This window comes from Pseudotamlana agarivorans (genome assembly GCF_001642835.1).
Lineage (GTDB): Bacteria > Bacteroidota > Bacteroidia > Flavobacteriales > Flavobacteriaceae > Pseudotamlana > Pseudotamlana agarivorans.
Genome location: NZ_LXEI01000009.1, coordinates 115,343 through 173,013, shown reverse-complemented (window position 1 = coordinate 173,013; position 57,671 = coordinate 115,343). Strand labels below are relative to the sequence as shown.

Annotated in this window: 54 protein-coding genes (2 of these 54 running past the window's edge); 40 read left to right on the top strand and 14 right to left on the bottom strand. The window is 34.2% G+C overall.

From position 1 onward, the window contains the following. The 10 genes from hisC to A6I66_RS11285 form a co-directional block, all read left to right on the top strand. A protein-coding gene (gene hisC, locus A6I66_RS11330) for a histidinol-phosphate transaminase (RefSeq protein ID WP_211267548.1) crosses the window boundary here: on the top strand, positions 1–267 show its 3' portion. The gene continues 768 nt to the left of window position 1, outside the view; the window shows 267 of its 1,035 coding nt (coding positions 769–1,035); its start codon lies beyond the left edge, outside the window; its stop codon occupies positions 265–267. After that, the gene (gene hisB, locus A6I66_RS11325; protein ID WP_067149334.1) at positions 267–1,403 is read left to right on the top strand and encodes a bifunctional histidinol-phosphatase/imidazoleglycerol-phosphate dehydratase HisB; all 1,137 of its coding nucleotides are present in this window, start codon (positions 267–269) and stop codon (positions 1,401–1,403) included. Before hisC ends, hisB begins: the two co-directional genes overlap by 1 nt. 91 nt (positions 1,404–1,494) lie before the next feature. Continuing rightward, positions 1,495–2,151 carry an imidazole glycerol phosphate synthase subunit HisH gene (gene hisH / locus A6I66_RS11320; protein WP_067149439.1) on the top strand — a complete coding sequence of 219 codons (657 nt, stop codon included), beginning with the start codon at positions 1,495–1,497 and terminating at the stop codon, positions 2,149–2,151. 21 nt (positions 2,152–2,172) lie between these two features. Then, positions 2,173–2,907 carry a 1-(5-phosphoribosyl)-5-[(5-phosphoribosylamino)methylideneamino]imidazole-4-carboxamide isomerase gene (gene hisA / locus A6I66_RS11315; protein WP_067149332.1) on the top strand — a complete coding sequence of 245 codons (735 nt, stop codon included), beginning with the start codon at positions 2,173–2,175 and terminating at the stop codon, positions 2,905–2,907. Positions 2,908–2,997: 90 nt separating this feature from the next. After that, positions 2,998–3,753: an imidazole glycerol phosphate synthase subunit HisF gene (hisF, locus tag A6I66_RS11310; protein WP_067149330.1), complete on the top strand. Its 756-nt coding sequence runs from the start codon at positions 2,998–3,000 to the stop codon at positions 3,751–3,753. Positions 3,754–3,791: 38 nt separating this feature from the next. Further along, positions 3,792–4,391 (top strand): bifunctional phosphoribosyl-AMP cyclohydrolase/phosphoribosyl-ATP diphosphatase HisIE, encoded by a 600-nt coding sequence (hisIE, locus tag A6I66_RS11305; RefSeq protein WP_262509417.1) that lies wholly within the window; start codon positions 3,792–3,794, stop codon positions 4,389–4,391. Positions 4,392–4,400: 9 nt separating this feature from the next. Next, complete coding sequence (locus A6I66_RS11300) at positions 4,401–5,177, top strand: tRNA pseudouridine synthase A (RefSeq protein WP_067149326.1); 777 nt, start codon at positions 4,401–4,403, stop codon at positions 5,175–5,177. 368 nt (positions 5,178–5,545) lie between these two features. Then, positions 5,546–5,707, top strand: a complete 162-nt coding sequence (locus tag A6I66_RS11295) for a DUF1328 domain-containing protein (protein ID WP_067149324.1) — start codon at positions 5,546–5,548, stop codon at positions 5,705–5,707. Between the two features lie 260 nt (positions 5,708–5,967). Further along, positions 5,968–6,159 carry a hypothetical protein gene (locus A6I66_RS11290; RefSeq protein WP_067149322.1) on the top strand — a complete coding sequence of 64 codons (192 nt, stop codon included), beginning with the start codon at positions 5,968–5,970 and terminating at the stop codon, positions 6,157–6,159. A gap of 122 nt (positions 6,160–6,281) precedes the next feature. Next, positions 6,282–6,962 (top strand): DUF2461 domain-containing protein, encoded by a 681-nt coding sequence (locus A6I66_RS11285; protein ID WP_067149320.1) that lies wholly within the window; start codon positions 6,282–6,284, stop codon positions 6,960–6,962. Here A6I66_RS11285 and A6I66_RS11280 read toward each other — a convergent pair. Beyond that, positions 6,959–7,375 (bottom strand): glyoxalase, encoded by a 417-nt coding sequence (locus tag A6I66_RS11280; RefSeq protein WP_067149319.1) that lies wholly within the window; start codon positions 7,373–7,375, stop codon positions 6,959–6,961. The two genes, A6I66_RS11285 and A6I66_RS11280, sit on opposite strands and share 4 nt — an antisense overlap. 233 nt (positions 7,376–7,608) lie before the next feature. Here A6I66_RS11280 and A6I66_RS11275 point away from each other — a divergent pair, with 233 nt between their 5' ends. The 5 genes from A6I66_RS11275 (at position 7,609) to leuB (ending at position 12,932) form a co-directional block, all read left to right on the top strand. Beyond that, positions 7,609–7,995 (top strand): acyl-CoA thioesterase, encoded by a 387-nt coding sequence (locus A6I66_RS11275; protein ID WP_067149317.1) that lies wholly within the window; start codon positions 7,609–7,611, stop codon positions 7,993–7,995. A 212-nt stretch (positions 7,996–8,207) separates the two neighbouring features. Next, positions 8,208–9,602, top strand: coding sequence for a 3-isopropylmalate dehydratase large subunit (gene leuC, locus A6I66_RS11270; RefSeq protein WP_067149315.1), 1,395 nt, complete (start codon positions 8,208–8,210; stop codon positions 9,600–9,602). 85 nt (positions 9,603–9,687) lie between these two features. Beyond that, positions 9,688–10,284, top strand: coding sequence for a 3-isopropylmalate dehydratase small subunit (leuD, locus tag A6I66_RS11265; protein WP_067149313.1), 597 nt, complete (start codon positions 9,688–9,690; stop codon positions 10,282–10,284). A gap of 3 nt (positions 10,285–10,287) precedes the next feature. Beyond that, on the top strand, positions 10,288–11,811 hold the full coding sequence (locus tag A6I66_RS11260) for an alpha-isopropylmalate synthase regulatory domain-containing protein (RefSeq protein ID WP_067149311.1): 1,524 nt from the start codon (positions 10,288–10,290) through the stop codon (positions 11,809–11,811). 62 nt (positions 11,812–11,873) lie between these two features. Beyond that, entirely contained in the window at positions 11,874–12,932 is a 1,059-nt protein-coding gene (gene leuB, locus A6I66_RS11255; protein ID WP_067149309.1) for a 3-isopropylmalate dehydrogenase, read from the top strand. Between the two features lie 83 nt (positions 12,933–13,015). Here the strand turns inward: leuB and A6I66_RS11250 are convergent, their stop codons facing one another. Next, positions 13,016–15,301 carry a S9 family peptidase gene (locus A6I66_RS11250; protein ID WP_084399637.1) on the bottom strand — a complete coding sequence of 762 codons (2,286 nt, stop codon included), beginning with the start codon at positions 15,299–15,301 and terminating at the stop codon, positions 13,016–13,018. A 285-nt stretch (positions 15,302–15,586) separates the two neighbouring features. Between A6I66_RS11250 and A6I66_RS11245 the strand changes: the two genes are divergently transcribed. The 7 genes from A6I66_RS11245 to A6I66_RS11215 all read left to right on the top strand — a co-directional run bounded on the left by A6I66_RS11245 (position 15,587) and on the right by A6I66_RS11215 (position 23,420). Beyond that, positions 15,587–17,140: a DEAD/DEAH box helicase gene (locus tag A6I66_RS11245; protein WP_067149435.1), complete on the top strand. Its 1,554-nt coding sequence runs from the start codon at positions 15,587–15,589 to the stop codon at positions 17,138–17,140. 101 nt (positions 17,141–17,241) lie between these two features. Next, the gene (locus A6I66_RS11240) at positions 17,242–17,694 is read left to right on the top strand and encodes a cold-shock protein (RefSeq protein ID WP_067149307.1); all 453 of its coding nucleotides are present in this window, start codon (positions 17,242–17,244) and stop codon (positions 17,692–17,694) included. A 45-nt stretch (positions 17,695–17,739) separates the two neighbouring features. Then, positions 17,740–18,654, top strand: coding sequence for an EamA family transporter (locus tag A6I66_RS11235; RefSeq protein ID WP_067149305.1), 915 nt, complete (start codon positions 17,740–17,742; stop codon positions 18,652–18,654). Then, positions 18,644–19,483: a DMT family transporter gene (locus tag A6I66_RS11230; protein WP_067149303.1), complete on the top strand. Its 840-nt coding sequence runs from the start codon at positions 18,644–18,646 to the stop codon at positions 19,481–19,483. The genes A6I66_RS11235 and A6I66_RS11230 overlap by 11 nt, the downstream gene beginning before the upstream one ends. 49 nt (positions 19,484–19,532) lie before the next feature. Continuing rightward, on the top strand, positions 19,533–20,588 hold the full coding sequence (locus tag A6I66_RS11225; protein ID WP_067149302.1) for a glycosyltransferase family 9 protein: 1,056 nt from the start codon (positions 19,533–19,535) through the stop codon (positions 20,586–20,588). A 380-nt stretch (positions 20,589–20,968) separates the two neighbouring features. Continuing rightward, complete coding sequence (locus A6I66_RS11220) at positions 20,969–22,435, top strand: circularly permuted type 2 ATP-grasp protein (RefSeq protein WP_067149299.1); 1,467 nt, start codon at positions 20,969–20,971, stop codon at positions 22,433–22,435. A gap of 7 nt (positions 22,436–22,442) precedes the next feature. Continuing rightward, positions 22,443–23,420 carry an alpha-E domain-containing protein gene (locus A6I66_RS11215; protein ID WP_067149297.1) on the top strand — a complete coding sequence of 326 codons (978 nt, stop codon included), beginning with the start codon at positions 22,443–22,445 and terminating at the stop codon, positions 23,418–23,420. Positions 23,421–23,438: 18 nt separating this feature from the next. Here A6I66_RS11215 and A6I66_RS11210 read toward each other — a convergent pair whose 3' ends face one another. From A6I66_RS11210 to A6I66_RS11195, 4 genes are all read right to left on the bottom strand, one after another. Beyond that, positions 23,439–24,356: a transglutaminase family protein gene (locus tag A6I66_RS11210; RefSeq protein WP_067149295.1), complete on the bottom strand. Its 918-nt coding sequence runs from the start codon at positions 24,354–24,356 to the stop codon at positions 23,439–23,441. Then, a complete protein-coding gene (locus tag A6I66_RS11205) occupies positions 24,357–26,918 on the bottom strand; it encodes a circularly permuted type 2 ATP-grasp protein (RefSeq protein ID WP_067149293.1) in 2,562 nt (853 codons plus the stop codon). Positions 26,919–26,980: 62 nt separating this feature from the next. Next, on the bottom strand, positions 26,981–30,313 hold the full coding sequence (locus A6I66_RS11200) for a transglutaminase family protein (RefSeq protein ID WP_067149291.1): 3,333 nt from the start codon (positions 30,311–30,313) through the stop codon (positions 26,981–26,983). A 372-nt stretch (positions 30,314–30,685) separates the two neighbouring features. Then, positions 30,686–31,504 (bottom strand): DUF1853 family protein, encoded by an 819-nt coding sequence (locus A6I66_RS11195; RefSeq protein WP_067149289.1) that lies wholly within the window; start codon positions 31,502–31,504, stop codon positions 30,686–30,688. 116 nt (positions 31,505–31,620) lie between these two features. Between A6I66_RS11195 and A6I66_RS11190 the strand changes: the two genes are divergently transcribed. From A6I66_RS11190 to A6I66_RS11130, 13 genes are all read left to right on the top strand, one after another. After that, positions 31,621–32,172, top strand: a complete 552-nt coding sequence (locus A6I66_RS11190) for a DUF4251 domain-containing protein (RefSeq protein WP_067149287.1) — start codon at positions 31,621–31,623, stop codon at positions 32,170–32,172. A gap of 70 nt (positions 32,173–32,242) precedes the next feature. Beyond that, positions 32,243–33,241, top strand: coding sequence for a metal-dependent hydrolase (locus A6I66_RS11185; protein WP_067149285.1), 999 nt, complete (start codon positions 32,243–32,245; stop codon positions 33,239–33,241). Between the two features lie 191 nt (positions 33,242–33,432). Beyond that, positions 33,433–34,779, top strand: coding sequence for a DEAD/DEAH box helicase (locus tag A6I66_RS11180; protein WP_067149283.1), 1,347 nt, complete (start codon positions 33,433–33,435; stop codon positions 34,777–34,779). After that, the gene (locus tag A6I66_RS11175) at positions 34,779–36,092 is read left to right on the top strand and encodes a DEAD/DEAH box helicase (protein ID WP_067149280.1); all 1,314 of its coding nucleotides are present in this window, start codon (positions 34,779–34,781) and stop codon (positions 36,090–36,092) included. The genes A6I66_RS11180 and A6I66_RS11175 overlap by 1 nt, the downstream gene beginning before the upstream one ends. A gap of 79 nt (positions 36,093–36,171) precedes the next feature. Beyond that, positions 36,172–36,621, top strand: coding sequence for a KTSC domain-containing protein (locus A6I66_RS11170; RefSeq protein ID WP_067149433.1), 450 nt, complete (start codon positions 36,172–36,174; stop codon positions 36,619–36,621). Positions 36,622–36,814: 193 nt separating this feature from the next. Continuing rightward, positions 36,815–38,146 (top strand): TolC family protein, encoded by a 1,332-nt coding sequence (locus A6I66_RS11165; protein WP_067149278.1) that lies wholly within the window; start codon positions 36,815–36,817, stop codon positions 38,144–38,146. Positions 38,147–38,151: 5 nt separating this feature from the next. Then, positions 38,152–39,372, top strand: coding sequence for an efflux RND transporter periplasmic adaptor subunit (locus tag A6I66_RS11160; protein WP_067149276.1), 1,221 nt, complete (start codon positions 38,152–38,154; stop codon positions 39,370–39,372). Positions 39,373–39,388: 16 nt separating this feature from the next. Further along, positions 39,389–40,135, top strand: coding sequence for an ABC transporter ATP-binding protein (locus tag A6I66_RS11155; RefSeq protein WP_067149273.1), 747 nt, complete (start codon positions 39,389–39,391; stop codon positions 40,133–40,135). A 2-nt stretch (positions 40,136–40,137) separates the two neighbouring features. Continuing rightward, entirely contained in the window at positions 40,138–41,358 is a 1,221-nt protein-coding gene (locus A6I66_RS11150; RefSeq protein WP_067149271.1) for an ABC transporter permease, read from the top strand. A 109-nt stretch (positions 41,359–41,467) separates the two neighbouring features. Beyond that, complete coding sequence (locus tag A6I66_RS11145) at positions 41,468–41,866, top strand: DoxX family protein (RefSeq protein WP_067149269.1); 399 nt, start codon at positions 41,468–41,470, stop codon at positions 41,864–41,866. A gap of 31 nt (positions 41,867–41,897) precedes the next feature. Further along, positions 41,898–42,929: a sensor histidine kinase gene (locus A6I66_RS11140; protein ID WP_067149268.1), complete on the top strand. Its 1,032-nt coding sequence runs from the start codon at positions 41,898–41,900 to the stop codon at positions 42,927–42,929. Between the two features lie 5 nt (positions 42,930–42,934). After that, on the top strand, positions 42,935–43,672 hold the full coding sequence (locus tag A6I66_RS11135; RefSeq protein ID WP_211267547.1) for a LytR/AlgR family response regulator transcription factor: 738 nt from the start codon (positions 42,935–42,937) through the stop codon (positions 43,670–43,672). Between the two features lie 140 nt (positions 43,673–43,812). Beyond that, on the top strand, positions 43,813–44,601 hold the full coding sequence (locus A6I66_RS11130) for a hypothetical protein (RefSeq protein WP_067149266.1): 789 nt from the start codon (positions 43,813–43,815) through the stop codon (positions 44,599–44,601). Positions 44,602–44,680: 79 nt separating this feature from the next. On the opposite strand, the gene A6I66_RS11125 is transcribed toward A6I66_RS11130, so the two are convergent. The 7 genes from A6I66_RS11125 to A6I66_RS11095 all read right to left on the bottom strand — a co-directional run bounded on the left by A6I66_RS11125 (position 44,681) and on the right by A6I66_RS11095 (position 51,687). Next, entirely contained in the window at positions 44,681–45,841 is a 1,161-nt protein-coding gene (locus A6I66_RS11125; protein WP_067149265.1) for an iron-containing alcohol dehydrogenase, read from the bottom strand. 144 nt (positions 45,842–45,985) lie between these two features. After that, positions 45,986–46,984: an NADP-dependent oxidoreductase gene (locus A6I66_RS11120; protein WP_067149429.1), complete on the bottom strand. Its 999-nt coding sequence runs from the start codon at positions 46,982–46,984 to the stop codon at positions 45,986–45,988. 10 nt (positions 46,985–46,994) lie between these two features. Continuing rightward, positions 46,995–47,627 (bottom strand): NAD(P)H-dependent oxidoreductase, encoded by a 633-nt coding sequence (locus tag A6I66_RS11115; RefSeq protein WP_067149427.1) that lies wholly within the window; start codon positions 47,625–47,627, stop codon positions 46,995–46,997. A 10-nt stretch (positions 47,628–47,637) separates the two neighbouring features. After that, positions 47,638–48,306 (bottom strand): NAD(P)H-binding protein, encoded by a 669-nt coding sequence (locus tag A6I66_RS11110; protein WP_067149262.1) that lies wholly within the window; start codon positions 48,304–48,306, stop codon positions 47,638–47,640. Position 48,307: 1 nt separating this feature from the next. Continuing rightward, positions 48,308–48,892, bottom strand: coding sequence for a TetR/AcrR family transcriptional regulator (locus A6I66_RS11105; protein ID WP_067149258.1), 585 nt, complete (start codon positions 48,890–48,892; stop codon positions 48,308–48,310). 342 nt (positions 48,893–49,234) lie between these two features. Then, positions 49,235–50,614 (bottom strand): serine hydrolase domain-containing protein, encoded by a 1,380-nt coding sequence (locus tag A6I66_RS11100; RefSeq protein ID WP_067149256.1) that lies wholly within the window; start codon positions 50,612–50,614, stop codon positions 49,235–49,237. 173 nt (positions 50,615–50,787) lie between these two features. Then, entirely contained in the window at positions 50,788–51,687 is a 900-nt protein-coding gene (locus A6I66_RS11095; RefSeq protein ID WP_067149254.1) for an EamA family transporter, read from the bottom strand. A 157-nt stretch (positions 51,688–51,844) separates the two neighbouring features. Between A6I66_RS11095 and A6I66_RS11090 the strand changes: the two genes are divergently transcribed. Next, positions 51,845–53,383 carry an SLC13 family permease gene (locus tag A6I66_RS11090; protein WP_067149252.1) on the top strand — a complete coding sequence of 513 codons (1,539 nt, stop codon included), beginning with the start codon at positions 51,845–51,847 and terminating at the stop codon, positions 53,381–53,383. A 171-nt stretch (positions 53,384–53,554) separates the two neighbouring features. On the opposite strand, the gene A6I66_RS11085 is transcribed toward A6I66_RS11090, so the two are convergent. Further along, positions 53,555–54,274 (bottom strand): 3-ketoacyl-ACP reductase, encoded by a 720-nt coding sequence (locus A6I66_RS11085; protein WP_067149250.1) that lies wholly within the window; start codon positions 54,272–54,274, stop codon positions 53,555–53,557. Between the two features lie 289 nt (positions 54,275–54,563). On the opposite strand from A6I66_RS11085, the gene A6I66_RS11080 reads away from it, so the two are divergent. The 4 genes from A6I66_RS11080 to A6I66_RS11065 form a co-directional block, all read left to right on the top strand. Next, a complete protein-coding gene (locus A6I66_RS11080) occupies positions 54,564–54,935 on the top strand; it encodes a hypothetical protein (RefSeq protein WP_067149248.1) in 372 nt (123 codons plus the stop codon). Positions 54,936–55,014: 79 nt separating this feature from the next. Then, positions 55,015–55,533, top strand: a complete 519-nt coding sequence (locus tag A6I66_RS11075) for a hypothetical protein (RefSeq protein ID WP_067149246.1) — start codon at positions 55,015–55,017, stop codon at positions 55,531–55,533. 114 nt (positions 55,534–55,647) lie between these two features. Then, positions 55,648–57,321: a patatin-like phospholipase family protein gene (locus A6I66_RS11070; protein WP_067149244.1), complete on the top strand. Its 1,674-nt coding sequence runs from the start codon at positions 55,648–55,650 to the stop codon at positions 57,319–57,321. A gap of 49 nt (positions 57,322–57,370) precedes the next feature. Next, positions 57,371–57,671: the beginning of an amidohydrolase family protein gene (locus tag A6I66_RS11065; protein WP_067149242.1), read on the top strand. The gene runs 1,451 nt beyond the window's last position; the window shows 301 of its 1,752 coding nt (coding positions 1–301); its start codon is at positions 57,371–57,373; the stop codon falls past the right edge of the window.

Sequence of the window (57,671 nt, the reverse complement as noted above, 5' to 3'; positions counted from 1 at the left end):
AAGCAAGTTTCTGTGATTTTAGAAGAACGCGATTTATTGGTAGCTTCGTTGAAAACTGTAGATTATGTTTCTGAAATCTATCCTTCTGATGCGAATTTTGTTTTAGCGAAAGTTGATGATGCTACAAAACGTTATAACCAACTTATAGAAAAAGGGATTGTTATTAGAAACAGAACGACACAGCCTGGTTGTGAAAACACATTGAGGTTTACCGTTGGGACACCTGAAGAAAATAAAATATTAATAGAGACTTTAAAATCTATATAATGAAGAAAGTATTATTTATAGACCGCGATGGTACGCTTGTTTTGGAGCCACCAGTAGATTACCAACTTGATAGTTTAGAAAAATTAGAATTTTATCCGAAAGTATTTCAATACATGGCTAAAATTGCTAATGAATTGGATTACGAATTGGTGATGGTAACGAATCAGGATGGTTTAGGAACCGATTCTTTTCCAGAAGACACCTTTTGGCCGGCTCAAAATAAAGTGATTTCAGCTTTTGAAAAAGAAGGTGTTGTATTCACTGATATTCATATAGATAAAACCTTTCCGCATGAAAATGCAGAAACACGCAAACCGAAAACAGGACTGCTGACTAAATATTTTTCTGAAGAATATGATTTAGAAAATTCTTTTGTATTAGGAGATCGTATTACTGATATGGAATTGGCTAAAAACCTTGGTGCTAAAGGGATTTACCTTTCTGAAAATCCGGAGTTAGGTGCCGATGAAATTGAAGCTTCTCAAAAGGAAATTAACGATTGTATTGCGCTTACTAGTACCGATTGGAAAGCGATTTACGAATTTTTAAAGTTGCAAGATCGTGTTGCTGAGATTACAAGAAACACCAATGAAACACAGATTTACATCAAATTAAACCTTGACGGCTCTGGAAAAAATGATATCAGTACAGGGTTATCTTTTTTCGATCATATGTTAGATCAAATTGGACGTCATGGTGCTATGGATTTAACCATTAAAGTGAATGGCGATTTAGAAGTAGATGAGCACCATACCATTGAAGATACTATGATTGCCTTTGGAGAATTATTCAACAAAGCTTTAGGTAATAAATTAGGCATTGAACGATACGGATTTTGTTTACCAATGGACGATTGTTTAGCCCAGGTAGCAGTTGATTTTGGAGGTAGAAATTGGCTAGAATGGGATGCTGAATTTAAACGTGAAAAAATAGGGGATATGCCTACTGAAATGTTTTATCACCTATTTAAATCGTTTACAGACGGTGCGAAATGTAATTTAAACATTAAAGCAGAAGGTGTAAACGAACATCATAAAATTGAAGGTATTTTTAAAGCTTTTGCTAAAGCCATGAAAATGGCGGTAAAACGTGATGCAAACAAAATGTTTTTACCGAGTACAAAAGGCGTATTATAGGCCCCCTAACCCCAAAAAGGGGGAATTAAAAAGTTTCTAAAAAAAAGAAAATTCATAAGATAGCTAATTAACAATGAGCGAGTTTAAAGACATGAGTGAGAGTTCTTCCCCCTCGGGGAAGCTAGAAGGGGCTTCTAGGGCTTCGGTTGTCATCATAAATTACGGAGCAGGAAATATTAAAAGCATACAATTTGCTTTTAAACGTTTGGGTGTTGATGCTATTTTGTCTAACAATCCAGATGAGATTTTAGCAGCCGATAAAATTATTTTCCCAGGCGTTGGCGAGGCAAGTTCCGCCATGAAAATGCTTAAAGAGAGTGGTTTAGATACTTTAATTCCAACCTTAAAACAACCTGTTTTAGGGATTTGCTTAGGCATGCAACTCATGTGTTTATCTACCGAAGAAGGGAACGCGCAAGGTTTAGGCATTTTTCAAACGCGTGTAAAACGTTTTTCTAGCGACGTTAAAGTGCCTCAAATGGGTTGGAATGTGATAAAAGATTTGAAATCCGATTTATTTAAGGGCATTAAAGAAAACGAATACATGTATCTTGTGCATAGTTATTACGCCGAGCATTGTAATGAAACGATTGCAAAAACCGATTACGGTATCAACTATGCTTCAGCTTTACAACATAATAATTTTTATGGAGTTCAATTTCATCCAGAGAAGAGTAGTACTGCAGGCGCTAAAATTTTAGAGAATTTTCTAAAGTTAGAGACTGAACCAATAGCCAAAAACCAATAACTAGTAACCAATAACCAAACCATGAGAATCATACCAGCCATAGATATCATAGACGGAAAATGTGTGCGTCTTACAAAAGGTGATTACGACACCAAAAAAGTGTATAATGAAAACCCTTTGGAAGTTGCCAAAATGTTTGAAGCTTCGGGCATTGAAAATTTACACCTTGTAGATTTAGATGGTGCAAAAGCCAAGCATATTGTTAATTATAAGGTGTTGGAGCAAATAGCAGCTAAAACCAAATTAAAAATTGATTTTGGTGGCGGATTAAAATCCGATGAAGATTTGCATATTGCTTTTAATTCAGGAGCCAGACAAATAACCGGAGGTAGTATTGCTGTAAAAGATCCTGAAATTTTTGAGGGGTGGATAGAAAAATACGGTAGTGAAAAAATTATTTTAGGAGCAGACAGCAACGCTGGAAAAGTAGCGATTAGTGGTTGGCAAGAAGATAGTGAAGAGGAGCTTATTCCGTTTATTAAGGGGTATCAAAATAAAGGTATTAAGTATGTGATTTGCACCGATATCTCTAAGGATGGCATGCTTGAAGGTCCGTCGTTTGAATTGTATAAACAAATCTTGGCTGAATGTTCTAGCCAAAGTAGCGGGCAGTCTATTAAATTAATTGCTTCTGGTGGAATTTCAGAAATTGGTGAATTACCAAAATTAAAAGACCTAGGCTGTGAAGGGGTTATTGTTGGAAAAGCCATTTATGAAAACCGCATTAGCTTACATCAATTAGAAAAATACGTTTAAAGTATTGTTTTTTCTATTTCCGCGAAAGCGGAAATCTAATTAATTATATAAAGATTTCCACTTCGATGGAAACTCAAAAAAAGATATTAAATGTTAACAAAAAGAATTGTTCCTTGTTTAGATATTAAAAACGGACGTACCGTAAAAGGTGTGAATTTTGTAGATTTGCGCGATGCTGGAGATCCTGTTGTTTTAGCTAAACAATATGCCGAACAAGGGGCTGATGAGTTAGTTTTTTTAGATATTGCTGCTACTTTAGAAGGAAGAGGAACCACTTTAGATATGGTCTTACGTGTTGCAGAGCAAGTTAATATTCCGTTTACCGTAGGTGGAGGTATATCATCAGTTGAACATGTCGATGCACTTTTACAATGTGGTGCCGATAAAGTTTCTATAAATTCATCGGCGGTTAAAAGACCGGAATTAGTTAATGAATTATCTAACAAATTTGGAAGTCAGTGTGTGGTAGTTGCCATTGATGCCAAGCAAGTAGAAGGGCAGTGGAAAGTGCATTTAGCAGGAGGAAGCATTCCAACAGAAATCGATTTGTTCGAATGGGCTAAGGAAGTGGAGCAACGTGGTGCTGGTGAAATTTTATTCACCTCAATGAATCATGATGGTACCAAAAACGGATTTGCTAATGAAGCTTTAGCTAAATTATCGGAGACTTTAAATATTCCAATAATTGCATCTGGCGGAGCGGGAAATGTTCAGCATTTTATAGATACTTTTAAAGATGGAAAATCGGATGCAGCTTTAGCCGCTAGTGTGTTTCATTTTGGCGAAATACCCATTCCGCAGTTAAAAGAAGAATTGAAAAAAAATAATATAGAAGTACGACTTTAGGTCGTCATACTGAATTTGTTTCAGTATCACATAAAGAAATTATCATGACTATTAAATACGACTCAAACGGACTCGTTCCAGCGATTATTCAAGATGTTACAACAGCTAAAGTGTTGATGCTAGGGTATATGAACGAAGAATCATACCAAAAAACCATTGAAACGAATAAGGTTACTTTTTTTAGTAGAAGTAAACAACGTTTATGGACGAAAGGTGAGGAAAGTGGAAACTTCCTAAACCTTGTGAGTATAAAAAATGATTGTGATAACGATTCGCTTTTAATCCAAGTAAATCCAGTTGGTCCAACTTGCCATAAAGGGACAGATACTTGTTGGGCTGAGGAAAATAAATCGTCTTATGGTTTCTTTTCTACCTTAGAAGATGTGATTGCCGAGCGTGTTGCTAATAAGGATACTAAAAAATCTTATGTAGCCAGTTTGTTCGATAAAGGAATTAATAAAGTCGCTCAAAAAGTAGGAGAGGAGGCTGTTGAAACCGTTATTGAAGCGATGGACAACAATGATGAATTGTTTTTATATGAGTCTGCCGATTTGCTATTTCACTACCTCATGTTACTTCAAGCCAAAGGATTTACCCTTAAAGATATTGAAGCTGAATTAAAAGGAAGACATAAGTAATTCCGAGGTTTGAAAAAGTTTTTCTACGTTTTTAATATACAATATTTAGGATATCGTTTTCACGGATGGCAAAAACAACCAGATGTGAAAACCTTACACCTTATGGTGGATAGAACCCTAAATTATATCCTGGAAGGCAAACCTTTTAAGAGTTTAAGTTCTGGGCGTACTGATGCCATGGTTTCGGCCGAATGTGCAGCTTTTGAATTGTTTTTACAAGAACCTATTGAAGATCAGGAGGCTTTTCTTGAATTATTTAATTATAACTTACCTCAAGATATTAGAGCTTTAAGTATTCGAGAAGTTGATGCTAAGTTCAATATCATTAACAACTCTAAAATTAAAGAGTATTTATATTTATTCACCTACGGAGAAAAGTGCCATCCTTTTTGTGCACCAATCATGACGACCATTTTAGATGATTTGGATATCGAATTGATGAAAGAAGGAGCGAAACTTTTTGAAGGTGAACACTATGTGCGTTCTTATTGCTACAAACCAACCGATAATGGTATTTACACAAGAGAAATTCTAACTTGTGAATTGGTTGAAAACACAATCTATACCGCCAATTATTTTCCGAAACAATCTTACATTTTACGTGTTAGGGGTAAAGGGTTCATGCGAAATCAAATTCGATTAATGATGGGAACACTTATCGATTTAGGAAAAGGCAAACTTAGCCTTGAAGATATTCGAGTAAGTTTATTACCTGATAGTACTGTAAAAATGGAATATATAGCCCCGGCTTCAGGCTTAATTCTGAATAAAATTGATTTCATTTAATTTTTACTTCGAAAAATCAATTTTACAAATAGTCATTGATCATTTTTGATGAATTTTGAGCTTAAATTACCAGTTTATAGTGTTATGCTATTTGTTCTGGATGATTTCTGTAAACCACCTATATTGCTGTATATTAGTGTGTTATGTGATTTTGTGTCTTTTATTAAGCTAAATGAGTTAAAAATTGTTTTTATGAGCTAAAATTAGTTCTTCAGTGTAAGGATTATTTTACTAACTTTATTTTGTAGAAAAAAAGGGGTTATACAAATTAATGTATAATGCTTTTAATTAGTCATTTACAAAACCTCTAATAATTAGAGTAAGTTTACTACAAGTGTAAGCTTTAACTATAATCAAAATCAAAAATTATGTTACGTTGGACCATCACTTTTATTATCATTGCGTTAATCGCTGGAGTTTTAGGCTTTGGAGGAATAGCAGGAGCTTCTGCAGGAATTGCTAAAATTTGCTTCTATATTTTTATCATTCTATTTATCTTCTCTTTGTTAAGAGGTGTGATGAAAAAATAAGAGGTCTTAAAAGTCGATTATACGTCAGTCTAAATTTATTTCAGACTCTCATACTGTGAGATTTTGTGTTAAGGACAGAATGACTATTATTTTAACTTTTAAAACACCTTGTTCAAATTAATTTATAAAAAGTATTAAAGTATATTTTGTCTTGAAATCATTTATGGTTTCAAAGATCTGTTGTGAAATGGGTTGACTTAAATCTAGCAGCAGAATAACTTTAAATTAAAATCAATAATTAACTATAAACATTCAAAATTATGAAGAAAATAATATTAGTATTAGCTTTATTATTTACGGTATCAACCGTATTTACGAGCTGTAGAGAAAAGAAAGAAACACCCGGCGAAAAAATTGAAGAAGCTGTAGAGGATACAGGCGAAGCGCTTGAAGATGCCGCAGATGATGTTGAAGATGCCGTGGATGATGTTGTAGATGAAGTAGAACATTAATAATAATATGCAAATAAATACCATGTAAAAATTCATGGTGATTTTATGTATAATAAACTAGAAAAGTCTCGAGCAACTCGAGACTTTTTGTATTTTTAAAAGATTTAAAAATTAAAAATTCTATGAGTTTAGTAATACAACCTTCCGTTTTTGACTTCTTCAAAAAATTAGAAAAAAATAACAACCGTGATTGGTTTAATGATCATAAAAAGGAGTTTAAAGCCATAGAAGGTGAAGTAAAAGAGTTTTATAATGCTGTTTTAAATCAACTGAATACTCATGATGAAATTGATAAACTAAAAATATTTAGAATTTATCGTGATGTACGATTTTCTAAAAATAAATTACCTTACAAAACACATTTTGGTGGTTCATTTCACAGAGCCAAACCTCGTTTAAGGGGTGGTTATTATTTGCATATCCAACCTAATAACGAAAGTTTTATTGCTACAGGATTTTGGGACCCTGCAAAAGAAGATCTATTAAGAATTAGAAAAGAATTTGAAATGGATGACTCTGAAATTCGAGACATCATAGAAGAAAAATCATTTAAAGCTGTTTGGGGTGAACTTGTTGGTGATGAAGTTAAAACAGCACCAAAAGGCTTTAGCAAAACGCATAAAGCCATCGATTTAATTAAGAAAAAGCAATTTTTATTCGTTAAAAAGTATTGCGATAAAGAGGTTTTGGATGCTCAGTTTTTAGAAAATATAAGCCATGCGTTTAAAACAATCCGCCCATATTTTGAATATATGAGTGATGTTTTAACCACCGACTTAAATGGTGTTTCTGTAATAGATTAAACGGCTTTAAGGTATTCAGGGTTGTCAAATAATTGAATCTGACTTAATAACCGTTCTTTTACAAAATTCATCATGCGTTTATTTAATGCCGAAGAATTCTCAATATAAACGAGGTATTCTTCAACAGTAAATTGTCCGATAATCATACCTTTCATTGAATTTCTAAGCTTCATGTCTCTTTGTATGGCATTTTCTATATAAGCCATGCGCTTTTCTAAAGTAAATTCATGAAAAACAGATTTGTGCTTTCTGATGTAATTTTTGAAAACCTCTACGAGTAAGTCATTTTGTAGTTTTATAATGGGTCTCAGAACTAAATTTTGAAACCGCTCATCTGTACTCATGTTTTCGTTAATGGTCTCGCCTAAAATCTCAGGTCGAATGTTGGTCAGATTTGATTGTCTAGTGCTCATTTTTTGGAGATTTTACTTAAAAATAGATATTAAATAAGCGCTTGATATTAAATTAACTTTATAATTATTAACGGGTTTATTAACATTCGAGAATTTCTTACCTTTAAAAATTTTATGGAAAGCTGTGAATTCACTTGCTATGCGTGGTGATGTCAGACTTTGTTTTTAAGAAAAATAAACCATTGATTTTTAGAATAAAACGAAGAATAAATTTTAATACTTAATTATATAATATGAATTTTCACACAAGAAAATGGATTAAACCAGAAGATTTAAATGCCAATGGAACCTTATTTGGAGGCCGTTTACTCGATTGGATTGATGAAGAAGCAGCGCTTTACACAATCATTCAATTAGAAAACCCTAAAGTAGTAACTAAATACATTAGTGAAATTGATTTTAGAGCTTCTGCAAAACAAGGCGATATTATTGAAATTGGTATTAGTCCTGTGAAGTTTGGTAAAGCCTCGTTAACCTTAAGTTGTGAAGTTAGAAATAAGATGACTAGGGAAACCATTATTACGATTTCAAATATAGTGATGGTTAATATTGGACCCGACGGTAAGCCTTTACCACACGGTAAAACAAAGGTGGAATACGTTAAAGATAGGTTACAATAAAATTGATTGAAAATTGCAATCAATTTTAATAATCTGTTGAAAAAAAAGCAGTTTATGTCTTATCCACTGTTAATTTTATAAAAATTTAATAACAAAGAGGTATTAAGTTTTTAATAATTGTAATAAAACATAAATTTGTATTCCTTAAAAAGCTAGGTATGCCTTGATCAATTCGATTTGAAGGCGTTTTAATACATTATAATAAAAAAATTATGAGTAAATCATTGTTTGACAAAGTGTGGGATTCCCATGTTGTAAGAAAAATTGAAGATGGTCCAGATGTGTTGTATATCGATCGTCATTTAATTCATGAAGTAACTAGTCCTGTGGCCTTTGTTGGTTTAAAGAGTAGAGGTTTAACCGTATTATATCCAAAGCGTACTTTTGCAGTTGCCGATCATAATACACCTACAATTAACCAGCATTTACCTGTTGAAGACCCGTTATCTGCTAATCAATTAAAAACATTAGAAAATAACGCTAATGAATATGGCATTAGTCACTGGGGGCTTGGACACCAAAATAATGGTATTGTTCACGTTGTAGGGCCAGAAAATGGTATTACACTTCCAGGAGCAACTATTGTTTGTGGAGATTCACATACGTCAACTCATGGTGCTTTTGGAGCCATTGCTTTTGGTATTGGTACTTCAGAGGTAGAAATGGTGCTTACTACACAATGTATTATGCAGCCTAAGCCTAAAAAAATGCGTATCAACATCAACGGACCTTTAAGCAAAGGGGTAACACCTAAAGATGTTGGTCTTTATATTATTTCTCAATTAACAACCTCTGGTGCTACTGGATATTTTGTTGAGTACGCTGGTGATGTTTTCGAAAATATGAGTATGGAAGGTCGTATGACGGTTTGTAACTTATCTATCGAAATGGGTGCCCGTGGTGGTATGATTGCTCCAGATGAAAAAACTTTCGAATATATAAAAGGGCGTCCAATGACTCCTAAAGGAGCTGATTGGGATAAAGCCATGGCGTATTGGGAAACTTTAAAAACTGACGATGGTGTTGTGTTTGATAAAGAATACACTTTTGATGCAAGCGATATTGAGCCTATGATTACCTACGGAACGAATCCAGGTATGGGTATGGGTATTTCTAAAAACATTCCATCTGCTGAATCTGTTGAAGGAGGTAAAGCAACTTACGATAAGTCTTTAGCTTACATGGGTTATGCTGAAGATGAGCAAATGATCGGAAAGAAAATTGATTACGTATTTATTGGTTCTTGTACTAATGGACGTATCGAAGATTTCCGTGCTTTTGCATCGATTGTAAAAGGAAGAAAAAAGGCCGATAATGTAACAGCTTGGTTAGTACCAGGTTCACACATTGTTGAAGCCAAAATAAAAGAAGAAGGTTTGTTAGATATTTTTGAAGAAGCTGGATTTGTGCTTAGAGAACCAGGTTGTTCGGCTTGTTTAGCGATGAATGATGATAAAGTACCTGCAGGGAAATATGCGGTAAGTACATCAAACAGAAACTTTGAAGGTCGTCAAGGTCCTGGATCAAGAACCTTATTAGCTAGTCCTTTAGTGGCTGCTGCAGCTGCTGTAACTGGCGTTGTAACCGATCCTAGAGAACTTTTATAATTAATAATTAACAATGAAAGGTTGAAAAATAATGTAAAGGATTCAAAACCTTTCTCTTTTAACTTTTCACTTTTAACTTGAAAAAATGGCTTACGATAAATTTACAAAATTAACCAGTACTGCAGTTCCATTACCAATCGAGAACGTAGATACTGATCAAATTATACCAGCACGTTTTTTAAAAGCTACAACTCGTGATGGTTTTGGTGATAACTTATTCCGTGACTGGAGATACAATGGTGATGATACACCAAAAGAAGATTTCGTTTTAAACAACCCTATTTACAGTGGTAAAATCCTTTTAGGAGGAAAGAACTTTGGTTCTGGGTCTTCAAGAGAGCACGCTGCATGGGCGGTTTATGATTACGGATTTCGTTGCGTAGTATCTAGTTTCTTCGCAGATATCTTTAAAAATAACTGTTTGAACATTGGTGTATTACCAGTTCAAATTTCTCCAGAATTTTTGAATGAAATTTTTGAAGCGGTTTACGAAGATCCTAAAACGGAACTAGTAATCGATTTAGAGGCTCAAACAATTACATTACCATCATCTGGTACACAAGAATCATTTGATATTAATGGTTACAAAAAAGGTAACATGTTAAATGGTTTTGATGATATTGATTACTTACAGAGCATGAAAAGTGAAATCGAAAGTTTTACTGAAACACGCCCTTTCTAAAGCATGAGTTTTAGAAAAATAGAAATAATGGATACGACATTACGCGATGGTGAACAAACCTCGAGTGTGTCGTTTTCTGCTTCTGAGAAGTTGACAATCGCAAAGCTTTTACTTGAAGAATTAAAAGTGGATCGTATTGAAATTGCTTCGGCACGTGTTTCTGAAGGCGAGCTTCAAGCGGTAAAAGATGTCACGAAATGGGCAGCAGAAAATAATCATTTGTCAGCGGTAGAAGTTTTAACGTTTGTTGATAAAGGTGTTTCTATAAACTGGATGCTTGAGGCTGGTGCTAAGGTGCAGAACCTACTTACTAAAGGTTCATTAAATCATTTAACTCACCAACTTAAAAAAACTCCAAATCAACACTTTGAGGAAATAAAAGAAAATATTGAGCTTGCTCAAAAGCACGGTATCATTACTAATGTATATTTAGAAGATTGGAGTAATGGTATGCGAAATTCAAAAGCTTATGTTTATGAGTTTTTAGACTTTTTATCCTCACAAGCTGTAACACGAATTATGCTTCCTGATACTTTAGGTATATTAACGCCCGAAGAATCGTTTAATTTCATTAAAGAAATAAAAGAAGCATATCCTAAAATGCATTTTGATTTCCATGCTCATAATGATTATGATTTAGGAGTAGCCAATGTTATGGCTGGTTTAAATGCTGGCGCCGATGGATTGCATCTTACCGTAAATGGTATGGGTGAACGTGCTGGAAATGCCCCGATGTCCAGTACCATTGCTGTAATTAACGATTTTATGCCGCACCTTAAAATTGGTGTTAATGAGAAGATGTTATACACGGTTAGTAAATTGGTAGAAAACTTTTCAGGATTAGTTATTCCTTCTAATAAGCCTATAATTGGAGCGAATGTTTTTACGCAAACTGCTGGCATTCATGCCGATGGTGATAGTAAAAACAATCTCTATTTTAGCGATTTAATGCCAGAACGTTTCGGCAGAACTCGTAAGTATGCATTAGGGAAATCATCTGGTAAAGCTAATATTCAAAAGAATTTACAGGAACTCGGACTTCAGCTTAACGATGAAGATTTAAAAAAGGTGACCCAACGTATTATTGAGTTGGGTGACAAAAAGCAAGTGGTTACCAAGGAGGATTTACCATACATTATTTCCGATGTTTTAGATAGAACATATGAGGAAAAAGTAAAGGTTAATACTTATGTGTTAACCCATTCAAAAGGGCTGAAGCCTACAACATCAGTTTCCATTACTATAGAAGGTGAAACTTTTGAAGAGAATGCACAGGGCGACGGACAATTTGATGCTTTTATGAATGCTATTAAAAGTATATTCAAAAACGAGCGCTTAATGGTTTTACCGGATTTAATCGATTATGCTGTGAGAATTCCACCAGGAAGTCGTTCGGATGCCTTATGTGAAACCATCATTACTTGGAAAAACACCGAAAAGGAGTTTAAAACCAGAGGTTTAGATTCAGATCAAACGGTTTCAGCGATAATAGCAACCGAAAAGATGTTGAATATCATTATTAATTAATTTAATAATTGAAATTCAATTTTGTTACCATATAAAAATATAAAGACTAAAATAATTAAAAAATGAAATTTAATATAGCCCTTTTAGCTGGAGACGGCATAGGACCAGAAGTTATAGATCAAGCCGTAAAGGTAAGTGATGCTGTTGCTAAAAAATTCGGACATGAAATTACTTGGAAACCTGCTTTAACAGGTGCTGCTGCTATTGATGCAGTTGGAGAGCCTTATCCAGATGAAACTCATGAAATTTGTGCATCTTCTGATGCTGTTTTATTCGGAGCGATTGGCCACCCAAAGTATGATAATGATCCTTCAGCACCAGTAAGACCAGAGCAAGGCTTACTTAAAATGCGTAAAAAATTAGGGTTGTTTGCTAATGTGCGTCCTACATTTACTTTTCCATCATTATTAGATAAATCACCTTTAAAACAAGAACGTATTGAAGGAACCGATTTAGTTTTCTTAAGAGAATTAACTGGTGGTATTTACTTTGGAGAAAAGGGTAGAAGAGATGAAGGTGAAACGGCTTATGATAATTGTGTTTATACAAGAGCTGAAGTACAACGTTTAGCTAAAAAAGGTTTTGAATTAGCTATGACACGTTCTAAAAAACTTTGTTGTGTTGATAAAGCTAACGTTTTAGAAACGTCTCGTTTATGGAGAGAAACCGTTCAGGCTATGGAAAAAGATTATCCTGAAGTAGAAGTAAGCTACGAGTTTGTTGATGCTGTTGCTATGCGTTTGGTACAATGGCCAAATAGTTACGACGTATTAATTACTGAAAACCTTTTCGGAGATATTTTAACTGATGAAGCTTCTGTGATTTCTGGATCTATGGGATTAATGCCCTCTGCGTCTATGGGTGCTGATATTGCATTGTTCGAGCCAATTCACGGATCTTATCCTCAAGCTACAGGATTAAATATTGCTAATCCAATGGCTACTATTTTATCAGCTGCAATGATGTTCGAAACGGCTTTTAACTTACCTGAAGAAGGAAAAGCAATTAGAGATGCTGTTAACAAAGCACTTGCTGAAGGTATTGTTACTGAAGATTTAGCCGATGGCGGAAAAGCTTATGGAACTAAAGAAGTTGGAGATTGGTTAGCTGCTAATATCTAAGCTTATTAATTAATATAAAAAAGCCAGAACATTTTGAATGTTCTGGCTTTTTTTATGCTTTTAAAGGAATGTAATACTTCTGTTTAATTGTTTAAATGTTCAGCATAAAACCCCATCATAGCTTTATATAAGTCTAATCGGTTTTCTTCTTTATGAAATCCGTGACCTTCATCATATTTAACCATATAAGGAACATCAACACCTTTTTCTCTTAGAGCTTTTACAATTTGATCAGATTCATCGATATTCACTCGTGGATCGTTAGCACCTTGTACCACAAATAGAGGCTTTTTAATTTTATCAATGTGGTATGCTGGAGACACTTCTTCCATAATCACTTTTTCGGAAGCTACATCTTCATCATACCAAACTTCTTTCATGATTTTAATATAAGGTTTCCAGTATGGCGGAATGGTTTTCATAAAGGTAAATAAGTTTGAAACACCAACATAATCTACGCCACAAGCATATAAATCTGGTGTTTTAGTTAGTCCTCTTAGAACGGCATATCCACCGTGGCTACCACCATAAATGGCTACATTGTTTTTATCAACCCAGCCTTTTTTCACAACATAATGCAAGCCATCTTCAACATCGTCCATAGCTTTTCTTCCTATTTGTTTGAAGCCAGATTCTAAAAAGGATTTACCGTAACCCCCGGAAATTCTGAAATTAACTTGTAATGTAGCGTAACCACGACTAGCAAAAAGTTGTGCTTCAGGGTTAAAACCCCATGAATCACGAATACCCTGTGGTCCGCCGTGAGGATTTACAATTACTGGAACTTTTTTACCATCGATAGCAGCTTTGGGTAAGGTGATATACCCATGTATGTGCTTACCATCTCTACTTTTAAAAGAAATTGGGCGCATTTCAGCCATATCTTCTTCTTTAAGATTTGGCATTAAATTATAAAGTAACTTGAATTCATCTTTAATAGGATCGTAAGCATAATACATCCCATATAATTTATCACTCTGCAGGAAAATTAAATACTTGTCTTCTTCATCTGTAACACCAGCAATAGAGTAGTTGTAATTAGGAAACTTCGCAGTAATTTTTTTGTGTAGTTTTTTATAATAATCACTTACCGGAACGATTTCTTGTTTTTCTCCTTCATAAGCGAAATAATCTAATTCGTAGTTTCTTTTTCTTGATAATCTTAAGCTAGACACATCAAATTCTTTATTAGAATACAATTTTTTTACAACCTTATCTTCTTTTAAATCATATAAGTAGATTTCGGTTTTATCGGTATCTAAGTTTGAAACTACGTAGGCATCATGCGGGTTATCGGATGCATAGTTAAAAGAAATGATGCTAAAAGTTTGTTTCCAGTTTAATTTCTTTTTGATTTCATAGTTCTTACCATCGATGGTGTAATAAAAATCCATATTAACACCATCACGTAGCCTTGAGAACCCACGAAGTTTGCCATCTTTATCAAATTCATATCCGTCAATAGGGTTAGCCGCATCATCATTTTTGTAAAGCTGAACTAATTCTCCAGTTGTAATATTTATTTTATAAGGTTCAAAAATTTGAGGATTATTTTGATTCATAGAAATAATCATATGTTCTTTATCCTCTTTCAAACTATTGAGAATATTCACTTTTACACCATCAAAAGGGGTTAGTTCGGCTTGATTGCTTCCATCTAGGTTTACAGCAAATAAATGGTAGTTTTCATTACCACCTTTATCCATGATATAAACCAGTCGGTTGTTATTGGCCCAGCCAAAAGCACGAATTAATTCATCTTCTTCTTTGATAACCTGGGTTACCTTATCGGTTTCAAGACTTTTAACATAAACGTGGTTTTTAGCATTTTCATCTTTTTCTTTATACGCTAGGTAAGCGCCATTCGGAGAAAAGGAAAAGGCACTGGCTTTAGGTTTTGCAAAATAATCTTCAACTGAATATTTAAAATCGCCCTTGCCTTTCTGCATGAGCTTGCTTAATTCGGCTTCAGAGGATGGTAAATCCGTGTTACCAGGTAAGGTTTTAACAGTTTTAGTTAGTGTTAAAGGGTGATCTTCGGTGCCTGTTTGAGTTAATGTTCCTTCAAAAGTGTTCTTTTTGTAGTTCCCTACATATTTTAATCCCACTTGTTTTAATTCAATGGTTAAAACATTATCAGTGAAATCAATTTTATCCATAGGAAAATCGGCAACGCCTTGAGTAGGGCTGTCCATAGTACATGTTAATCCGTCGCCTTCATTTTTAATATTGAATAGGATTGGAACTTCGGTTTTTTGGAGTTTTATGTTTCCAGCCCACGCTCCAGTGATGTCTTGTGCGTTTGTTTGTGTAATCATACTTAAAAATAAGAATAAGGAACTACTGAGTTTTAAAATTGTTTTTTTCATTTGAATGTGTAAAGTTAAAAAATCTATATGGAGTTAATTAATTATGATGATTAGAAGGGATAAGGTGTTTTTTGTTACATTTTTTCTATTAAAAAAGAATAATTTCAAGATTTTAAACTAAAGATATCACTTTTTATCTCATTATTTTCAGTTTATAAGATGCAATTAATTCCTTAATACTCTTTTGCTTAGTGAATTCTGAAAAAACACAACATAATTTTAAGGCAATTCATGTATGATAAACCCTTTAAAGATGTTATTTTTGCACGTCATAAAATTTTTAGCATGTCGGCAACAAAAGCGGAATTAGAAGAAAGAAAAGAAGGAAAAGATCTATATAGCTATCAAAAAGGCGCTATAGATAAAATATTTAAAGCCTTCGAAGAGTCTCCAGATGATTACCATTTACTGTATCAGCTACCTACTGGTGGAGGGAAAACAGTGATTTTTTCTGAAATTGTTAGACAATATTTAAAGCACCATAAGAAAAAGGTATTAGTTATGACGCATCGTATTGAGTTGTGTCGTCAAACTTCTAAAGTGTTAACTGAGTTTGGTGTGCATAATAAAGTGGTAGATAGTAAGGCTGATTTAAGTGATCAAGCCGATTACAGTTGCTTTGTTGCTATGGTTGAGACTTTAAACAACCGTTTAAATGACGATAAACTTGATATTTCGGATATCGGATTGGTGATTATTGATGAGGCACACTACAATTCGTTTACAAAATTATTTAAATTTTTCAGTCAATCGTTTATTTTAGGGGTTACCGCAACACCTTTAAGTTCTAGCATTGAATTGCCAATGACCGATAATTATGATGAACTTATTGTAGGTGAAAGTATAGAATCTTTAATTGAAAACGGCTTTTTAGCACGTGCTGAAATGTTTACCTATAATGTAGGTTTAACCTCGTTAGTGGTTGGAGCGAATGGTGATTACACAGTTAAATCATCGGAAGACTTGTATACAGATAATGATATGCTATCCAAGTTGTTACAAGCTTACGAAGAACGTTCTAAGGGTAAGAAAACCTTAATTTTTAATAATGGTATTAACACGTCTTTACACGTTTATGACACCTTTAGAAGAGCGGGATATCCTATTGCACATTTAGACAATACCAATAGTAAAAAGGAGCGTGCCATGATATTAAAATGGTTTAAAAATACGCCAGACGCCATTTTAACTTCGGTTAGTATATTAACTACTGGTTTTGATGAGCCTACGGTTGATAGTATCATCTTAAACAGAGCGACTAAATCCTTAACCCTTTACTACCAGATGATTGGTCGTGGATCACGTATTTTGAAAAATAAGAGAACGTTTTCTGTAATCGATTTAGGGAATAACTTCCACAGATTTGGACCTTGGGGAGAAGATTTAGACTGGCAACGTATCTTTAAATCGCCAACCTATTACTTAGATTCTATTTTAAGTGATGAAGATCTTGAGAGTAATTTTAGATATGAAATGCCAGAAGAACTTCGTGCAGAGTTTGGTAAATCTAAAGACGTTTACTTCGATATACAAAAAACGTATGTGGATTCTATTAGAAATGGAGAGTCATCAAAAGTGGTTTTAGAACGATCTATTGAACAGCATGCTAAAATTTGTATTGAGAACAGTGAAGATGTTTACGATGCCATTGGTTTAGCTAAAATGTTGGGTGATGATATCGATTTTAGAATTCAGCGTTACACAAAATGTATAAGTAAAAGCACCTATAACTTTGTAGATTGGTTAAAAGGGGATTATCGAAAAAAGCTAAATTCTTATTTACGCTCTAATTTTGATGAAGTTTTTGAAGAAATTCACGGTTTTCCACCAGAAGATTAAGTCATTCCATAATAATAACATTAATAATTGTAGCTTACTTAAAATAAGGTTTATCTTTGCAGTATTATTAATTCATTAAATTCTGTCCGAATAGATAAACTATGGCAAAATCGCAAGTTACCTTTAACAAAATTGAAAAAGAGAAGAAACGTTTAAAAAAGCGTGAGGAAAAGCAAAAAAAGAAAGAAGCTCGAAGAGCGGAAGCTAAAGAAAACCCACAAGGGATTCAGTTTGCTTACGTTGATTTTAACGGGAACTTAACTGACACACCTCCAGATCCTGCGATGCGTGAAAAGATTGAAGCAGAATCAATTGAATTAGGAATTCCTAAAAAAGAAGATCGCATAGAAGAGGAGCCAGTAGCTAAAGAAGGTAAAGTGTCTTTCTTTGATCATTCTAAAGGATTCGGTTTTATTATTGATAGTGTAAACCAGGAAAAATATTTTGTTCATATAAGCGGAACTTTAGAACCTATTGAAGAAAATGATAAAGTGACTTACGAACTAGAACGTGGTCAAAAAGGTATGAACGCCGTTCAAGTAAAAAAGATTTAAAAATTTTTATCCTGTAGTGTAAGCTACAAACCCCTAAGCAGATATATGAGTATATCGCGTAAAACGATTCTTATCATTTTATCCTTTTTTGCCATCTATGTGATTTGGGGTTCCACTTATTTACTTAATAAAATAGCTGTAAGCAATTTACCACCTTTTTTTTTAGCCTCCTTACGTTTTTTAACAGCGAGTGGCTTAATTTTTCTTATAGCTAAAGTTTCTAAAATAAGTCTGAAAATTACTCCCAAACAGCTTAAAAACACAGCTATAGCTGGTTTTTTGTTTTTAACTTTCGGTAATGGTGTTGTTGTTTGGGCCTTAAAATATGTCGATAGTGGTTTTGCTGCTTTAGAAATATCTGCCCAGCCCTTAGTCGTGCTCTTACTCTTGCGTATGCTTCAAGGTAAGCGTATATCTCTCATGTCTTTCTTTGGAGTCTTATTAGGTTTTATAGGTATCTTTTTATTAGTAGGACAAAAAGAAATTTTGAATCAAGACGGACAAATTTTAGGCATGATAACCATTTTTGCCTGTATGGTTAGTTGGGCTTATGCCAGTATTTTTGTTGGAAAGGCCGATTTACCAAGTAATCATTTTGTAAATACAGGATACCAAATGTTATGTGGTGGTACGTTCCTAGGACTAATTAGTCTTATTTTAAACGAATCTTGGTCTTGGCCAAATACTTGGCAAAATGAAGTACAATGGTCGATGTTAGGCCTAATTTTATTTGGAAGCCTTATTGCTTTTACAGCATTCAACTATCTTTTAAAAACAGTCTCCCCTGAAAAAGTAGCAACTTCAACTTACGTTAATCCTATCATTGCTTTGATTCTAGGATGGTGGGTTTTAAATGAACAAATTTCACTGCAATCTATATGTGCAGCTATCGTATTACTTACGGGGGTATATTTCATAAATTCTAATCGAAAATTTAAATTAAGAGCACATGGACGTTAGAAACGCTATAAAATTCATGATAATAAGCACCTTAGCTTTTACATGTATGAATGCCATAGTTAAATATTTGACACATTATGATGCGTTTCAAATTGTGTTTTTTAGATCATTGAGTTCCTTGTTTTTTACTTTTGGATTCCTATTGAAAAATAAAATTTCAATCCTCGGAAATAAAAGAAAACTGTTAGTTTTAAGAGGACTTGTTGGGGTAACATCCATGGCTTTATTTTTTATGTCAACAAAATACCTGCCAATAGGTACAGCCGTTTCATTGCGTTATATGGCGCCTATTTTTGCTGCAGTTTTTGCTGTTTTATTACTTAAAGAAAAGGTTAAGCCTATTCAATGGTTCTTTTTCCTTGTGGCGTTTGTTGGTGTGGTGATATTAAAAGGATTTGATTCTTCATTAGATCCTTATGGTTTGTTACTCATTTTTGTTTCTGCTCTTTTTAGTGGTTTAGTTTATGTGGTTATAAGTAAAATTGGAAAAGCAGACCACCCGGTGGTGGTGGTAAACTATTTTATGGTTATTTCAACTATAATTGGTGGAACCATGGCCTTGTTTAATTGGACAAATCCCGTAGGTGTTGAATGGCTTATGCTATTTGCCTTAGGTGTTTTTGGTTATTTCGGCCAAGTATATATGACTAAAGCATTTCAAATAGCTGCTACAAATCAGGTTGCGCCATTAAAATATTTAGAAGTCATTTTTACAGTGATGTTTGGTGCTTTTATTTTCGGAGAGGTTTATACCTTATGGAGTCTTTTAGGTATTACAATGATTATTGCTGCGTTAGCTTTAAACGCTTTGTATAAAGGTAAAAAGTAGTTTACTTATTTTTGTTTCATTTAGTAGTTAAAAATTAAGATTAAAAGTCATGTCTTTTAAAATAAAAATAAACAATTACAGAAGAAAGATAATGCATGCGCTCACAAAACGTGTAGGCGCTTCATATGTAGAGCCTCGAAAAGGAGATCTTCATATTAAAGACATCAAGAAAGTTTTAATTATACGTCCTAACCATAGATTAGGTAATCAATTACTTTTAACACCATTGGTTCAAGAAGTTATTCGTACGTTTCCTGGGTGTCAAGTAGATTTGTTTGTTAAAGGCGGTGTGGCACATCCTGTATTTGAAAATTATAAAGAAGTTTCAGAAATTATTAAACTTCCCAAAAAACCGTGGAGCAATCTTTTTAAATATATTAAATGTTGGATTTCTATTAAAAGTAGAACCTATGATTTAGTAATAAATGCCGATAAAAATTCATCTTCTGGAAGGTTACTGACTGAATTAGCCAATGCAAAATTTAAAATTTTTGGTGATGTAGATGAAAGTATCATTAGTAAGTATGAAGATTATAAGCACATTTCAAAATATCCGGTTTATAATCTGAGGCATTATTTAGAGGTATTAGGTATTGAATGTGAGCATCAAAAAATGCCTTTATTAGATATTAAACTGAATGACGCTGAAATTTCTAACGGAAAAAAAGTTTTGTATGGTATCACTAAAAATGAAAAGAAAACCATTTGTATTTATACGAACGCCACTGGGAACAAATGCTATTCTGAAACTTGGTGGGAAACCTTTTACGCAAGATTACAAAAGGAATACCCAGAGTTTAATATCATTGAAATGCTCCCTATAGAAAATATTTCACGGATTAATTTTAAAGCTCCCAATTTTTATAGTGATGACATTCGTGAAATGGCGAGTATTTTTCGAAATACGAGTATTTTTATCGCCGCAGATAATGGTGTCATGCACTTAGCTAGCGCTTCTTTAACACCTACAATCGGTTTCTTTTCGGTAACTAAAGTAGACATTTATAAACCTTATGGAAATGGGAGTGTAGCGCTTCATACGGATAAGACTAATATCGAAGATTGGATCACAGCTATCGACAATATTTTAAGAAAAGATAGTTAGTGGTGCGTGCTCACTCTTTATAAAAATTACTCAAATTTCACAATTTGATAATGCCATAATGATTCATTTGTTCTAGTTTTAAGTTTTATTACTTATTAAATGATTCATTTTTAATGAGATAAGGCTCTTAATCTATCTTTTTTAAAATTATTCTAGCTTTTTAAAATTATCAATTCCACAATAAATCTAATATTATTACCATTTAAGAAGCGTTTGTAAGGATTTAAATTTTAAATCTGTTAACAAATAGCGTGATTTTTTGCTAATAATACATGTGCTATAAACGCGAAAAAAAAGTCCTTTTAATATTTAGTAATTTGTCCTTAAATATTTATTAAATTTAATGAATAACTCAAGGCGTAATCACTAAATTAAAAGATTTGAAAGACCCAGTTAACCTTCCATTATTTTCATCATACGAGTTTGATTCTAGGTTTTATGATGAATTATTTTCTAAAAGAGATGATGTTAGAGTCATTTATAAAACGTTATTTGAACTTTTTGGGGCTTACTCCGTTTCAGAATTTAATCGTTTAAATATTCAGGCGAAGGATTCTTTTTTTAATTCAGGTATTACATTTCAAGTGTACGGTGAAAATGAGGTGAATGAAAAAATATTCCCTTTTGATTTGTTTCCTCGTATTATCGATCATGATGAATGGGAAACTATAGAATCAGGGGTGTTGCAACGCAGCAAAGCTTTGAATCTTTTCCTTTGGGATGTTTATCACGATCAAAAAATTATAAAACAGAATATTGTACCAAAGTCTTTAATAGATTCCTCTGTTAACTTTTTACCAGAGATGATTAATTTTGATCCGCCGGAAGGTATCTACAATCATATTTCTGGAACAGATTTAATCAAACATTCCGATGGGCAATATTATGTGTTAGAAGATAATATTCGTTGTCCTTCGGGAGTGAGTTATGTTATAGGAAATCGTGGCGCGGTAAAACATGCGCTTTTTGGTGTATTTAATCAGTATAAAACACATACGGTTGTAAATTATGGTTCTAAACTTTTAGAAACCATGCAGTCGGTAAAACCAACAGGAGTAGATAATCCTGTCTGCGTAATCTTAACACCAGGTGTGTATAATTCTGCCTATTACGAACACTGTTTTTTAGCCAAGCAAATGGGAATTCTTTTAGTTGAAGGACGCGATTTGTTTGTTGAAAACGACTTTGTTTACATGAAAACCATTTATGGTATCGAGAAAGTCGATGTTATTTACAGAAGAGTAGACGATTTGTATATAGACCCTTTAGTTTTTAAAGCTGATTCTTTACTAGGAGTTCCTGGATTATTTTCGGTGTATTTAAAAGGGAATGTAGCTCTAGTTAATGCACCAGGAACAGGTGTTGCAGACGATAAAGCCATTTATACTTATATGCCTGAGATCATTAAATACTACCTTGATGAAGATCCTATTTTAAATAATGTGCATACTTACCATTGCAGTCGAAAAAACGAATTGAGCTATGTGCTGGAAAATATTGATAAGTTGGTGGTAAAACCTGTAGATGAATCAGGAGGATACGGTATTTCAATAGGTAATAAGTTATCAAAAGAAGAGATTGAAAAGGTAAAAGAAAACATAAAAAAGGATCCAAGAAAATACATTGCACAACCTATCATGTCATTGTCTACACATCCTACTTATATTGATGACAGTCAGTCTTTTGAATCTAGACACGTCGATTTAAGAACCTTTACCTTATTAGGAAAAGATGTTGATTTTGTATTGAAAGGCGGATTAACAAGAGTCGCATTAAAAAAAGGAAACTTGGTTGTAAACTCATCACAAGGAGGAGGATCAAAAGACACTTGGGTATTAAAAAAATAGAATATTTATGTTAGCAAGAGTAGCAAATAATTTGTTTTGGATGGGGAGATATATTGAACGATCTGAACATGTAGCACGTTTTTTAAGAGTCAACTATTTTTCATCACTGGATGCTCCTGACGAATTATCACAATCTAGACAATTTGTTTTGCGCTCCATAATGTACATGGCGGCTAACGAAATTATCGATTCGGATATTATTCTGGAAGAAGAAGAAGTGTTATATAATGTTGGCTTGAATATAGAATCTCCATATTCTATTGTGAATGGTTTTATTAACGCTCATGAAAACGCCAGAAGTGCAAGAGATCTTATTTCAAATGAATTATTTGAAACCGTTAACCGTTTCAAGCATGTTATAAAAGGATACCCTGTTGAGAAATTAGTTAAAAGTCAATTATACGATTTCACAACCATTGTAAGTAATGCAGCTTCAGAAATTAAAAGCAAAATACAAAGTACACTGTTACATGATGAAGCTTATGCCATCATTATGTTAGGTATTAATATCGAACGTGGTTTACAAGTGGCTCGTATCATCAACTCTAAAGTAAGTGATGCCAGTACAGTTAAAAAGATTTATGGCGACTTGGTAGATGGTAACTACCAGTGGTCTACCTTATTGAAATGTGTTTTAGCTTATGATATGATGCGTAGAAGCTATAAAAAAACACCCGAAAGAACGAATACCTTAGAATTTCTAATTTTAAATTCTAAATGTCCGCGCTCCATTAAAAACTGCTTAAATCAAATGAATAAATACATTTGTATGATTTCTAAGCAACATGAAAAACCGGTTAATTCAGCAGCTTTTTTAATAGGAAAAATGACCTCACAATTTGAGTATAAATTAATTGAAGAAATTGATAATAATTTAGAAGAATTTATTGCCGAATTGATTGACAAACTGGCTACTATAGCAGTGAAGTTAGAGGAAGATTATTTCGATATTTCACATACGCTGGATGCTAAAGCCAAGGCTTAAGGAGTAATTTGTTTTTCTTCAGACTTTCTTCTGTATGGTATTTTCTTTTGCTGGACGTAAATCAACAGATACTTCCATATCATTTTTTCCTGTGGAATAAATGACACCTTTAAGTGGCGGAACATCGTAGTAATCGCGGCCATGTGCTACCACAATATGCTGGTCTTTTGGCACCTGATTGTTTGTAGGATCGAAATCTACCCAACCAAATTGAGGAATAAAAACAGAAAACCAAGCATGGGAAGCGTCGGTTCCTATTAATTTTTCTTTGCCTTCCGGCGGAACAGTTTCAATATAACCACTCACATACCTTGCAGGTAATCCCATAGAACGTACACAGGCAATAGCCACTTGAGCAAAATCTTGACAAACCCCTTTTTTGGCGTTCATAACCTCGTCTAGCGGTGTAGCAATATTTGTGAAACCTGAAACAAAATCAAAATCAATGAAAATACGTTGCATGAGTTCATGAGCTGCCTCATAAAGTGAGCGACCTGGTTTAAAAGAAACTTCGGCGTACTTTTTTATTTTCGGCGACATTTTAGTGATCAAAGGAGAAAATAATACATACTGTCGCGCATTGATAATATCGGGCTCAATGCCTTTTAATAAAACTAAAGCTTCTTCTATGGTTACCTTATTTCTAGCTTCAATGTTTTCATTTGAAATTTGAGATTTATAATCCCTAGCAATTTTACTTCGAGCAATAACCGTAAGTTCTTCGTGATTTTCCTGAATAGAAAAGGTTGCAATGGTATTTCCGAAAAAATCAACTCTTTCAGAAACTTCACTAGGCGTAGGACTAATTTCTAAACGATAATCTAGTAATTCTTGACCCGGAAAATTTTTAGGTTTTAAAGTCACTAGATTATGACAAAAAGAAGCGCCTTGCTCGTACTTGTATTTGGTTTTATGCCAGAGATCGAAAACTACCATTTAATTTGTAATGTTACGTTTTACTAACTGTTTTTGTTGTAGCGAATGATTGAAATAGGTGTCTGAAATAGACATAGAAGTCACATGAAACAAATCACTTAATTTTGAAAATAACTGATCTAATTTCAAGCGTATTTTTGTTTCACTATCGACTTCAAGAATACTATCAATATCAATATTTTGCACTAAACTAAGTGCTTTTTCAATATTTTTTAAGCATTCTGTAGGCTCACCATTGGGGTTGTTATTAGGTAATTTGCTAATGTCCTTTTGTAATCGAGTTATTTGATAGGTTAAAGAACGTGTGTATTCTTGATCTAAAAGTAGCAGTCTAACGACGTTTTCTAAACTCAAATAGGATTTATAACTGTAGCGGTATATGTTTAAACTCTCATGACTTGACAATAATGATTCTAGAATTTCGTATTCTAAGTCTTCGTCATGATTTACCACGATAAGTGCTCTAAATTTTTCTATGGTCATAGAAGCTTCTTCTAATTGCAAACCAATAAAATAGAGTAGAAGCCCCTGTTTTACCATAATACTTTCTTCTGTAAGCGCCATGAAAGCAATAATTCTAGTAATAATTTTATCAAAAAAACGCGTTAAGCCATAGATGCTATAATTTTCTTCAGATTTGAAATTTTTCCAAATTTTATCAATACTGTCAAAAACGCGCCACATGTCTTTTGACCATAAATTTCGAAGCGTGAAATACGACCCATTAAAACTTTGTAAACTTTGAGCAAAACTTCCAATACGTTTTTCGTCAATGATAACCGAAACAATTTCTTTTAAAGGATCTTTAAGAAGTGCTTCAGCGTTCTCTTCATCGTAAAATCCAGGAAATGTAGAAGTTATTGTTGTAATGGAATGATATAAAATATTTAAACACTCGGGATCAGGTAGGTATTTATTGTTGTACTGCACATTGGTCATTCGGTTTAATACCATACGAATGTATCGTGCTGTGAGTAAAGTTCTTGCCACGTAACGTCCAGACCAAAATAAATTTTCGGCAGTATTACTAGGGACATCATTTATGCTGGCGATGTTATTCGGTAAGCTTTTATTCCAAGAGTAGAGGGCTAAGTGTGCTTGGTTTTGATCACCAATAACCCAAAAATCTTTGCTGGTTCCTCCACGCTGATTTGAAACAAAAAGTTTCTCGCGTTCGGCAGCCACTCGTACTAAACCACCAGGCATCACACTATATTGATCATCTTTAGCAATCGAAAATGTACGACATAACACCTTACGAGGTTCAAGCTTTTCATTAATAAAATTTGGTGCTGTAGAGAAATATATTTTCTCTTGGGCTACATACTGGTTTGGATTAGCAAGTATATTTTTCTTTAATTGTTTGAGTTCTTTTTTACTTAAAAACTCACAGAATATGATGTTTTCACGCTGAGAGCGATCTATTTTTTTAACAACAAATGACGTGAGATTTTCAAAAACATGGTTACGTTCTTTTTCTTGACCGCACCACCAAGAAGCAATTTGCGGTAAAATAAGCTCTTCTTTTAAAAAATATTTGCAAATATTTTCCAAAAAAGGAATAAGTCCAGGGTTTTCAAGTACGCCACTTCCAATCGGGTTTACAATGGCTACATTTTGAAGTCGAACCACTTCCAAAAGTCCAGCAACCCCTAAATACGAATCTTCACGTAGTTCTAAAGGATCCATAAAGGCATCATCAACACGACGTAAAATAACATCAACTTGTTTTAGGCCTTTAAGTGATTTCATCCATACCTTACCATTTCGAACCACCAAATCGTTTCCTTTAACTAGAGGATAACCCAAAAAGGTTGATAGGTAAGCGTGTTCAAAATAGGTTTCATTATGAGGGCCAGGGGTTAAAATAACCACATTAGGATTTTCTTTATTTCCTGGTGCTGACTTTAAAAGCAGTTGATTAAAATCTTTAAAAAACTCTGAAGGTTGAGTAACATGAATATTATCAAAAATCTCAGGAATCACTTTGCTTTTAGAGAAGCGATTCTCTAAAGCATAACCCATGCCTGAAGGTGCTTGGGTGCGGTCGTTTACCACCCACATGCGTCCGTCGGGACCGCGAGCTAAATCAACAGCATGAATTAATAAGGTTTTTGCTGTTTTGTAATCAATTTGGTCGCAAGCACGTAAAAATCCGCGGTGTGCATAAATTACTTCAGGAGGAATGATTCCGTTTTTAAGTAATTTACGTTCACCATAAATATCTTTAAGAATTAGGTTTAGCAGTTCAGAACGTTGCTTAATACCTTTTTCAACCAATTCCCATTCTTTCTGTTGAATGATGAAGGGGATAATATTTAAATTCCATGGTCTGTTTAAACCATTCGGATCGTTGTAAACATTATAAGTAACGCCATTTTCGGCTAAAAGCCAATCGATTTCCGATTGCTTAGCGGCCAGTTCTTTACTCCCAATTTTCAATAAATTATCCAACAGAATTTTCCAATCGGGTTTGATTGTTAGTTCTGAAGTTAGTAACTCGTCATATTTACTAAAATCCTTAAAGTAATTTTCAAATATGCTATTTTCTTTCGTCTCCATTAATTAGGAATCCTTATGCTTTAAGAGACTTTCTACTTCATAAGAAGCCGATAAATTTCTCTTTATTTTTTTCTTAAATCCAGGGTGTAAGGGAATTCAAAATTAACAGGTAATTCTTTATATTTAAAACGTTTAGAGCTTCCTTTTTCTTCAACACTTCTATTAGGATTTTCCTTATCTGGATTGATGTTTTCAACCGGATCAATTTCACCTTGCGTATGGCCAAACTCCCAAAAACGATTTATTCTACGAGATTCTGCTTCAAAACTATTCACAGGGTACTTCTCATATGAACGTCCGCCTGGGTGCGACACAAAATAGGTGCAACCACCAATAGAGCGTCTATTCCAAGTATCAACAACATCAAAAACTAAAGGTGTATCCACAGGAATTGTAGGGTGCAATGCAGAGTACGGATCCCAAGCTTTATACTTAACTCCGGCTACATATTCGCCTTTAACTCTAGTGCTTTTTAATTGAACTTTTACACCGTTGCAAGTTAATACAAATCTTTCATCTATGAAATTAGAAACTTTAACTTGAAGTCGTTCTAAAGAAGAGTCTACGTAACGCGCTGTACCGCCTCCGGTCATCTCTTCACCTAATACATTCCAAGGTTCAATTCCAGCTCTTAATTCTAAGTGAATATTATTAATTTCTACCATACCATGAAGTGGAAATCTAAACTCAAAAAATGGATTAAACCATTCCTCTTTAAAAGCATAGCCAGCTCTGTTTAATTGTTCAACCACATCTTTAATATCTTCACGAACGTAGTGTTCAATTAAGAATTTGTCATGTAATTCGGTACCCCAACGTACTAAATTGTGTTCATAAGGTTTTTTCCAGAACCAAGCTACTAGTGTGCGTACCAACAACATCTGGGTTAAACTCATTTGTGGATGTGGTGGCATATCAAATCCACGAAGTTCTAAAATACCTAATCGTCCAGAAGACGAGTCTGGCGAATATAATTTATCAATACAAAATTCGGCGCGATGTGTGTTTCCTGTAAGATCGGTTAATAAATGACGGAATAAGCGATCGGTAAGCCAAAAAGGGACCTCCTCATCTTCGGGAATTTGAGAAAATGCAATTTCTAATTCGTATAAATTGTCCATGCGGGCCTCATCAATTCGTGGTGCCTGACTGGTTGGTCCAACGAAGGCTCCAGAAAATAAATATGTTAATCCGGGGTGATGTTGCCAGAAGGTTAGTAAACTTCTTAACAAGCTAGGTTTACGAAGTAGGGGACTGTCTTGTGGACTAGTTCCACCTAAAGTCACATGGTTTCCGCCACCTGTACCCGTGTGTTTCCCGTCGAGCATGAATTTTTCGGTACCCAAACGTGATTCTTTTGCAAGATTATATAATGTAAATGTGTTGTTACATAATTCTTCCCAGTTTTTCACAGGATGCACATTCACTTCAATTACTGCAGGGTCTGGTGTGATTTTTAGAGATTCTAACCTATTATCTTTTGGAGGCTCGTATCCTTCTAAAATCACTGGAACATTAAGCTCTTTAGCAGTCATTTCAATAGATGCTATTAAATCTAGAAAAACTTCGGCAGACTCTAAAGGTGGAAGGAATAAATATAGTTTTCCATCCCTAATTTCGGAACACAGCGCGGTGCGTACGAAATAGTTTGGTTGATTGTAATCAATTCCAAAATCGCAATAATCCTTATAACGCGCTTTTACAATATTTTTAAAACTTGGGAGTCTGCCTTTAATACCAAACAGTTCGGGTTCGTAAATTGGGAAAATTTCATGTTCAGGTTTAGCTTCCAAGGAGGCCAAAGGTAATCTTAACCCAATAGGGGAGTCGCCTGGTGTTAAAAACAGATGTTGACGCCTAAAGGTCCAAGCACTTGTAAACCACTTGTTTTCAGTTTTATTTAAGGGCAGTAGGTAACCAACCGGGGTTGATGTCCCTTTTTCAAAAATGGCGTTTAGTTTTTTCTTTGCCAGCTCGTTATCTTCATCATCGGCTGGATTATAATCGGTTGGTAAATTACCTTGTTCCCATAAGTAATAGAAAGGGTCTTCGTAAGTAGGTAGAATATGTTCGTTTGTAACCCTTAAATATTTGGTAAGGGTTTCTAAGAATTTTTTATCGGTATCAGCTGGAATTGTAATATTATCTGTGTAAGTAGCTAACAGGTTTTTATTATACCAAATTGGTCGACCATCTTTACGCCAACAAATTTCAATTTGCCAACGTGGTAAAGGTTCACCAGGATACCATTTTCCTTGGGCATGGTGAAGCACACCACCTTTTCCAAAGGCTTCATGTAATTTTATAGATAAATCTTTGGCTAATTTTCGTTTTAGTGGTCCGTCGGCCGTCGTATTCCACTCAGGAGCATCTAAATCATCAATAGAAATGAACGTAGGTTCGCCACCCATAGTTAAACGAACATCTCCTTTTTGAAGTTGTTTTTCAACCTTATTTCCAAGTTTATAAATGTCTTTCCATTGGGCTTCCGTGTAAGGTTTTGTAACTCTTGGCGATTCGAAAATACGGGTTACCGAGTTTTCAAAAAAGAATTCGGTTTCACAAACATCGGTAGCTCCCGACACTGGGGCAGCACTTTCAAAGGAAGGTGTACATGCCAGCGGTATATGACCTTCGCTAGCAAGCAGTCCAGAAGTGGCATCAAAACCAATCCATCCTGCTCCAGGTAAATACACTTCAGCCCAGGCGTGTAAATCGGTAAAATCTTCTTCAGGACCTGAAGGGCCGTCTAGTGACTTTTCATCAGATTTTAACTGAACTAAGTACCCAGAAACAAAGCGAGCACCAAAACCGAGGTGGCGTAAAGTTTGTACAAAAAGCCAAGCGAAATCACGACAAGAGCCATTTTTGCGTTCTAGAGTTTCCTCACAAGATTGCACACCAGGCTCCATACGAATGTTATAGCTTAAATATTCGTATATCTTCCTATTAATATCAATTAAAAAATAGATGGTTTTTCGCGGTGTATAATCGATTGTTTTTATAAAATCTTTTAGTAAATCGCCATCATCGGTAATTTCTAAATAAGGAAGAAGCTCTTTTTTAATAGTATCAGTATATTCAAAAGGATACTCTTCGGCAGATTCTTCAATAAAGAAATCGAAAGGATTAATGGTCTTTAAATCGGCAATAATCTCGACATCAATAGAAAGTTCGTCTGTTTTTTCAGGAAACACTAATCGCGCTACATAATTTCCAAAAGGGTCTTGCTGCCAATTAAAAAACTGTTCTTCTGGTTTAATTTTTATGGAGTAAGACTCAATTGGTGTTCTTGAGTGTGGCGCTGGCCGCAGTCGGAATATGTGTGGGGATAAAGAAACTTTTCTATCGTACTTATACTTTGTTTTGTGGGAGATTACGATTTTTAACGCCATAAATTACCGTGTAAATAGCAGATTTTACTGCTAGAGTTTAACTTAACACCAACTAAAATTTAAAAAATAAACATTTTGGAAAATCTAATATACCCCCTTTAAAATGAAAGGAAGTACTTTTTACTATTTCAAAATGATAAAAATATTAGTTAATTATAAAATTAGTAATAAAAGCTTAAAAACCTTCTGAAAATGTATATATAATAGCTCTGTTTTTATGTGAAAATGATAGTTTTTTGATGGGATTATTATGATATTCACACATGGCAATAAAATAAACGCAAATGTGTGTCATCTAACCTAGTGTTCTAGTATGGGCATTAGAACAACTTCCAGTAGGCTTGATGATGATTAAATCATTTAAGCTTTAGATTATGACCACCAGACCACAAAACATTTTTGAATGCGACCTTTTGGAAATTTAATCCAACAAAGTGGTGCCGTTTTTTGTTGGATAACGGGTTCTATGCTATCACAAAAGACTGAATAAGAACACCAATCGACTTGATTTTGGGTTTCTTGTAGCCAATCAATTTTGTCGGGCATAAAAAACTTACAGTGTTGTAATTCAGTGATTCTAGTATAATGGATATAGAATCCACTAATACATGCTGAATTAAGGATATCAAATGGGGCATCAATATCTTCAAAAGGGAGGAATAATTGAGCTTTAAAATACACCTGCTGTTTTATGCTTTCGGATTGTAGTTGCAGTGGTTTTAATACTTTTTGTGTATGTTCATTATAAAGTAAAGGAAGTTGTTTGTCTTTAAGTTTTGTTATTTTTTTTAATAACGTATCCTTTCTGTTGGGACCAATCCAATGCTCGATTTCTGTTTGGCCATGGTTCGGATCATACAAGTAAAATTTATAGACAATTTCAAGATGAATAAGGGTTTGGTCTAGCTGTAAAATACAATCTATTTCACCAATAGTTTGCTTATTGTTTTGAATTTGAGTGTTTTTTAAAAGTATATTGATGTCGTTATAGCTTGATAATTGAAAGAATACAAACTGCTCAACACGTTTTCCTAAACGTAGATTTGGTTGTTCATGCGTCGTAAATTGTGATACATCTTGTTCTGGAAGTAATAACTGCTGTAATCCCATGACATCTGACTTTTTCCATAGTAAAGGAGTGTTTACAAAGCCCTGATATTGTAGCTGTAATTGGTTTTTCTTGAAACTCATAAGTGCTAAAATTAGGATTTACATTTGAAATACCTTCATTTATATGTAAATTAACATCGTATAACCGACGGTTATCATCTTTAATTTCCTCGTTATAACCTTTTAAATATTTCAAGATGAAAAATAATATCATTAAATACATATTGGCCACTTTTGTAGTATTACTTATGGCTTGTGGTTCTGGAAAAACGAATGCGACTCAAGCAGAATTAGACCGATTAGCTACTACAGTTAACAATAAAGATTTTAAAATTGTTTCAGATTGGGCTTTTCCAACCACTACAATGGCCATGCAACAAGCGGCTCGATTATTACCTCCTGGGAATCAGGGCGGATCTGTGAATTTAATAGGAAACAGCAATTTTTTGACGATTTCAGGAGATAGTATCACCTCATATTTGCCTTATTTTGGAGAGCGACAAATGGGAGGAAGTTATGGTGGTGATGATAGCGCCATTGCTTTTAAAGGGCTTATGAAAAATTATAAAGTCACGCAAAAGAAGGATTCTAGTTATGATATTTCATTTGAAGCAAAAAGTAACTCGGAAAACTTTCGAGTTAATATCACCCTATTTCCAAATTTAAAATCTGAAATGATTTTAACTGGTAACACAAGAACACCTATACGTTATTCAGGTTCTATTCAAAATAAAACGGAATCCGATTAGAATCAAAAATACGACTAACTATAAAATTTAAATAGTTACTTTTCCATTTCAAAAAGATACAAGGATATAAATGGATTCTCTTACCCAAATCGTTTTAGGTGCCGCCGTTGGTGAAGCTGTATTAGGTAAAAAAATAGGCAATAAAGCTATGCTATATGGTGCTATTGCAGGCACCATTCCAGATTTAGATGTATTAGCATCACATTTTACTGATACGGTTTCAGCTTTAGAAATTCATCGCGGATTTACACATTCCATCTTTTTTTCGGTTATTTTCGGACCTATTTTTGGTTGGATCGTCTCCAAGTATGAAAAATATAAAGATTTTAAGGGCTGGTCCTGGCTCTTTTTCTGGTGTTTTATAACCCATCCGCTTCTAGATGCTTTTACGACATGGGGAACACAGCTGTTTTGGCCTATAGATTACCCTCTTGCTTTTAAGTCGATTTTTGTTATAGATCCTCTCTACACATTGCCATTTATTATTTTTTTAATTCTAACGATGTTTCAGAAAAGAGTATCACGAAAAAGGCGTCTCTATAATAATTACGGACTTATGGTGAGTAGTGCTTATTTAGTTATCACAGTCCCGTTAAAAGGATGGGCTTATACTAAATTTGAGAAAGATCTAACAACTCAAAACATATTATATACTCAAATTGATACACGACCTACACCGTTAAATACCATTTTATGGACTGCAAATATTGATACCAAAGATGCTTATTTGGTAGGGTATTATTCTTTTTTTGATACAAAGCCCATAACATTCCATAGATACCCTAAACATCATGAATACTTGGGAGATTTGAGAAATAACGACAAAGTAAAACGTATGATTCATATCTCGAAAGGTTGGTATACTATTACAAAGAAGAATGACAAACTATATTTTAACGACCTCCGTTTTGGAACCATGGGGATTAAACCCGATAACAATCAGTTTGTTTTTCAATATGAAATTCAAGTTTTGGAAAACGGAGAAGTTATTTTTGTAGAAACTCCAAAAGATGGTAGAGATGCTAAGAATCTAATGGCGGATTTATGGGTTCGTATCAAAGGAAATTAAAATACTAAAAGTTGTTTTCAGTTTCAGAACTTCTTTTGACACTTTAAATTGACTTTCAAAGTACCTTAGTGAACTTCTAATAGTTTGTGTTTGGCCTAAATATCATAACAATTTCATCTTATAAAGGAATTACGAAGTAAATAGTAATCCCCAGAGCAAAAGTGTCGCTATCTTTGCTCAAAAAAATAGCCATGTTAAAACAGTTTTCAGATTTAGGAATTAACGAACAACTCCAACAAAGTTTAATCGATTTACAAATTTCTGAACCAACAGATGTTCAGAAAAAAGCGATTCCGGTAGTTTTAAATCAGAAAGATGATCTGGTTGTTTTAGCAAAAACAGGTACAGGAAAAACAGCCGCTTTTGGCTTGCCTTTATTACAATTGGTAGATGTAGAAAATAAAGATATTCAAACCTTAATCCTTGCACCTACAAGAGAACTAGGACAGCAGATTTATAACAATTTACAATCTTTAGCTTCAAATAGCGCAGAAATTAAAATCGTCTCTTTATGCGGAGGAACACCCATAAAGCCACAGATTGAAGCTTTAACCAATCAGCCTCAAATTATAATTGCTACACCTGGTCGTTTGGTAGATTTAGTTAAACGTGAAGCCATTAATCTGAAAAGCATAAATTATTTTGTTTTAGATGAAGCTGATGAAATGGTAAGTGCTTTAAAGGAAGAGGTGGATGCCATTATAGATGAGCTTCCTAAAACCAGAAGAACCTTATTATTTACAGCAACCATGCCTGGTTACATAAAACAAATGGTTCAAAATTACATGTCTAAACATGTAGTACATATTGAAGCCGATATGGAAACGGTTGGTCATCAAGCTATCGATCATCAATATGTTGTTGTAGAGCCTATTGAAAAATTAGAGGTTTTAATGCATTTTTTAAACTCTAGAGAAGGAGAACGTGGTATTATTTTTTGTAAAACCAAGGCTGCTGTTAATAAATTGGCTAAAAATTTAGCGATTAATAAATTTTCATCAGGAGCGTTACATGGTAGTTTGTCTCAAGGTATTCGTGATCGTATTATGGGGCAATTTAGAGATGAACATATCGATATTTTGGTTGCTACCGATTTAGCTGCTCGTGGTATTGATGTTAAAAACCTGTCTTACGTTGTAAATTATCATTTACCAGATACTTATGATGCCTATGTACATAGAAGTGGAAGAACGGCTAGAGCAGGAGCAAAAGGGCTTTCTTTAACCATTTTACAGGAAGAAGAAGTTATTGATATCGCCGATTTTGAAGATGAATTAGGCATTACTTTTAAGACCTTTAAAAAAGCCGATGCTCAAAGTATAGAAGAAAATAATACGTTGTTATGGGCTAAAAAAATATTTAAAACTAAACCTAATCGTGAGGTTTCAGAAGATTTAAAAGCTAAGATAAAAACCATATTTCATCATTTAACCAAAGAAGAACTAGTTGATAAAATATTAGCAAATTATTTAGCTCAAAACGCCACGGTAATTCCAAATCCTGAAGGCGCTAAAAAGCATAAAAAGAAAAAGCAATAATGGCTAACGACATAAAAAATCAACAGGATATTTTAAATAAATTAAATATTCAAGCTTTAAATCCGATGCAAGAAGAGGCTTTTTCGGTTATCGAATCGAATACAAATACTGTTTTATTGTCACCGACTGGAACGGGGAAAACACTAGCGTTTTTACTACCCTTATTAGAAGTTTTGGATCCTGAATCGCAAGAAATTCAGGCGTTGGTTATCGTGCCATCAAGAGAATTAGCGATTCAAATTGAACAAGTGGTACGCTCGATGGGATCTGGTTTTAAAGTGAATGCCGTTTATGGAGGCAGACCTATTTCCAAAGATAAAATTGAAATAAAGCATAATCCTGCCATTTTAATCGGAACGCCGGGAAGATTATTAGATCATTTTGATGCCAATCGTTTTGAAAAAACAAGCATTAAAACGCTTATTCTAGATGAATTTGATAAATCACTAGAAGATGGTTTTGAAGAAGAAATGAAGGCCATTATTGGGCAATTACCAAGTATTAACAAACGTATTTTAACCTCAGCAACGCAAGGTGTTAAAATCCCTGGTTTTGTAAGGTTGGACAAGCCTATTACAGTCAATTACTTAAACACCAAAAAAACATCGCAATTAGCCATAAAAACCGTGGTTTCTCCAAAGGCTAATAAGTTAGGGACTTTGTTAGAATTGGTAGCGCATATTGGCGACAAACCTGGCATTATATTTTGTAATTTAAGAGATAGCATTAGCGAAGTGAGTGCTTTTTTAAAACGCAACAAAATTAGTCATGCTTGCTTTTCTGGTGGGATGGAGCAAAAAGACAGAGAAAGGGCGCTAATAAAGTTTAGAAACGGAAGTTGTCAGGTTTTAGTGGCTACAGATTTGGCGGCTCGAGGGATTGATATTCCAGAAATGAATCATATCATTCATTATGAATTACCACGTCACGAAGAAGAGTTTATTCACAGAAACGGAAGAACAGCGCGTGTTAACGCTAAAGGAACGGCCTATATTTTAAAGTGGGAGAACGAAATATTACCAGAATTTATCAAAGATGTTAAGGGTATCAATATTTCAAAGAAAGCCCCTAAAATTGAACAATATTGGGAAACCTTGTTTATTTCTGGTGGCCGAAAAGATAAAATTTCAAAAGGTGATATAGCAGGATTATTTTTTAAACAAGGCGGTATAAATAAAGACCAGCTGGGTGTTATTGAACTTAAAGTAGACTGTGCTTTTGTAGGAGTTCCGTTAGCTCTAGCTAATACTTTAGTTCAAAAACTAAACAACACCAGATTAAAAAACAAGAAGGTTCGTGTAACCGTCTTATAATCAGTGATTTTTTAATTGTTGCTTTTTGTATTTCATGTGATTTTTACACCTACTTTTGCTGCTTCAAAATAAAGATGATATGAAGCGCATAAATGAATATAAAAAACTCTTTGGAGTTGAAAACGAAATCGAGTTAAAGGCTTTAAAGAAAAGTTACCGGGATTTGGTTAAAGCATGGCATCCTGATAAGTTTCAAGATGGTGATGCTTTAAAAGAAGAAGCTGAAATTAATAGCCGTAAAATTATTGATGGCTACCATTTTCTAGTAAGTATTGCGCCAGAAACCTTAGCAGCGAATTTAGAAGCCTATACAGAAACCATTACAAATTCTGGTATTGCCGATTACCATCACAAAGGTTTGTTGCTAGAAATCACTTTTACGGATGGTACCACCTATGAGTATTTTGGGGTTACAAAACAGGTTTATATTAAAATGATTAATAGTAATAAACTAAATCGATTTGCTAAACGCTCTATTTATCCTAAGTATCAATATAGAATGGCAAAACGTGAGCTTGAAACAGCTTAATTAACCTTTTATAAAACTTTAAAAAAGCTCTAGTCTGTCTAGAGCTTTTTTAATTTAGTCCATGGTCTCAAAAAATCTCATCGTTAAAATACGGGGATTCGTCTAGAAAAAAGTGGCAAACTTATATTGTCTTTTATATGTAGAGGATATAATCTGAATTTTGAAGTGTTAAATGATAAACACATTCAAAACAATGAAAATAATTTCTCAAATATTTTGCTTTTTCTTTGTGATTATAGTTTCAGCTCAAACTAATGACACTATAGCAAAACCACAAATATGGTCGTTAGAAGATTGTATTAATTATGCCGTAGTAAATAATATTACAGTTAAAGATGCCGATTTAGGAAAGGAAATTTCGGAGGTTGATTACAATCGTGCAAAATCTCAAAAATTGCCGAATCTATTTGGTAGCCTTTCTCAAAATTTTTCTAACGGAAATACCATCGACCCAATTACGAGCGATTATGTAACAGATCAGATATACTCTTCAAATATAGGAGTTACAAGTTCCATGACGCTGTATCAAGGGAGCCAGCTTACAAATCAGGTTAAACAAAACAAATTATTTGTTGAGCAAAATGAATTTTTAGTAGAAGAAGCTAAAAATAATATTATCGTCAGTATTTTAGAAAACTACCTTCAAATACTATACGCTAAAGAAGATATTCTTATTGCAGAAAATAATTTAGTAGCTTCAGAAAACGAAGTGGTTCAAGCTAAAGCGCGTTTGGATGCTGGTACTATAGCTCTAAACGATTATACCGAAGCTCAATCGCAAGCAGCAACTAATAAGTATAATGTTATTACTGCGAAAAACAATTATCAGCAATACCTTATTACTTTAAAACAACTTTTAGAACTCGGACCTCTAGATACTATTGAAGTTGAATCAATTCCTGACGATATAGATCTAATTAATCTTGAAGAGGATAAAATAGCTATTTATAATAAAGCGCTAAATATACTTCCAGAAATGAATACTAGCGATTTAGATATCGCTATAAATGAAAAGGAACTACAAATTGCTAAAGGCGCCTATTTGCCAACGTTATCATTAATAGGGAGCGTAGGTTCTGGGTATACAAGTATTGCCGATGTGAATTTTGCTGATCAATTGAATATCAATTTTAATCAGAAAATAGGATTGAGTTTATCGATTCCCATTTTTAATAGAAACGAAACAAAAAATGCTGTAAAAACAGCTGAGATTAATATAGAACGGGCTCAAATTCAGAAGCAATCTACAGAGAAAGAAATATTTAAAAAAGTAGAAACTGCTTATCAAAACGCACTGTCGGCCCAAAAACAACTTTTAGCAGCCGAGGCTTCACAAGAATCAGCTTTACAATCGTATAATTTAGCTAAAACTAAATACGAATTAGGTGACTTAAGTACCACAGATTTAATTATTAATCAAAACACTTATACTACTGCACAACAGAATTATAATCAGGCCAAATACTTAAATATTTTATATCACCAATTACTTCAATTTTATCAAGGAAACGACATTAAATTATAATCGACATGAAAACGAAAAAAAATATTATTCTATTCAGTATTGCGATACTAGTAATTACAGGGGGCGCCTATAGCTTTATAGGTAAGGAGACTACTAATTTAATAACCGCAAACACTATAGTGGTTAAAAAAGGGGATGTTACAACTATGGTTACCGCAACAGGAACTATAGAGCCTATTACGCAAGTAGAAGTAGGTACCCAAGTTTCTGGTGTGGTGGAAAAAATATACGTGGATTATAACAGTGTAGTTAAAGAGGGGCAACTTATAGCCGAGTTGGATAAAACAAATTTAAAAGCTGAAACCACTCAAGCCCAAGCAGCATATGATAATGCTGTCACGCAACGCAATTATATGAAAACGATTTTTGAAAGACAAAATACCTTGTATTCAAAACAAGTCATTAGTAAATCGGATTATGATGATGCAGTTTATAACTATGAAACTGCTAAAAGTACCGCTATTCAACGTTTATCCGATCTTCAAAAATCTAAAACAAACTTAGAGTACGCGAATATTTATTCGCCAATTGATGGTGTGGTATTATCACGTGATATAGATGAGGGGCAGACCGTAGCTGCGAGTTTAAGTACACCTACTTTATTTACCATTGCTAAAGATTTAAAAGAAATGCAAGTGGAAGCCGATGTTGATGAAGCTGATATTGGTGAAGTGAAAGAAGGTCAGCGTGTCACCTTTACGGTTGATGCTTATATAGGTGAAATTTTTGAAGGGGTTGTAACTCAAGTTCGTTTAGATCCAACCATAACCTCAAATGTGGTGACTTATACCGTGGTTATTAAAGCTGATAACCCAGATTTAAAACTTAAACCAGGATTAACGGCAACTATTTCAATCTATACATTAGAGTTGAATGATGTGTTAACAACGGAAGCGAAAGCCGTTAATTTTCATCCAGAACCACCTGTATTAGAAGCGTTTAATAAACAACTGGGATTAGATGTCCCTTCTCCAAAGGATGTTGATGGCCCTCGGTCTACAACGGATGAAAGCACGATTGTTTGGGTTGAAGGTCAAAATGGCTTGTTAAAACCAAAAGCAATAAAAATAGGCGCTAGTGATGGCGTGAATGTTCAGATATTAAGTGGCATTCAAGCTGGTGAAAAGCTTGTGTACAGTTTAAAATCGGATTCTGGGTCTAAAATGCCTGAACGACAAGGCTCTGGAGATAGCCCATTTATGCCTAAACCACCAGGAAAAAAATAACATAAAGTAAACGATCATGAAAAAAGACATCATAAAAATTGAGGATTTAAAGCGTGAGTTTACAATGGGAACAGAAACGGTTCATGCGTTAAAAGGTATTTCGTTTGCTATAAAAGAGGGGGAGTTTGTGACTATAATGGGTTCCAGTGGATCGGGAAAAAGCACTATGCTTAATATTTTAGGATGCTTAGATCAACCCACATCTGGCGATTATGAAATAGACCGTGTTAAAGTAAAAGCACTTTCTAAAAATGAATTGGCCACAATTCGAAACGAAAAAATCGGATTTATTTTTCAATCCTATAATTTATTGGCTCGAACATCGGCAATAGAAAACGTAGAATTACCCTTATTATACAATAGCAAGGTTTCTAATACCGAACGTCGTGAACGCGCCGTAAAAGCTCTAGAAATGGTTGGATTAGGAGAAAGGTTACATCATACGCCATCTCAACTTTCAGGAGGGCAACAACAACGTGTGGCTATTGCAAGAGCGTTAGTAAATAATCCAGTTATGATTTTGGCCGATGAAGCTACTGGAAATTTGGATACAAGAACTTCTTACGAAATTATGTCCCTATTTCAAGAGTTAAATAAAACGCAAGGTATAACCATAACTTTTGTAACCCACGAACCTGATATCGCCATGTTTAGCAGTAGAACTATTGTTTTAAAAGATGGTCATATTATTAAAGATGAAAATAATGATACCATTTTATCGGCGGCAGCAGAATTAGCCAAATTACCTAAAGAAGACCATTAATTATGAGACTATTAAATCTATTTAAAATTGCTTATAAAGCCATTATTCTTAATAAAGTAAGAACTCTATTAACTATGTTGGGTATTATTATTGGCGTAGCTTCGGTAATTGCCATGCTTGCCATTGGTGAAGGTTCTAAAGAAAGTATTAGAGCCACTATTTCCAGCATGGGGTCTAATATGGTTACCATTCGCCCTGGCGCCGATGATAGAGGTCCTGCTAGAGGAAGCGGAGGAAATGTTCAAACTTTAACTCTAGAAGATTATGAGGTTATAAAAGAAAGTAGTGAATTGTTAAGCTATATCACACCTGTAGTAAATAGTGGTGGGCAGGCTATTAATGGTTCTAATAACTGGCCAAGTACGATCTATGGTGTGTATCCAGATTTTATAAACATTAAAGTGGTTGGTTTACAAAGCGGAAGTATGTTTACCGATGCCGAAGTAAAATCGGCTGCAAAAGTGGCTTTAATTGGTCAAACCGTTGTTGATAATATATTTCTTAACGGTGATAATCCAGTGGGTCAAATGATTCGTTTTAATAATATTCCCTTTAAAGTTATTGGTGTTTTAGAGGAAAAAGGCGAAAATACCTTTGGTCAAGATCAAGATGACATCGTTGTTGCTCCATTTACTACCGTACAAAAACGTATTCTGGCTATCGATTACTTAAATCAAATTATGGCTTCAGCAATAAGTGAAGATGATGCTCCCGAAGCTGTAACGCAATTAACCGAAATATTAAGAACACAGCATAAATTATTAGACAACGAAGATGATGATTTTACTGTACGTTCTATGGAAGAATTAATTTCTACTTTTAGTTCAACCAGTGATATGTTAACGGTTCTGTTAGTGGCTGTTGCAGGTATTTCATTATTGATTGGAGGTATTGGTATTATGAACATCATGTACGTGTCTGTAAAAGAGAGAACAAAGGAAATTGGCCTACGAATGGCTGTTGGGGGTAAAGGGTCGGATATATTGATGCAATTTCTTATTGAAGCTATTTTAATAAGTGTAACAGGAGGGGTTTTAGGTGTTGCCCTGGGCTTAGGTGCTACGGTTTTTATTGAAAGCTTTTTGCATTGGCCTACCAGTGTGGCTTTATATTCTATAGTAATATCCTTTGCTGTTTGTGCGATTACAGGGATTTTCTTTGGCTGGTATCCAGCAAGAAAAGCCTCAGCCTTAGATCCAATAACTGCTTTACGTTACGAATAACATTCATGACATGGTAAATTCATAAAACCAGGTTGTTCAGCATTATATAAAAAGTCAAAAACAGTTAGGAAAAAGTATGATTCAAAATTTATAACTAAATCTTATAACAATGAAAAAAAATATCAACGTCGGCCTATTAATTTTAAGAATTACCATTGGTGGCTTAATGCTATTTCACGGTTTAGCCAAGCTAAGTCATCTAGATGGTATAAAACAAATGCTCACTGGTTTTGGTTTACCTGAATTTATGGCCTATGGCGTGTATATCACAGAATTGATCGCGCCATTACTAATAATTATGGGGTTTAGAACACGTTTAGCGGCTTTAGTATTTGCTTTCGGGATGCTATTTGCCTTATTTTTGGCGCATTCAGAACATTTACTGGCCTTATCAAAAACAGGAGGTTTAGCTATTGAAATGATTTTATTGTATGCTTTTGGTGCTTTAGTTTTGTATTTTACAGGCGCAGGAAGTTATGCTGTTTCAAAGACGAATATCTGGGATTAGCGCGTGCTTTAGTGAATTAAAACAAAATCCAATGCATAAGAATAAATACATTATTATCTTTTCTCACGTACTAGTTTGGCTAGCCTTGTTTAGCATGCCTTACTTTTTATCGTACGGACAGGAACAGGATTTAAACCGCATAATCGCTCACTTTTGGGTTCCATTAGTGTTTTATGCCATTTTATTTTATTTGAATTATGTGGTACTCATTGATACATTTTTATTCCATAAAAAAACGGTTCAATTTATAATTATAAACATGGTCCTTATTGCTTTGTTTTTAGTGCTGAAGGAACAAATTGAAGCCCACTTTTTTGAAGGTCTAATTAAAAGAGATCTTCGAAAGGCTGATAATAAACCCCCTTTCGAAATGTTTATTTATATGCAAATGCTGTCGTATGTGGCACCTTTGTTATTTTCTATTGCTTTAAAAACAACAAAAAGATGGCAAACTACCGAAGCCGAGCGTAGAGAAGCTGCTAATGTAAAATTACATTCCGAATTGCAACATTTACGCTATCAGTTACAACCGCATTTCTTTTTTAATTCGTTAAACAACATTTATTCTTTGGTCGATATTTCTCCAGAAGAAGCAAAATCTACCATCCATAGTTTAAGTAAATTGATGCGGTATTTATTGTACGAAACAAATATTGAAGAGGTGCCTTTATCTAAAGAAATCGATTTTATGAAAAAGTATTTAGAGCTTATGAAGCTACGTATTTCCGATAAAACTCAGGTAGTTTCCAAGTTTCCTTCAGAAATTTCAACATTAAAAGTTGCGCCTTTATTATTTATTTCTTTAATAGAAAATGCCTTTAAACATGGAGTGTCAGCCCATAAAAAAAGTGACATTGACATTGTAATGACTACGGAAGGAAAAAAAGTGTTCTTTCATATTGGTAATGCCAATTTCCCAAAACAATCCGACGATAAAAGTGGTTCTGGTATAGGCTTGCAAAACTTAAAAAAGAGGCTAGATTTACTATACCCTAACAAGCATGTTTTTAAAACAAATATCGTTGATGGCCGATTTTTAGTAGATTTACAAATAGAAACTTAAATCTTATGACGTCTATAAAACTGAGTTGTGTTATTGTTGATGACGAACCAATGGCTTTAAATTTGGTAGAAAGTTATGTTGAAAAAACACCTTTTCTAGAACTTAAAAAAAAGTGTAGTAGCGCGATTGAAGCTTTAGATTTCTTAAATACCGAAACTGTAGATTTGTTGTTTTTAGATATTCAAATGCCTGATTTAACAGGTTTAGAATTTTCTAAAATGTTACCAAAAAACACACGTGTTATCTTTACAACGGCTTTTGACCAATATGCTATAGAAGGTTTTAAAGTAGATGCTTTAGATTACCTATTAAAGCCTTTTGATTATGCCGAATTTCTAATTGCAGCGAACAAAGCCAGAAGATGGTATGAGTTATTAAAAGGCCATACAAGTAAGACTTCAACTGTATTACCTGAAGAAAAGGAATTTCTATTTGTTAAATCGGAATACAAACAATTACGTATAAAATTATCCGATGTCTTGTATTTTGAAGGGTTAAAAGATTACATCAAAATTTGGCTAAGAGGCAATCCCAAAGCTATTTTATCTTTAATGAGTTTGAAATCTCTAGAAGAAGAACTGCCAAAGTCAGATTTTATGCGGGTGCATCGCTCTTTTATAGTGTCTTTAAAAAACATTGAAGTTGTAGAACGTAGTCAGATTTTAATAAATAACCAGCGTATCACTGTTTCCGAACAATATAAATCTAAATTCCTAGAATTCATTAATCAGAATTCACTGTAGTACGACTTTATTTTTTTCAATATTTTACGTCTTTAGAATACCCGAATTCATAGATAGATTTGAAGGGTTGATCTATTCTTTTTCTTAAGTTAAAAGAATCACTATACTTTTATCTTCTCAAATTCTAAAAAAACATAATTATGAGAAAAGTTGGCATTTTGTTGCTTCTAAGTTTATACTCGTTTACTGTTACAGCCTATTCAAAAGATATTGGGATAACTTCCGATTCTATAGTTGGTTCTCATGAAGCAGTGCGATATAAAGTTTCACAAAATCAAGGAAATATCATGGTGCAAATTAGTACTCAAGATAATAAAACCATGATGACTATGCTTAGGCATGGTGTTACCGTATTTTTTGATTTAAAAGGCAAAGAAAAAGAAAATGTTGCGGTAACATACCCTGTAGCTCCGGTTAGGATGCCGATGAAACCTGAAGGCGATCGACAGGATGAACCACAATCGGAAGCGGAAATCAGCAAGGTTAAGGCTGAGTTACATAGTATTGTGACAGAAGATTTTCCTGAAGAAGCTGAATTCCAATTTTACGATTCCAAACAGCCGTTTAATGTGCTTATAAACAGCATGGGTATTTCTGCTACATATACTTATAATGAAAAAGAAAATCTACTAATCTACAACCTTACAATTCCTAAGGATAAGATTAAAGAAAAGGCTAAAAACGATCTTTCTAAATTACTAATTGGCGTACAAACAGTGAAACCAGATCGATCTAAAAAAGCTGAAGGGAGCACCAATATAGATGGTTCTATGGGGCCTCGTGGTGGCGGAAGAGGTAATCGTCCAGAAGGTGGTTCTGGAGGTAGACGTGGCGGTGGTGGCCGTCCTCAAGGCGATCAGCAAGATCGTGGAGAAAACCGATCGAAAGCACCCGCTGGTATTGACTTTTGGTTTGAAGCTCACATGTAAATACAAAAGGTTGCCCGAAATTGGGCAACCTTACTTTTGAAATTTGAGTATCTAAACCTTTTTAAGCCTATTAGGCATATTAATAAGCCATTTTTACAATTTTTTCAACCTTCTCTGGAGATAAATCTTGATGCTCACCCAATCCTAACCAACCACGGTCGGTAAAACGTTTTGAAATTTCTTCGGCAGTACCTTCATAACCTTTAGTATAATCAGATAATTTGGTGTCAATCTCTAAACTTTGGAAAAAAGCTTCTGTTTTTTCAATAGCAGCATAAGCTTTATCATCGGTATTTCCTTCTGTCACATTCCATACACGCTCTGCGTATTGCGCTAACTTTTCTTTTTTCGCTTCAAAATTGAATTTATAATGACTAGGGAAAATGATCGCTAATGTTCTTGCGTGATCAATTCCATATAAAGCGGTAAGTTCGTGCCCCATAGCGTGAACAGCCCAATCGGTAGGCACACCTTTTTGAATTAAACCGTTTAAGGCCATCGTACAACTCCACATAAAGTTTGCTGCCGATGTATATTCTGTAGGATCTTTAATTACTTTAGGAGCGACTTCAATTAAAGTTTGTAAAATGCTTTCCGCAAATCTGTCTTGTAATAAGGCGCCAATAGGGTAGGTCATATATTGTTCTAAAACATGAGAAAATGCATCGGTAATTCCGTTAGCTAACTGACGTTTTGGAATAGAAGCAATCACTTGAGGGTCTAAAACTGAGAACTCAGGAAATAAACCAGGACCACCCATAGCAAGTTTTTCTTTAGTTTCCTCTCTGGTAACCACAGCACCAGAATTCATCTCGGAACCTGTTGCAGGTAGGGTTAAAACTGTTCCGAAAGGCATGCCTTTTTCTGTTCTTATTTTATCAGTTAGAATATCCCAAGGGGTATCGCCATCAAATAATGCTGCAGACGATAAAAATTTGGTGCCATCAATCACAGAACCACCACCAACAGCTAATAAATAAGTGATGTTTTCATCTTTAATCACTTTTAAAGCTTGCATTAAAACAGCATATTCCGGATTGGCAGGAATTCCACCAAATTCAACCACATCAAATGATGATAAGGCCGCTTTTACTTGATCGTATATACCGTTCTTTTTAATACTTCCACCACCATAAAGCATTAAAACTTTGGCGTCATTAGGAATTTCATTTTCTATATTTTTTATAGTGTCTTTTCCAAAAATAATTTTGGTCGGGTTTTTAAATTCAAAAGTGTTCATTTGCTTAATTTTTATGGTTATGTGTGTTGTAAATAAGTTTTAAAAATGAGCTTGTCAGGTTGAGCTTGTCGAAACCTTCATTGATTATCACATAGTTAAAATATTTCAACAGGCTCAATATGACAACTTTTTTACATTATATTTTTAGATTTTAACAATCATTTTTCCTTTATTTTTTCCTTCAAATAAATCGATGAAAGCCTTTGGAATATTATCAAAACCTTCAACAATCGTTTCGGTATATGTTAATTTACCTTCTTTCAACCAAGTGGCTAACTGTTGTATCGCTTCTGGAAACTTTTCAGCATAATTAGATACAATAAATCCTTGCATTAAAGCACTGTTTTTAACCAAAAATGGCTGTACGCTTAAACCTGTTGGTAATTCCGTTTTATTGTAAACCGAAATAGCTCCACAGATAATAATTCTAGCAAAACGGTTGATGTTAAAAAGTACCGCATCCGATATTGGCCCACCAACATTGTCAAAATAAATATCAACACCATTTGGAGCTAGTTCTTTGAGCTCAGCATTTATATCTTCACTGGTGTTATAATTGATACCAGCATCAAAGCCAAATTCATTTTTTAACATGTCAATTTTTTCATCGGTACCAGCAATTCCTATAACATGGAGGCCTAGAATTTTAGCAATTTGTCCAACCACACTTCCAACAGCGCCTGCAGCACCAGAAATGACAATAGTTTCTCCGGCTTTAGGTTTTCCTATCTCTTGTAAACCTAAAAAAGCGGTGAGTCCGGTCATTCCTAAAACACCTAAGTAAGCGCTTAAGGGCGCTTTAGAGGGATCTACCTTATTTAAGTCTACACCTTTTGATATTTGTTGTGTCGACCAGTCTAACATGCCAGAAACATAATCGCCTTCAAAGAATTTCTTGTTTTTAGAAGCTACCACTTTGGCAATGACACCAGATTGTATGGGTTTATTTAATTGGAATGGTGGCACATAGGATTTGGCATCACTCATACGTCCTCTTAAATAAGGGTCTACTGAAACGTAAGTCGTTTCTAAAAGCATTTCACCTTCAGAAATTTGAAGTGTGTTGTCTTCAGTAACAAATTCAAAATTTGAAACCGTAGGTTCCCCTTCGGGTCTGTTATTTAATAAAATGGTCTTTTTCATAGCTATTTTTTTATTCAATTACAGTTACTAATTCTTTCATAGGTTTTCTCACCTTTACAAGGTTTACTAACCAGTCTTTATCTTCTTGTCTGTAGCCTAAAGGAAGCATGACTGCACTGCGTAAACCTTTTTCTTTTAAACCTAAAATCTCATCAACGGCAGTAGGATCAAAACCTTCTAGAGGTGTGGCATCTACGCCTTCAAAAGCAGCAGCAATTACGGCTTGAGAAAAAGCGATGTATGCTTGTTTTGCAGCGTGATTAAAATTTTCTTCGGCCTCTTTTTGCGGATAAGAATTTAATAACATCTGACGGTAGTTTTCCCAACCTTCATTTTTAAATCCGCGAATATCGTTTGTTAAATCAAACATGTGGTTAATGCGATCGGCAGTATAGGTATCCCAAGCAGCAAAAACGAGTAGGTGAGAGCAGTCGGTAATCACCGATTGATTCCAAGCTACAGGTTTAATCTGTTCTTTGATATCTTGATTTTTTATGACTATAATTTCAAAAGGTTGCAAACCGCTTGAGGTAGGAGCAAGGCGTGCAGCTTCTAAAATACGTTCTATTTTTTCTTCTGCAACCGTTTCACCGTTCATGGCTTTAGCAGCATATCTCCAATTTAATTTATCTAATAATTCCATATTCAATTTTTTATTTATGATTTTTTGCAATGCTTTTTATGTCGTTTGAAGTAACAATCACTTCGTTATAATTTGTAGTATTCGATAGGTCTATCATAGCTTGAGCGATATCTTCGGGTTCGGTAATTTTATATTGTTTCAGTTTACCAATAAATAAAGGCTGAATCACTTTAAAGATGGCCAAGCCTATATTTTCAAGTGTGCGTTGCTCATCACGATCACCACCAATTAATGAAGGTCTAAAAATAAAGGTGTTCTTAATGTTTTGTTTCTGAACATCACGCTCCATCTCACCTTTGGTTTTATTGTAAAACACTTTACTGTTTGGGTTAGCGCCTAATGCAGAAACCACGGAAAACGTTTCGATATTATTATCCTGAGCTAACTTTGCAGCAGCCACCGGAATACCATAATCTATTTTCTTGTATAGCGTTTTATCTGGCGTTTTTTTAGAGGTTGTTCCAATACAGCAATATACTTCGTTAGCCCTAAAATCACTTTTAAACTGTTCGAACTCTAAAAGATCACCTATAAACTGAGAGACCTTGTTTGGTAGATTTTCGATTTTTGATCGCGAAAATAATTTGATATGTTCATATCTAGAATCTGCAATCAATTTCTCAAGTAAAATAGAACCTGTTAAACCTGTTGCTCCTAAAATTATGGCTGTTTTTTTCATATTACTTACAAACTTTTATACTGCTCCAAGCCGCTTGATACGCTTCTTCTAGTAGGGTTTCATCTAAGATAAACGAACCTCGTTTTTGGTTAATCATTAAAAAGGATAGTGGATTTATAGTATATGCGTATAACAGATAGTCGGAAATAGGTTTTATAACCCCTTCTTTTTTACCACGTGCCCATAAATCTAAAAGCGGTTGTAAATGTTTTATACCTTCTTGTCGGCAGGATTCATCAATAATCGGGGTATTATCACATTGTGCTAAAAACATGGCATTTTCACACTCTTTAAGTTTGAAGTCAGCAATGCGTTTCCAAATGATTTCAAAACTTTTTTGGACACAAACGTCTTCATTATAATTAGCAAAGGCATATTTGGTGTATTCTGCTTTTACTTCGATATAGGTTTTGTTAACCAAATCCTGTTTATTTTCAAAATACAAATAAATGGTAGCAGGGGACACATTAGCCATTTTGGCTATCTTACTCATTGGAGCTGCGTGAAATCCATCATTATTAACCAAGTCTATGGTTGCTTTAATTAAGGCATTACGCTTGTCTATACTTTTTTGAAGTTTCGCCATCTTACTAAATTTGAATACAAAGATAATAAAAAATGAATGTTCATTCTTTTTTTAACAAAAGTTTGGGTTATAAGCAAGAAGCTATAAGCTTTATGCTATATGCAATTGCTTAAGTGCAATATATTAGGAAATAATAAATAAGCAATAATCAATTATTATATAGGAGTAATTATGTGATTTAGAACTTAACTTTACAAGTACACACTAAACTTAAAATCTATTAGGATTTTCAGATGGAAGCGAGAAAGTGGAATGAATAATGGCCATTTTATAGCGTATATTTTTCTGACAAACCTTGCTCGGAGTTATTAATCTACTGAATTCTTAATTAGGTTTTAAGAACTATAATATTTTTTTAAATTTTAATTCTTTGTTAGCATCTACAAGTAAAACTAACTCATTAACATTTCCTTTTTCATCCCTAACAAATTGTATGGTTTTTGGAATATTTCCTGCTATATATTGATCTTTTAGTATAAATTTATCTCCTTTTATCGGAATAAGTTCTTGGTTTCTGCCATTAGGTAATTCAACAAAAATGCCTTGGACTGTATTTTTGATGGTTACTGGTGGCCTCTTTGCTAATTGATATCGACCTAAATATTCCTTCTTTTGAATTTCGGTTAATGTAATAGCAGCATTATTGTTTGTAGTAACGTATTGTTTGTCCCATTCAGGATTAAATATATCAGCTGCTTTATATCTTATTTTCTGGCGTATATCTGAACTATTAATTCTTTCGTATAATTCACAGGTAACAAACGCTAAAACAGTATCGATATTTGGGTACACAACAATGCCATTTCCCCAAGATCCAGCAGCAAAAAAAGCATTTTTGAATCGATAATCTTCTGTATTTTGTACCAACCACCAAGAATATCCATAACCTATATCTAATTGGGATCCCTTGAAATAGTCAACATGATCATTTACTTCCTTATAGTTGGTTCTTTCTTTTAACATTTCATCAACCCAATATTTTGAGATTAATTGTTTACCATTCCAGTTCCCTCGGTTTAACATAAGGTAACCAATTCGGGCAAAATCTCTAGTAGATAGCCACATATGATACATGGGGGAATTAGATGATGGGTTTGCTACCTTGTGTTGAGCACCTCGATTCCAGTCTTGAAAATTTATAGGGATTGCTAATTGAGATTCAACTTCATCATAAATATTTTTTTTTGTTTTTAGTTCAAAAATAGTCCCGTAGGTGTCAAAATCCCAATTGTTGTATAACCAATACGACCCAGGTTCGTGACTTCCTCTTTGAGGTAAATTAGCATTTGGTACGGTTATATTTGTGTTCTTGAAAACTGCTGATCTTGCTGAAAGTAAATCTTGAACCGTGGCTTTTTTTTCAATAGGTAGAATTCCTCCTATATCATCAATTTTTAGGTCTCCAATAGTTTCATTTAATTTAATGGTACCATCTTCGACATATTTACCAAAAAGCATTGAAAGAATACTTTTCCTACAGGAAGCCACCCGACTTAACTGTTCAAGGTTGCCGTATTGATATACGATCTCTCCTTTTTGGATTATCATTAAGCCTGTAACTTTGGTACTGTCTACAATAAAATCATTAAAATGTTTCATTTTAATTGGATCCCAACCTATATCCGATGTGTTTGGATTTACTGTCCATTCTTTATTAGGAAAAGTTTGTGAATAACCATAAAAACTTAATAAAATGGCGAGGAGGGTAAAAATCGTTTTCATTTTTTGTTGTTATTTAATGCTAAATATCTGATTAACATCAAATTTACAATAATTTTAAATACAAAAATTTTAGTCCTTAACTCTAGAAATTAATAGGTTTTTATTGTGTGAGAATGTGCTATAACATTGGAATTAGTCAATTTATTTGCCAATAATAAATAATCAATTATTAACTAGGAGTACAGTATAAAAAATACTCCAAGCATAATTCCAGCAAGAGGCAGCAATTTTTTACGTTTATTTTGCTCTTTGAAGATAACGCCGCCAACTAATACAGCGATTAAAATCTGGCTCCTTTTAATGGCAGAAAGCAGCATAATTAACGCTTCTGGATCTTGCAGTGCTTTAAAATAAAAGTAATCTGCGGCTTGCAATAAAATACCTACTGCTGGAATAGACCATCTAAACTTAAAGGCTTTACGTTTTTCGGCATAAGGGAACCAAGTGATGCTTAAAATGACAAGCAGAATCAATATCACATAAAAACAAAACCAAAAAATTAGGGTTAGTGGTGCAATGTTTAAATATTGAATTAAAAACTTGTCGTATAAACCACTAGAAGCTCCTAAAAACGTGGCAGCTATGATGGCTAGAATCCATTTGTCTTTTTTAAAGTTGATGCCTTCTTTTTTTCCTATTTTAGAATATAACATCACTGAAAAAATGATTAGAAAAAAACCTACCCATTGTAAAGTGTTAGGGCGTTCTTGATAAATTAGTATTGCGCCTATAAAAGTGAAAAATGGACCTGCCGATCGAATAGGCGTCACAATGGTGATGGGCAAGTGCTTTAAAGCCTGATAAGCTAAAATCCAAGACGTTGCCATTATGGCTGATTTAATAAAAATAAATCCGTGTAAATCCCAGGCCATCGAATGAATATAAATGGCGTTGGATTTAGCATATTCTGGAAAATAAACCGAAGCAATATAAAAGGGTAGTAGAAAGGTGAAACCAGAGCCTACGGTACCTAAAAGCACCGGAAACACTTCGTTTCCGCGTACAGCATGCTTTTTACATAAATTATGTAATCCTAAAAATAATGCGGCCAAAAGCCCTAAATACATCCACATGGCCGCGAAGATATATTAAAGCTCATTTTTAGAAAATATTTTTTCAACTAAATTTAAATGATGTGACTGTAAAAGGTTTTTAATGTATTTTTAAATGCGCGATAAAGTCTGTTTTTAAGTTGAATCTCGCATAAACCAACTAAACCACCACCTAATTATGTCGACTATTGAGGCAAACACCACGATTAATATGAAATTAATAATCGCCGGGTTATTAATATTTTTTAGCATCATTTTCTTTGTAGATCTGCAACCTGGTATGCCTGAAGTCACTTATACAGCGGCTATTGCCTTTTTAATGGCTTTTTGGTGGGTTACCGAAGCTTTACCTATAGGCGTAACCTCGTTGTTGCCTATAATTTTATTTCCCGTTTTAGGTGTTCTGGACGGTAAATCTATTTCTGGAGCGTATATCAATTATGTTATTTTTCTTTTTATAGGTGGTTTTGTTATGGCTTTGGCTATGGAAAAGTGGAATTTACACAAACGCATCGCCTTAAAAATATTAGCGCTAGTAGGCGGGAGCCCGTTTAGAATTCTGTTAGGGTTTATGTTAGCTTCATCATTTTTATCGATGTGGATGTCCAATACAGCAACGGCTATGATGATGCTTCCTATTGCGTTTTCGGTGACTGCTGCTTTGGAAGAAGTTTACGGCGAAGGAAAAATAAGTTCTTTCGCCGCTGGTTTATTATTAGCCATTGCTCATGCTTGTTCTATAGGGGGTATTGCAACTTTGGTAGGAACACCTCCAAATTTATCATTTCTACGAATTTTTGAAATTATTTATCCGAATTCACCCGAAATATCCTTTGGTCAATGGGTTGTTTTTGCCTTTCCGATAAGCGTCATGATTTTTGCTGTATCCTTAGGTTTAATTTATTTAACATACCGTCCGAAAGGACATATTGAAAAACTTGATAAATCATTTTTTAGAGATAAATACCGTGAATTAGGCGCTGTAAGTCTGGAAGAAAAGCGTGTTTTTATACTTTTTATAATTTTAGCATTATTATGGGTGTTTCGATCGGATTTAAATTTTGGAATTGTAAGTATTCCTGGGTGGAGTGGTTTTTTCAAAAATCCTAAATATTTAAATGATGGTACGGTAGCTATTTTTGTGGCCATGCTTTTGTTTATTGTACCAGCGTCTAAAAAAAACAAAGCCTTAGTCGATTGGAAAATCATGGGGAAACTCCCTTGGCACATTGTGTTTTTATTTGGTGGCGGTTTTGCTCTTGCTAAAGGTTTCATAGATTCAGGTTTGTCTAGTTATGTTGGAGGATTATTGGCAGGTACTAAAGATATGTCGCCACTAATGCTAGTGGGTACTTTAACAACTATGATGTCAACGTTAACCGAGTTTACCTCTAATACAGCAACTACAGAAATGATGCTTCCTATAGTGTCTGGATTGGCATCAGAAATTCAAGTTAACCCGTTATTAATCATGATTCCGGTGACTTTAGCTGCGTCTATGGCCTTTATGCTACCCATTGCCACACCGCCAAATGCCATTGTTTTTGGTACGGGAAAATTAAAAATGGTTCAGATGATAAAAACTGGACTCATTATCGATATTGTGGCAACCATCATCATCGTGCTCATGACGCTTTTTTGGGGAACTATAATTTTTGAAATAGACCCGACTGTGTTTCCGGAATGGGCGGCTTCTTCCGCGAAAGCGATAAAATAATGAGAGAAAAAATTGAGTCTATTATAAGAGTTGATCATATAATAATTTGTCAAGATGAGCTTGTCGAAACCGATGTATACCGTCGTTCCAGCTTAAAATATTTCGACAGGCTCAATATGACAATTATAGACTTTTTATACAGCCTTATAGTACGGCTGCCATGAATATTTATTACGGATTAGTAGACCACAAAGCAGCACTTTTAAGCATGGCACGCTTTGGTAATTTTAAACCTGCAACAATAAGTTGAGCAAAATCTTCGGGTTGTAAAACGCTATCTTCCGAGTCTTTAGTAGCAATACCTAGGTCGACAGACATGTCTGATGCAATGGTGCTTGGCGTTAATGTACACACTCGAATATTGTTTTTACGGACTTCCTTCATTAAGGATTCCGACATACCAATAACTGCAAATTTCGAAGCAGAATACGCCGAAGTACTTGCGTTTCCATTTAACCCAGCTGTTGATGACACATTTATGATCTCACCATCGTTTTGATGGATTAAGTTTGGTAAAACTTCTTTGGTGACATAATACATACCCATAACATTAGTTTGAATGATTTGAGTCCATTGGTCGACAGGCATATCATTTAATGTTCCAAAAGCTGCAATACCTGCGTTGTTTACTAAAATATCAACGCCTCCTAATGTTTCAATAAGTTCTTTAATGGCTACTTTTACGTCTTCATAATTACCAACGTCGAAGGCGGCATAAGTAGCCCTAACGCCTAGCGCTTCAATTTCGGCAACGGTTTCTTTTAGAAGTTTTTCATTTCTACCTGTAATAGCGACATCAATGCCTTCGTGTGCAAAAGCAAGTGCTGTGGCTTTTCCTAATCCTCGGCTGCCACCTGTAATTATGGCTTTTTTATTTTTTAAAGTTGTCATTTTAAAATATTTATGTATTGATATTGAGTTGTTTATAATGATAAGTTAAATCATTTGTCAAAACCTGTAAGTTACAAAACTGTAGGTACAGAGGTGAGGGCGTATATGTTGTTTTTAAGTTAAAACTGAAGAGCGTCATAAATTTAATGTAGTATTCTGTTTATGAATTTGATAAGACATTCCAAATTGATGAATTGACAAATTGTGTAGTTAGTTTCCTGTTAATTTTTGATATATTCGCTCTTTTGAATCCAAAATTTTACAAACTAACAAACTAACCCATTGCTGCATGATTAGAACTTATACCTGGGTTTTATTATTCATTTTACTTATTACAGGTGGCTATTTGGTTAAAGCTTTTTTTGAGGAAAATGACGCGCTAAAACGTATTGAATTTGAATTGCAGCAAACTAAACTAAGTTTAAATGCGGCTTTAAATTCAAATAAACAAGCTAAAAAGGAGATCGAGCATTTAAACCTACAGCTTACCAACTATCAAGCGGAATTAGAGCGCTTTCAGCATAAAATAGACATCACAAATTTGCTTCAAGAACGCGTCAAAGTAGCAACTTTTAAAAGACGCCAAACTATCGATTCTTTATTAAAAATAAAACGTGAACGCCTGTCTGTGCTTATAGCCAACGATAGCGTGTTCGATTAATACCAGTTATTCAATTAAATACTCTTTAATGAAAACCAGCTTCTTCATTTTATGCCTTTTGATTTATATAAACACCAACATGTTTGGTCAGAGCCCAAAGCGAAAGTTTTCTGAAACCATAACGATAGATTCCACTTATGTTTTAAAACTTGAAAAACCATTCATTTTAAAGCCTCAAGAGGTATTAAAAAACAACACCAATAGTAAGTTATATGTGTTTAATGCCCCGAGTTTTAAATATTTTCAGGAATTACGTCAATTTTTAAAAATGGAAAATGAAACGGAGCTTGATACCGTCATAAACAGCTATCATCAACTTATTTTAGAAAGTCAGGATTTATATGATAAGCTTGCCAAAGACTGTAGTACTCAACAAAATTTATATAAGCAAAGCCTTAGCGAGTTTCAGGAAAGTGTAAATCATTTAGAAACTTCGGTAAATCGCACAGAACAAGCCTTATTGGAATCCAACACGTCGTTAGAAGCAGCATCTTCAGAATTAAAATCCTATCGTAAAAAACGATTTTGGAGAAACATGGGCGCTGTTGGAGCAGGAACCGTAATTGGTGTGCTTATAGGTGTTCTAGTGGCTAATTGAAAACGGATAAGTAAAATTCTTAAACTGATTTTTCTTCTGAAAACACTTACAAACCTTTATATTTATAACCCTATTAAAAGAGATGTTCCCACATTTTAAAAACTAAAAGACACCATGGCAGAAGATTTTAAACCATTTGAAAACATCGGACTCTGTTTTAGCGGAGGCGGATATCGAGCCACTTTTTATGCCTTGGGTATTTTATCTTATTTAAATCATCAGAATTATAAAAACTTACCGCTATTAAAACGAACCAAAGCCTTAAGCACAGTTAGTGGTGGTACTTTAACCGGAGTGGCTTATGCTAAAGCTGTACAGGATCCTGACTTCGATTTTAAGGTGTTTTTTAATAGGTTTTATGAGACGTTCACTCCCGAAAATGATACTTTACTAGAAAAAGCCATTTCAAAACTGGAAAATGATGCCGTTTGGAAGGCCAATCCTTCTAAAAAACGTTCTTTAATTAATGCTTTTGCTTTAACCTACGCCGAATTGCCTTTATTTCAAGGGGAATTCAGCCTTTTTAAAAAGGAGCATATTAAACAACTGGAGCAGGTTTGTTTTAATGCTACCGATTTTTCATTCGGACTTACCTATCGCTTTCAAAACAGGGGATATTTTGGAAACAATCCTTTGTATAAAACCAATCAAAAGGAAATAAATGCGCTGCGTTACCAAATCGCTTTAGGCGATGTTATAGCGTCATCATCATGTTTTCCAGTGGGATTTGAACCTTTAGTTTTTCCCGATGATTACTTTAAAGATCATAACGATACAAACTATAAAAATTTAAAAGCCTTAGATGCTTTTGCTAAAGGTGTAGGCATTATGGATGGTGGTATTGCCGATAACCAGGGGATTGGCAGTATGATGCTTATTAACGAGCGTATGAAAAACGGCTTAGATTTAATTATTGTTAATGATGTGGGAAGCTTTAAAATGCAGCCCTGGGAACCTGATGCGTCTAAAATTGAAAAAACATCAACACTCCAACAAGCGATAAACAAAATTTTAAAGTATTTCACCATCAAGCCTTTGTATGTTATTATGCTCATCATTGGCGTTTTGGTTTTAACTTTGAATAATATGCAGGTTTTTGGTTCGCAATCTTATTCCAGTCTGTATATTCTAGGAGGTGTTTTTCTAGGGGCTGGTGGTTTATTAACGGTTTTAGGACTCTTGGCTTCCGTGTTAAAATCGGCTGTGCTGTCTAAATTGAAAACCATTTTCAAAAAAAATGTTCCAGAACCGTTGTTAGATGATGTTTTAACGTTTCAAAAATTGGATATTGGATTAATTCAGAGAATGCTTTCAGAACGATTTAGCTCGGCAATGACCATGATAAACGATGTGTTTTTAAAGCAAATGCGACGTTTAAACTACGATTTATTTTATTCAAAAGACATTTTAAAAAATAAACGTATCACCACAACGGTGTATAAATTAAGTGGTAAAAAAACAGCTTACAATCAAGCTACTAGTCTGAGTAAAGACATTAAACCGCCAAGTAAAGCTTTAAAAAAGGTATGTTTAACGGCTTCGGAAACACCAACAACCTTATGGTGGGATAAAACAGATATTGCTAGTAACCGTATGGAAACGCTATTGGCTTGCGGACAATTTACCATCTGTTACGAACTCATGGATTATATTTTGGAACTGAAATCTAAAAACGAAAATTTATTTAATGATTTCCCTGAAATTGAACCACTTTACAACGCTTTGGAGTCCGATTGGAACCTATTTAACAACGACCCCTTGTGGTTAGTGAACACCCTAAAAGTTTAAGAATATCACAGAAAATCTTATTTTTAAACTTTAAAACCAACCCAACCCGATGAACAAACCAATTGGCGATTTACATTGTCACCCGTCATTTAAACCAAGCAATAATCCGGACATAAGCGATATATGGACCTACAAAAAAAACATTCATCCTAAAGATTTATTTAAGGGGGTATTGGGTGTTAGTCCGCGACGCTGGATGGTGAATCTTTTTGTTAAAGATTTAGCTACTTATACCCAATCAAATTTAGACAGTTGTTACGAAGGCGATAACCGACTTCTGTTTCTTTCCATTTATCCCATAGAAAGGCAGTTTTTAAGACCCGACAGACCTTTTGCTACATCTACTTTAA

Bases quoted from the DNA above. Each gene is read 5' to 3' on its own strand.
- A6I66_RS11195 (WP_067149289.1), bottom strand. From the start codon at position 31,504: ATGAGTTTCAAGAAAAACCAATTACAGCTACAATATCAGGGCTTTGTA.
- A6I66_RS11100 (WP_067149256.1), bottom strand. From the start codon at position 50,614: ATGAAAACGATTTTTACCCTCCTCGCCATTTTATTAAGTTTTTATGGT.
- A6I66_RS11125 (WP_067149265.1), bottom strand. From the start codon at position 45,841: ATGAACACTTTTGAATTTAAAAACCCGACCAAAATTATTTTTGGAAAA.
- A6I66_RS11210 (WP_067149295.1), bottom strand. From the start codon at position 24,356: ATGGTAGTTTTCGATCTCTGGCATAAAACCAAATACAAGTACGAGCAA.
- A6I66_RS11200 (WP_067149291.1), bottom strand. From the start codon at position 30,313: ATGGCGTTAAAAATCGTAATCTCCCACAAAACAAAGTATAAGTACGAT.
- A6I66_RS11150 (WP_067149271.1), top strand. From the start codon at position 40,138: ATGAGACTATTAAATCTATTTAAAATTGCTTATAAAGCCATTATTCTT.
- A6I66_RS11240 (WP_067149307.1), top strand. From the start codon at position 17,242: ATGGCAAAATCGCAAGTTACCTTTAACAAAATTGAAAAAGAGAAGAAA.
- A6I66_RS11225 (WP_067149302.1), top strand. From the start codon at position 19,533: ATGTCTTTTAAAATAAAAATAAACAATTACAGAAGAAAGATAATGCAT.
- hisA (WP_067149332.1), top strand. From the start codon at position 2,173: ATGAGAATCATACCAGCCATAGATATCATAGACGGAAAATGTGTGCGT.
- A6I66_RS11275 (WP_067149317.1), top strand. From the start codon at position 7,609: ATGAATTTTCACACAAGAAAATGGATTAAACCAGAAGATTTAAATGCC.
- A6I66_RS11170 (WP_067149433.1), top strand. From the start codon at position 36,172: ATGAAGCGCATAAATGAATATAAAAAACTCTTTGGAGTTGAAAACGAA.
- A6I66_RS11285 (WP_067149320.1), top strand. From the start codon at position 6,282: ATGAGTTTAGTAATACAACCTTCCGTTTTTGACTTCTTCAAAAAATTA.
- A6I66_RS11160 (WP_067149276.1), top strand. From the start codon at position 38,152: ATGAAAACGAAAAAAAATATTATTCTATTCAGTATTGCGATACTAGTA.
- leuD (WP_067149313.1), top strand. From the start codon at position 9,688: ATGGCTTACGATAAATTTACAAAATTAACCAGTACTGCAGTTCCATTA.
- A6I66_RS11235 (WP_067149305.1), top strand. From the start codon at position 17,740: ATGAGTATATCGCGTAAAACGATTCTTATCATTTTATCCTTTTTTGCC.
- A6I66_RS11110 (WP_067149262.1), bottom strand. From the start codon at position 48,306: ATGAAAAAAACAGCCATAATTTTAGGAGCAACAGGTTTAACAGGTTCT.
- A6I66_RS11130 (WP_067149266.1), top strand. From the start codon at position 43,813: ATGAGAAAAGTTGGCATTTTGTTGCTTCTAAGTTTATACTCGTTTACT.
- A6I66_RS11085 (WP_067149250.1), bottom strand. From the start codon at position 54,274: ATGACAACTTTAAAAAATAAAAAAGCCATAATTACAGGTGGCAGCCGA.
- A6I66_RS11180 (WP_067149283.1), top strand. From the start codon at position 33,433: ATGTTAAAACAGTTTTCAGATTTAGGAATTAACGAACAACTCCAACAA.
- hisB (WP_067149334.1), top strand. From the start codon at position 267: ATGAAGAAAGTATTATTTATAGACCGCGATGGTACGCTTGTTTTGGAG.
- A6I66_RS11140 (WP_067149268.1), top strand. From the start codon at position 41,898: ATGCATAAGAATAAATACATTATTATCTTTTCTCACGTACTAGTTTGG.
- A6I66_RS11165 (WP_067149278.1), top strand. From the start codon at position 36,815: ATGAAAATAATTTCTCAAATATTTTGCTTTTTCTTTGTGATTATAGTT.
- A6I66_RS11250 (WP_084399637.1), bottom strand. From the start codon at position 15,301: ATGAAAAAAACAATTTTAAAACTCAGTAGTTCCTTATTCTTATTTTTA.
- A6I66_RS11260 (WP_067149311.1), top strand. From the start codon at position 10,288: ATGAGTTTTAGAAAAATAGAAATAATGGATACGACATTACGCGATGGT.
- A6I66_RS11230 (WP_067149303.1), top strand. From the start codon at position 18,644: ATGGACGTTAGAAACGCTATAAAATTCATGATAATAAGCACCTTAGCT.
- A6I66_RS11080 (WP_067149248.1), top strand. From the start codon at position 54,564: ATGATTAGAACTTATACCTGGGTTTTATTATTCATTTTACTTATTACA.
- A6I66_RS11075 (WP_067149246.1), top strand. From the start codon at position 55,015: ATGTTTGGTCAGAGCCCAAAGCGAAAGTTTTCTGAAACCATAACGATA.
- hisH (WP_067149439.1), top strand. From the start codon at position 1,495: ATGAGTGAGAGTTCTTCCCCCTCGGGGAAGCTAGAAGGGGCTTCTAGG.
- A6I66_RS11215 (WP_067149297.1), top strand. From the start codon at position 22,443: ATGTTAGCAAGAGTAGCAAATAATTTGTTTTGGATGGGGAGATATATT.
- A6I66_RS11145 (WP_067149269.1), top strand. From the start codon at position 41,468: ATGAAAAAAAATATCAACGTCGGCCTATTAATTTTAAGAATTACCATT.
- A6I66_RS11105 (WP_067149258.1), bottom strand. From the start codon at position 48,892: ATGGCGAAACTTCAAAAAAGTATAGACAAGCGTAATGCCTTAATTAAA.
- A6I66_RS11135 (WP_211267547.1), top strand. From the start codon at position 42,935: ATGACGTCTATAAAACTGAGTTGTGTTATTGTTGATGACGAACCAATG.
- A6I66_RS11205 (WP_067149293.1), bottom strand. From the start codon at position 26,918: ATGGAGACGAAAGAAAATAGCATATTTGAAAATTACTTTAAGGATTTT.
- A6I66_RS11155 (WP_067149273.1), top strand. From the start codon at position 39,389: ATGAAAAAAGACATCATAAAAATTGAGGATTTAAAGCGTGAGTTTACA.
- A6I66_RS11190 (WP_067149287.1), top strand. From the start codon at position 31,621: ATGAAAAATAATATCATTAAATACATATTGGCCACTTTTGTAGTATTA.
- A6I66_RS11175 (WP_067149280.1), top strand. From the start codon at position 34,779: ATGGCTAACGACATAAAAAATCAACAGGATATTTTAAATAAATTAAAT.
- A6I66_RS11295 (WP_067149324.1), top strand. From the start codon at position 5,546: ATGTTACGTTGGACCATCACTTTTATTATCATTGCGTTAATCGCTGGA.
- A6I66_RS11090 (WP_067149252.1), top strand. From the start codon at position 51,845: ATGTCGACTATTGAGGCAAACACCACGATTAATATGAAATTAATAATC.
- A6I66_RS11245 (WP_067149435.1), top strand. From the start codon at position 15,587: ATGTCGGCAACAAAAGCGGAATTAGAAGAAAGAAAAGAAGGAAAAGAT.
- leuB (WP_067149309.1), top strand. From the start codon at position 11,874: ATGAAATTTAATATAGCCCTTTTAGCTGGAGACGGCATAGGACCAGAA.
- A6I66_RS11120 (WP_067149429.1), bottom strand. From the start codon at position 46,984: ATGAAAAAGACCATTTTATTAAATAACAGACCCGAAGGGGAACCTACG.
- A6I66_RS11115 (WP_067149427.1), bottom strand. From the start codon at position 47,627: ATGGAATTATTAGATAAATTAAATTGGAGATATGCTGCTAAAGCCATG.
- A6I66_RS11095 (WP_067149254.1), bottom strand. From the start codon at position 51,687: ATGTGGATGTATTTAGGGCTTTTGGCCGCATTATTTTTAGGATTACAT.
- A6I66_RS11290 (WP_067149322.1), top strand. From the start codon at position 5,968: ATGAAGAAAATAATATTAGTATTAGCTTTATTATTTACGGTATCAACC.
- leuC (WP_067149315.1), top strand. From the start codon at position 8,208: ATGAGTAAATCATTGTTTGACAAAGTGTGGGATTCCCATGTTGTAAGA.
- A6I66_RS11070 (WP_067149244.1), top strand. From the start codon at position 55,648: ATGGCAGAAGATTTTAAACCATTTGAAAACATCGGACTCTGTTTTAGC.
- A6I66_RS11185 (WP_067149285.1), top strand. From the start codon at position 32,243: ATGGATTCTCTTACCCAAATCGTTTTAGGTGCCGCCGTTGGTGAAGCT.
- A6I66_RS11280 (WP_067149319.1), bottom strand. From the start codon at position 7,375: ATGAGCACTAGACAATCAAATCTGACCAACATTCGACCTGAGATTTTA.
- hisF (WP_067149330.1), top strand. From the start codon at position 2,998: ATGTTAACAAAAAGAATTGTTCCTTGTTTAGATATTAAAAACGGACGT.